Annotated in this window: 37 protein-coding genes (1 of these 37 running past the window's edge); 17 read left to right on the forward strand and 20 right to left on the reverse strand. The window is 49.9% G+C overall.

Annotation, left to right across the window (positions count from 1 at the left end):
• Together ACO6VE_RS10510 and ACO6VE_RS10515 are read left to right on the forward strand one after the other, a co-directional pair.
• The coding region (locus ACO6VE_RS10510) for a Tn3 family transposase (RefSeq protein WP_422461210.1) at positions 1-2,756 on the forward strand (2,756 nt) is incomplete at its 5' end.
• Between the two features lie 168 nt (positions 2,757-2,924).
• Positions 2,925-3,218: an ArsR/SmtB family transcription factor gene (locus ACO6VE_RS10515; protein WP_422461212.1), complete on the forward strand. Its 294-nt coding sequence runs from the start codon at positions 2,925-2,927 to the stop codon at positions 3,216-3,218.
• 55 nt (positions 3,219-3,273) lie between these two features.
• Here the strand turns inward: ACO6VE_RS10515 and mnmG are convergent, their stop codons facing one another.
• On the reverse strand, positions 3,274-5,154 hold the full coding sequence (gene mnmG, locus ACO6VE_RS10520) for a tRNA uridine-5-carboxymethylaminomethyl(34) synthesis enzyme MnmG (RefSeq protein ID WP_422444429.1): 1,881 nt from the start codon (positions 5,152-5,154) through the stop codon (positions 3,274-3,276).
• A gap of 672 nt (positions 5,155-5,826) precedes the next feature.
• On the opposite strand from mnmG, the gene ACO6VE_RS10525 reads away from it, so the two are divergent.
• From ACO6VE_RS10525 to ACO6VE_RS10540, 4 genes are all read left to right on the forward strand, one after another.
• Positions 5,827-6,837 (forward strand): Fe(3+) ABC transporter substrate-binding protein, encoded by a 1,011-nt coding sequence (locus ACO6VE_RS10525; RefSeq protein ID WP_422444431.1) that lies wholly within the window; start codon positions 5,827-5,829, stop codon positions 6,835-6,837.
• 13 nt (positions 6,838-6,850) lie between these two features.
• Positions 6,851-8,488, forward strand: a complete 1,638-nt coding sequence (locus ACO6VE_RS10530) for an ABC transporter permease (protein WP_422461214.1) — start codon at positions 6,851-6,853, stop codon at positions 8,486-8,488.
• Positions 8,485-9,672: an ABC transporter ATP-binding protein gene (locus ACO6VE_RS10535; RefSeq protein WP_422444435.1), complete on the forward strand. Its 1,188-nt coding sequence runs from the start codon at positions 8,485-8,487 to the stop codon at positions 9,670-9,672. Before ACO6VE_RS10530 ends, ACO6VE_RS10535 begins: the two co-directional genes overlap by 4 nt.
• A gap of 212 nt (positions 9,673-9,884) precedes the next feature.
• Complete coding sequence (locus ACO6VE_RS10540) at positions 9,885-11,954, forward strand: F-box-like domain-containing protein (RefSeq protein ID WP_422461216.1); 2,070 nt, start codon at positions 9,885-9,887, stop codon at positions 11,952-11,954.
• 143 nt (positions 11,955-12,097) lie between these two features.
• On the opposite strand, the gene ACO6VE_RS10545 is transcribed toward ACO6VE_RS10540, so the two are convergent.
• From ACO6VE_RS10545 to ACO6VE_RS10560, 4 genes are read right to left on the reverse strand one after another with little or no spacing between them, the layout of a single operon-like run.
• Positions 12,098-13,435 (reverse strand): lysine N(6)-hydroxylase/L-ornithine N(5)-oxygenase family protein, encoded by a 1,338-nt coding sequence (locus ACO6VE_RS10545; protein ID WP_422444439.1) that lies wholly within the window; start codon positions 13,433-13,435, stop codon positions 12,098-12,100.
• The gene (locus ACO6VE_RS10550) at positions 13,432-15,270 is read right to left on the reverse strand and encodes an IucA/IucC family protein (RefSeq protein ID WP_422461218.1); all 1,839 of its coding nucleotides are present in this window, start codon (positions 15,268-15,270) and stop codon (positions 13,432-13,434) included. The genes ACO6VE_RS10545 and ACO6VE_RS10550 overlap by 4 nt, the downstream gene beginning before the upstream one ends.
• Entirely contained in the window at positions 15,267-16,283 is a 1,017-nt protein-coding gene (locus ACO6VE_RS10555; RefSeq protein ID WP_422461220.1) for a GNAT family N-acetyltransferase, read from the reverse strand. The genes ACO6VE_RS10550 and ACO6VE_RS10555 overlap by 4 nt, the downstream gene beginning before the upstream one ends.
• 41 nt (positions 16,284-16,324) lie before the next feature.
• On the reverse strand, positions 16,325-18,244 hold the full coding sequence (locus tag ACO6VE_RS10560; RefSeq protein ID WP_422461222.1) for an IucA/IucC family protein: 1,920 nt from the start codon (positions 18,242-18,244) through the stop codon (positions 16,325-16,327).
• A gap of 252 nt (positions 18,245-18,496) precedes the next feature.
• Here ACO6VE_RS10560 and ACO6VE_RS10565 point away from each other — a divergent pair, with 252 nt between their 5' ends.
• The 6 genes from ACO6VE_RS10565 (at position 18,497) to ACO6VE_RS10590 (ending at position 26,362) form a co-directional block, all read left to right on the forward strand.
• Positions 18,497-19,786 (forward strand): MFS transporter, encoded by a 1,290-nt coding sequence (locus ACO6VE_RS10565; RefSeq protein WP_422461224.1) that lies wholly within the window; start codon positions 18,497-18,499, stop codon positions 19,784-19,786.
• Positions 19,768-20,160, forward strand: a complete 393-nt coding sequence (locus ACO6VE_RS10570; RefSeq protein ID WP_422444449.1) for a hypothetical protein — start codon at positions 19,768-19,770, stop codon at positions 20,158-20,160. Before ACO6VE_RS10565 ends, ACO6VE_RS10570 begins: the two co-directional genes overlap by 19 nt.
• Positions 20,161-20,277: 117 nt before the next feature.
• Positions 20,278-21,108 (forward strand): ABC transporter ATP-binding protein, encoded by an 831-nt coding sequence (locus ACO6VE_RS10575; RefSeq protein ID WP_422461226.1) that lies wholly within the window; start codon positions 20,278-20,280, stop codon positions 21,106-21,108.
• Positions 21,109-22,032, forward strand: a complete 924-nt coding sequence (locus ACO6VE_RS10580) for an iron-siderophore ABC transporter substrate-binding protein (protein ID WP_422461228.1) — start codon at positions 21,109-21,111, stop codon at positions 22,030-22,032.
• A complete protein-coding gene (locus tag ACO6VE_RS10585; RefSeq protein WP_422461230.1) occupies positions 22,029-24,047 on the forward strand; it encodes an iron ABC transporter permease in 2,019 nt (672 codons plus the stop codon). Before ACO6VE_RS10580 ends, ACO6VE_RS10585 begins: the two co-directional genes overlap by 4 nt.
• A 98-nt stretch (positions 24,048-24,145) precedes the next feature.
• Entirely contained in the window at positions 24,146-26,362 is a 2,217-nt protein-coding gene (locus ACO6VE_RS10590) for a TonB-dependent receptor (RefSeq protein WP_422461232.1), read from the forward strand.
• Positions 26,363-26,448: 86 nt separating this feature from the next.
• On the opposite strand, the gene ACO6VE_RS10595 is transcribed toward ACO6VE_RS10590, so the two are convergent.
• The 10 genes from ACO6VE_RS10595 to ACO6VE_RS10640 form a co-directional block, all read right to left on the reverse strand.
• Complete coding sequence (locus ACO6VE_RS10595) at positions 26,449-27,912, reverse strand: F-box/WD repeat-containing protein (protein WP_422461234.1); 1,464 nt, start codon at positions 27,910-27,912, stop codon at positions 26,449-26,451.
• A 553-nt stretch (positions 27,913-28,465) separates the two neighbouring features.
• Positions 28,466-29,974 (reverse strand): F-box/WD repeat-containing protein, encoded by a 1,509-nt coding sequence (locus ACO6VE_RS10600; protein WP_422444461.1) that lies wholly within the window; start codon positions 29,972-29,974, stop codon positions 28,466-28,468.
• A 260-nt stretch (positions 29,975-30,234) separates the two neighbouring features.
• Positions 30,235-31,656: an F-box/WD repeat-containing protein gene (locus tag ACO6VE_RS10605; RefSeq protein ID WP_422461236.1), complete on the reverse strand. Its 1,422-nt coding sequence runs from the start codon at positions 31,654-31,656 to the stop codon at positions 30,235-30,237.
• 127 nt (positions 31,657-31,783) lie between these two features.
• A complete protein-coding gene (mnmE, locus tag ACO6VE_RS10610; protein WP_422461238.1) occupies positions 31,784-33,172 on the reverse strand; it encodes a tRNA uridine-5-carboxymethylaminomethyl(34) synthesis GTPase MnmE in 1,389 nt (462 codons plus the stop codon).
• Positions 33,173-33,238: 66 nt separating this feature from the next.
• Positions 33,239-36,301 carry a LysM peptidoglycan-binding domain-containing protein gene (locus tag ACO6VE_RS10615; protein WP_422461240.1) on the reverse strand — a complete coding sequence of 1,021 codons (3,063 nt, stop codon included), beginning with the start codon at positions 36,299-36,301 and terminating at the stop codon, positions 33,239-33,241.
• 220 nt (positions 36,302-36,521) lie between these two features.
• The gene (gene yidC / locus ACO6VE_RS10620; protein WP_422461242.1) at positions 36,522-38,186 is read right to left on the reverse strand and encodes a membrane protein insertase YidC; all 1,665 of its coding nucleotides are present in this window, start codon (positions 38,184-38,186) and stop codon (positions 36,522-36,524) included.
• Positions 38,162-38,500, reverse strand: a complete 339-nt coding sequence (gene yidD / locus ACO6VE_RS10625) for a membrane protein insertion efficiency factor YidD (RefSeq protein ID WP_347710303.1) — start codon at positions 38,498-38,500, stop codon at positions 38,162-38,164. Before yidD ends, yidC begins: the two co-directional genes overlap by 25 nt.
• 224 nt (positions 38,501-38,724) lie before the next feature.
• On the reverse strand, positions 38,725-39,102 hold the full coding sequence (rnpA, locus tag ACO6VE_RS10630) for a ribonuclease P protein component (RefSeq protein WP_101748624.1): 378 nt from the start codon (positions 39,100-39,102) through the stop codon (positions 38,725-38,727).
• 30 nt (positions 39,103-39,132) lie between these two features.
• Positions 39,133-39,267 carry a 50S ribosomal protein L34 gene (gene rpmH, locus ACO6VE_RS10635; protein WP_081622094.1) on the reverse strand — a complete coding sequence of 45 codons (135 nt, stop codon included), beginning with the start codon at positions 39,265-39,267 and terminating at the stop codon, positions 39,133-39,135.
• A gap of 112 nt (positions 39,268-39,379) precedes the next feature.
• Complete coding sequence (locus ACO6VE_RS10640) at positions 39,380-41,659, reverse strand: hypothetical protein (protein WP_422461244.1); 2,280 nt, start codon at positions 41,657-41,659, stop codon at positions 39,380-39,382.
• A gap of 1,154 nt (positions 41,660-42,813) precedes the next feature.
• On the opposite strand from ACO6VE_RS10640, the gene dnaA reads away from it, so the two are divergent.
• The 5 genes from dnaA to lpcA all read left to right on the forward strand — a co-directional run bounded on the left by dnaA (position 42,814) and on the right by lpcA (position 49,923).
• Positions 42,814-44,448 (forward strand): chromosomal replication initiator protein DnaA, encoded by a 1,635-nt coding sequence (gene dnaA / locus ACO6VE_RS10645; RefSeq protein WP_422461246.1) that lies wholly within the window; start codon positions 42,814-42,816, stop codon positions 44,446-44,448.
• Positions 44,449-44,510: 62 nt separating this feature from the next.
• Entirely contained in the window at positions 44,511-45,614 is a 1,104-nt protein-coding gene (gene dnaN, locus ACO6VE_RS10650; RefSeq protein ID WP_422444476.1) for a DNA polymerase III subunit beta, read from the forward strand.
• A gap of 98 nt (positions 45,615-45,712) precedes the next feature.
• Positions 45,713-46,864 (forward strand): DNA replication/repair protein RecF, encoded by a 1,152-nt coding sequence (gene recF / locus ACO6VE_RS10655; protein WP_422444740.1) that lies wholly within the window; start codon positions 45,713-45,715, stop codon positions 46,862-46,864.
• A complete protein-coding gene (gyrB, locus tag ACO6VE_RS10660) occupies positions 46,857-49,271 on the forward strand; it encodes a DNA topoisomerase (ATP-hydrolyzing) subunit B (protein ID WP_422444478.1) in 2,415 nt (804 codons plus the stop codon). The genes recF and gyrB overlap by 8 nt, the downstream gene beginning before the upstream one ends.
• Before the next feature lie 67 nt (positions 49,272-49,338).
• A complete protein-coding gene (lpcA, locus tag ACO6VE_RS10665; RefSeq protein ID WP_422444480.1) occupies positions 49,339-49,923 on the forward strand; it encodes a D-sedoheptulose 7-phosphate isomerase in 585 nt (194 codons plus the stop codon).
• A 77-nt stretch (positions 49,924-50,000) separates the two neighbouring features.
• On the opposite strand, the gene ACO6VE_RS10670 is transcribed toward lpcA, so the two are convergent.
• The 5 genes from ACO6VE_RS10670 to gmhB form a co-directional block, all read right to left on the reverse strand.
• Entirely contained in the window at positions 50,001-50,672 is a 672-nt protein-coding gene (locus ACO6VE_RS10670) for a hypothetical protein (RefSeq protein ID WP_422444482.1), read from the reverse strand.
• A gap of 88 nt (positions 50,673-50,760) precedes the next feature.
• A complete protein-coding gene (locus tag ACO6VE_RS10675; RefSeq protein ID WP_422461248.1) occupies positions 50,761-53,082 on the reverse strand; it encodes a tetratricopeptide repeat protein in 2,322 nt (773 codons plus the stop codon).
• 139 nt (positions 53,083-53,221) lie between these two features.
• Positions 53,222-56,014 carry a tetratricopeptide repeat protein gene (locus tag ACO6VE_RS10680; protein ID WP_422461250.1) on the reverse strand — a complete coding sequence of 931 codons (2,793 nt, stop codon included), beginning with the start codon at positions 56,012-56,014 and terminating at the stop codon, positions 53,222-53,224.
• Between the two features lie 352 nt (positions 56,015-56,366).
• Positions 56,367-57,137, reverse strand: a complete 771-nt coding sequence (locus ACO6VE_RS10685; RefSeq protein ID WP_422444490.1) for a lysophospholipid acyltransferase family protein — start codon at positions 57,135-57,137, stop codon at positions 56,367-56,369.
• Positions 57,137-57,671 carry the 3' portion of a D-glycero-beta-D-manno-heptose 1,7-bisphosphate 7-phosphatase gene (gmhB, locus tag ACO6VE_RS10690; protein ID WP_269672172.1) on the reverse strand. It continues 44 nt past the right edge of the window, so 535 of the gene's 579 nt are visible here — the last part of the coding sequence; its start codon lies off the right edge, out of view; the stop codon is at positions 57,137-57,139. Before gmhB ends, ACO6VE_RS10685 begins: the two co-directional genes overlap by 1 nt.

Raw genomic sequence — 57,671 nt, forward strand, 5'->3', positions numbered from 1 at the left:
GTTTTGATGACCTACCTGATGGATACATTCAATATTACGGCAAGATAACAAAGAGTCGGAGTTCTGGTGAAGAAGTCAGAAAACACAGGGATTCTTCCGCAAGAAGTATCTATCTGAGCCTGCTGCGAGATCGCTTCAAAGTAAAACCCGCTGGCAGGAATATCATCATACAGCTGGCTTATGAGTCAGCAAAAAGCAAACACCACCTAGCGGATATCATCAATGAAGTTCTCGAAAATCTGATTAAAGACTCTTATGAGCTTCCTACCTTTGATGCACTTGCTCGGGTCGCAAGTGACCAGCGCCGAAGGATTAATAAAGAACTCTACAGCAATTACCTCGATTCTCTTGATGAAAAGTCCAGACTGGTTCTCTCATCATTACTGGATGAAGAACCATGGGAAAAGCTTAAAAAAGAACCTGGAAAGCTGACGACAAAAAACACAACTAATACGCTGGGAGTATTGAGCTGGCTTCGCAAGCAACAGGCAGATCTACCCAACTTGCCGGATATCACACCTGACAAATACCGGGACTTGCAGTTGGAAGCCCGTGCTCTGGATCGTTCGGAAATGGCTCGATTGAGAAAGGGTAAGCAAGAGTTACTGTTGACGATCCTGCTCCGTTACCGACTTTCCCGCACCCTTGATGATGCGGCTGATTTACTGATCAAACTGATTCGGCGTATGCACACTCGGGCAGACAAGAAGCTGAAGGAATGGCTGAAAAATAAAACGAAACAGCAGGAGCAGCTTATCGGGCAGCTGAAGGATGTCACCGTTGCTTACCAGGGGAGTTGCAGAGACGATCAGCATAAACTCCGGAATATAGGCACAGCCCTGAAACACAATCCGCAGGAAGTGATCGACTCCTGCGACCAGCTACTGACTTACTCAAGCAACAACTACCTCCCGTTTTTACTCCCTATGTTCAAAAATCACAGAGCAAATCTGTTTGATGCCCTGAGCTTGCTGAAAGTGAGAACGCCTAATAGTGACTATGAGTTGATCAAAGCCATACTGTTTATCAAGAAACACCAGGCATCACGTAAAAGCCATATTGATGTATCCAACAGCTCTGTATCCCTAAAGTGGATACCTGCAAGAAAGTGGTGGACTTCAGTCACTGAGACTCAAAAGAAAGGTGAGCCCGTTACTAAGGTACATCGCCTTTATCTTGAGCTGTGCCTCTTTACGCTGGTTGCAGAAGCACTCAGGTCAGGCGACTTATTTGTTGAAGACAGTGAGAATTATAGTGATTTCAGAACCCAGTTTATCTCAGAAGAAGAGTATCAAGAGCAGTTCGAAGATTTCTGCCAAATGATGAGCTATCCCTCCAATGGTAGCGACTTTTGCAGGCAGCTCAAAGCCAGACTTCACGCTGTTTGCAAAAAGGCTGATGAGCAGTTCCCAGATAATACTGAAGTGCAAATCATTAATAAAAAGCTATGCATCACCCCAATCAAGGCAGAGAAGCCAACCCCTGAACAAGAAGTGCTCGTATCCCTGATCAAAGAGCGTATGCCGCCCAAAAATATTCTGGATGTGCTGTCTGAAACTGAAAAGTGGCTGAATCTCAGCAAGCATATCCGGCCTCTGTCGGGTAACAAATCCAGAATCGATAATACAGAAGAGCGCTTTGTTCTCAACCTGCTTTGTTACGGCTGTAACCTTGGGCCAGTCCAGTTGTCCCGCTCAGTTCAGAATATCAGCCGAAAACAAATTGCACGGCTGAACCTTAAGCACTGTTCTGAAGACACTCTCATCAAATGTATCAGGGATGTCATTAATGGCTATAACCAATTTTCGCTACCTAGCTACTGGGGAACCGGAAAAAGAGCGTCCGCCGACGGCACAAAATGGGATGTGTACGAAAACAACCTTCTGTCCGAGTACCACATTCGGTATGGTGGCTATGGCGGCATTGCCTACTACCACCTCAGCGACAAATATATCTGCCTTTTTTCACGCTTTATACCCTGTGGTGTTTATGAGGCAATTTATATTCTGGACGGTCTTCTGCAGAATGATTCCGATATTCAACCCGATACTGTCCATTCTGATACACACGGGCAAAGCCTTGCAGTTTTTGGATTGGCTTATTTGCTGGGAATCAAGCTAATGCCCAGGATAAAGAACATTAAGCGGTTAAACCTACACCGACCAGAGGCAGGAGCCAGATTCAAGCACATCAACGGTATCTTTGCGGAGCCTATCGACTACAAGGTAATCGAAAGAGAATTACCGGAAATGCTGAGAATCGCCATGTCAATTAAAGCGGGGAAACTGACTGCATCAACCATTGTTCGTCGCTTGACTGGCAAGAGTCGGAAAAACCAGCTGTATTATGGCTTCAGGGAGCTTGGCAGGGTCGTACGAACTCAGTTTCTGATGGAGTACATAGCTGATGGTGGCCTTCGCCGTATGATTAATGCTTCGACCAACAAAAGTGAGCACTTTAACAAGTTTTCTGACTGGATTTTCTTCTACAACAAGGGCGTGATTCGGGAAAATGACCGACACGAGCAGGCCAAAATCATTAAGTGGAATCATCTGGCCACTAATATGCTCATATTTTATAACGTCGAAGTGATGACAAGGGTACTCAAAGAACTGAGAGAAGAAGGACAAAAGATTACTGAAGACGATTTGAAACACCTGTCTCCCTATATTGAAAGTGCGAACAGGCTAGGAGACTACCGTCTTGAATTAGGCAGGCATGTGCGCCCGTTAGATTTCTCAATTTCTGTTTTATAAACAGTAGGTTAGCGAATTTTTCTGACGTAAAAGCAATTTTGCAGGTCGGGGCCCTAAGCCTGCTATTCAGTTTGAGAATTTAATAACTGCTTGAAAACGCGGTTTTCGGGCATGATTAGGGAGCGTCTGTTAAAAATGCCGTTTCGGCCGACCATGTAGTATTATTTATTGATCTATGGGTCAAAAGTCGGTCTTCGCGTAGAGTTGGGTCACCCTTCACGACTTGGAATCTACAAACGCCTGGTCAGGTCTGGCCATCAGGGTGTGCCGGTGGGAGCCCTGCAAAAAGAGCTGGACATTCCGGGTTCAACCCTTTCCCATCATATTTCAGCCCTGGTCTCTGTGGGGCTGATTAAGCAGAAGAGGGATGGCAGGACACTGTATTGCATTCCCCAGTTCGCCACCTTCAATGAGGTCATGGGGTTTCTCAGCGAGGAGTGTTGTGCGGACGAGTCAACGTAATCAGGCGGGGTAGGTTACCAGTGCCTGATCCATCAGGAACTGGTAACCGGATCAATTAAGCAGCCATAGAGCGCTTTTTCATATAAACCAGCAATAGAGATACGGCAGCAGGCGTCATCCCCTGGATACGGGAAGCACGGCCCAGTGTCTCCGGACGGGCATCCGTCAGCTTCTGCTTCAGCTCGTTGGAAAGCCCTTCGATCAATGTGTAGTCCAGCGCCTGTGGTATGCGGGTGTTCTCATAACGTCGCATACGGTCTATCTCTTCGGTCTGACGGTCAATATAACCCTGATACTTGGTCTGTATCTCCACCTGTTCAGCGACCTGATCATGGGTTTCCGCGTCTCCCACCAGTCCGGCCACATCGTTATAGGTCAGTTCCGGACGACGCAGCAGTTCCAGTAGGCTGTATTCACGGCTTAAAGGTTTGCTGAGCTTATTTTCCAGGGTACGGGCAGCATCACTACCGGGATGAACAAACGCTGCCCTGAGGCGCTCAGACTCCTTCTCAATACGCTCCTTCTTGTCACTGAAGGCCATCCACCTTTGATCATCCACCAGCCCCAGTGCCCGGCCTTTCTCCGTCAGGCGCAGGTCGGCGTTATCTTCCCGCAGGATCAACCGATATTCTGCCCGGCTGGTAAACATGCGGTAAGGCTCACTGGTGCCATTGGTAATCAGGTCATCCACCAGCACACCGATGTACGCTTCATCACGACGTGGGCACCAGGACTCTTTATCCTGTGCCCTGAGCGCCGCATTCATACCCGCCAACAGTCCCTGTGCGGCCGCTTCTTCATAGCCAGTGGTACCGTTGATTTGACCGGCAAAGAACAGGCCTCCAATGGCTTTGGTTTCCAGGGAGTACTTAAGTCCTCTCGGATCAAAGTAATCGTACTCGATGGCGTAACCGGGACGGGTAATATGGGCATTTTCCAGGCCACGAATGGATTGGATCAGGTTGATCTGCACATCAAAGGGCAAACTGGTGGAGATGCCATTGGGATAAAGCTCATTGGTGGACAACCCTTCCGGCTCCAGAAAGACTTGATGGGAGGTTTTATCCGCAAACCGGGTAATTTTATCCTCAATGGATGGGCAATACCTCGGACCTATCCCTTCAATTACCCCGGTAAACATGGGTGAACGGTCCAGTCCTCCACGGATGATCTCGTGGGTACGCTCATTGGTATGGGTGATATAGCAGGACACCTGTTCAGGGTGTTGCTCAACCGTGCCAAGGTAAGACATCACCGGCATCGGCGTATCCCCCGGTTGCGCTTCCATCACGGAAAAATCCACACTTCGGGCATCAATACGTGCAGGCGTCCCTGTTTTCAGGCGTCGAACATCCAGGGGCAGTTCTCTCAGCCGGTTGGCCAGGGCAATGGAGGGCGGATCACCGGCCCGGCCACCGCTGTGGTTTTCCAGACCAATATGAATTCGCCCCCCCAGAAAAGTCCCTGCGGTCAGAACAACGTTTGCGGCAAGAAAACGAACGCCCATGTTGGTCACGACACCACGCACCTGGCTGGTGTTGTCATCAACCACCAGATCATCCGCAGACTGCTGAAATATCCACAGGTTCTCCTGGTTTTCCAGAATCGAACGAATGGCGGCCTTGTAAAGTGCCCGGTCAGCCTGTGCCCGGGTAGCCCTGACCGCCGGTCCTTTTCTGCCATTGAGCACCCGAAACTGGATACCGGCAAGATCCGTCGCTGTTGCCATGGCACCGCCAAGGGCATCCACCTCTTTGACCAGATGACTTTTACCAATCCCGCCAATGGCCGGATTACAGGACATCATCCCCAGAGTTTCGATGTTATGGGTCAACAACAACGTTTTAACGCCCATACGAGCTGCCGCCAGGGCGGCCTCCGTACCGGCATGACCACCACCGATCACAATCACATCAAATTGTTTTGGGAAATCCACTGCCAACGTCTGTCACCTGTTATCAAGAGAAGATAAGGCTAGCAATTATACACCGGTTAGCCAGTGCTGTGACCCATCATTGGATAAGCGTGACCTGAAGACTTCACAGTGCCCGCCCGATAACCAGGCTTGCATAACGGGCGTGAGTGGCAACCGGTCACGTAATTTTACTCACAGCCCGTAGATCTGCCCAAAAAGTTTGGTTTTTTCTTATCAAACGACGAAGTTCTTCCAGTTAAACAACAGTAATAACAGCGAATAGCTGTTTTTTAGTGTTATCTTATTTTTTTTATTGATATTAGTGTTGATAAAATCTGTGGATAAACGTACAAAACTCTTTATTTTCAACACATTATAAATTGAACAACCCTGTTATGTTGCTGGTCACAAGGTTTAGTTAACCTGTCATTAAACTGTGGAAAAAAACGACCTTATCCACAGGGCAATTTTATAAAAAGGTTATTCCCTGCGTTGTTCATAGCTTATCTGTGTATATTTCCACATTTCCATAACGCCCGGGTACTTTGCCCGACAACCCGCTGTGATGGGATCTGCCGGGTAATCGGTGGATTTATCGCCATTGAATTTATCCACAGCGCAATAAAGCAGTTGCGAAGTCAGGGAAAATAAGTACAATTCGCAAACGATAATAATTCTTGTTTGCAGACTGCTATGAAAAAACTCCTCTCTATTACTTCCGCTATTGCTATTTCCTGTTCTTCTTTGCTGGCCCAGGCTGCTGAAGAGGTCAATATCTACTCTTATCGTCAGCCTTTTCTGATAGAGCCCATGCTGAAAGACTTTGAACAGGAAACGGGCGTAAAGGTGAACGTGGTGTTTGCCAAGAAAGGACTGGAGGAGCGTATTGAGCGGGAAGGCAAATTCAGCCCGGCAGATGTCGTACTGACTTCCGACATGATCAGTCTTTTTGATCTGGTTGATCGCCAACTGGTGCAACCCGTGAACAGTAAAACCATTAATGAGAACATCCCTGTGCACTTAAGGGATCCGGACAACCAGTGGTACTCATTAACCATGCGGGTGCGGAATATTTACAGCTCCAAACGCAGCGACAAGCCCGTTGATATCAACTACGAAGACCTGGCCAGCAGCAAGTTCAAAGGCAAGATCTGTACCCGCAGCGGCAAGCACCCCTACAACATTGGTCTGGTCGCCTCGATGATCGCCCATAACGGTGAAGCACAAACCAAACAGTGGCTGGAAGGGGTAAAAGCCAACCTGGCCCGTCGTCCCCAGGGGAATGACCGGGCCCAGGTCAAAGCGATCAAAGAGGGGGTTTGTGATGTCTCTCTGGGCAACAGCTACTACTTTGGCAAGATGATGAAGAATGATGATCAGAAAGCCTGGGCTGATGCCGTTTATATTAACTTCCCGAACCAGAAGACGGTGGGTTCCCATGTCAACATCAGTGGCATGGTGATGGCAAAGTACGCACCGAACAAGGATAATGCCCTCAGGCTGATGGAGTACCTGGCCAGTGAAGAGGCTCAGTCCATTTATGCCCGGGACAATATGGAATACCCGGTCAACCCGAACGTTCCAGTGTCTGACACCGTGGCTGCATGGGGAGAATTCAAGGCGGATCCACTGCCTATTTCAGACATTGCCGCCAACCGAACCAAGGCTCAACGTCTTCTGGACGAAGTAAAATTTGATCTATAGATCTCATTAGTGCATGAATCACAACTTACCAACCTACTGGAGGGCTGGCAGCTGGCTGCTGGCCCTTTTGCTTTTTTCCCCTGTTATCGCCCTGATCCTGGAGGCTTTCACCCCTGCCGGTGAGTTATTTGATCATCTTTGGGATACCGTCCTGACCACCTACATCGTGAACAGTGTTCTTCTGATTCTCGGGGTAGGGGGACTTGGGGCTGTTCTGGCGATCCCTGCCGCCTGGGTGATGGCCAATGCCCGGATTCCGGCAAGAGATCAGCTCCAGTGGTTACTGGTATTACCACTGGCCATGCCATCCTACGTTATTGCCTATATCTATACCGACCTGCTGGAATTTGCCGGACCAGTGCAGCGTTTTCTCAGAGCGCTCACGGGTTGGACGTCAGCCGCAGACTATTCCTTCCCGGAGATACGCAGCCTGGGCGGTGCCATTATAGTGCTTGCCCTGGTGCTTTATCCCTATCTGTATCTGCTGGCAAGAACCGCGTTTCTTGAGCAATCGAAAAGCCAGACCCTGGCCAGCCGACTGTTAGGTTGCTCACCTCTGCACAGTTTTTTCCGGGTAACCCTGCCCATGGCCCGTCCCGCCATCATTACCGGTCTGGCGCTTATGGGCATGGAAGCCCTGGGTGATTTTGCCACGGTAAGCTATTTTTCCGTGCCCACATTAACCACGGCGGTATACGACACCTGGCTAGGTTATGGCAGCCTGAATGCGGCGGCAAAAATCTCGGCCATGATGTTGCTGGTGGTCATGTTGTTGATCAGTATGGAAAAATACAGCCGTCGTAAACAGCAGCTGTACCAGAAAAATACCGGGCAGGAGCAGCGGGAGTTGATCGAGCTTTCTGGCTGGTCAAAATGGCTGGCTATCGGCTGGTGCTGGCTGCTGGTCACCCTGGGCTTTTTGCTGCCTTCTCTGGTGCTGGTGGAGTACCTGATTGTCTATTTCGATGATTCATGGAGCAGTGCTCTGTTTGAATATGGTATCAACAGTCTGATGGTTTCCGGTTCCGCAGCTGCTGTTGCCTGCTTTATTGCCTTGTTCCTGGGCGTTTATCAGCGTTTACAGCGCACGAGCTTGTCCCGTATCCCTGCTCGCCTGGCCTCCACCGGTTACGCCCTGCCGGGCAATGTTCTGGCCATTGGGGTACTGATCCCTCTGACGCTCTCGGATAATGTGCTCAACGAACTGCTGATTCACTGGCACCAGTCACCGGTTGGGCTTATTTTCAGTGGCTCTGCCATTACCCTGGTGTTTGCCTACGTGGTGCGGTTCTCCGCTGTTGCGGTTGGCAGCGTTGAGTCCAGTCTTGGGCGAGTGTCTCCTTCACTGGATATGGCCAGCCGAACCCTGGGGTGTAACCCCGGGGAAATGGTCAAGCGTGTGCATCTGCCGTTGATCCGTAAAGGCATGCTGGCAGGGCTGCTGCTGGTATTTATTGAGGGTATGAAAGAGCTGCCTGCCACACTGCTACTGCGCCCCTTTAATTTTGAAACACTGGCCACCCGGGTCTTCCAATATGTGTCTGATGAGCAGCTGGAATATGCGGCACCTGCCGCATTGGTGCTGGTTCTGGTAGGATTGGTGCCCCTTATTATGCTTAATCGCTCTCTGGAAAGGCAGGAACAGCAATGAGTGCCCTGAACATCACTGAACTTGCCTGTGCTTATGATCGGTCAGCCAGAAAAAGCAGCGCCACTGGCGATCCTCTGGTCCTGTCCGGGGTAAACCTGGCCATAGAGGATGGTGAAATTGTCTGCCTGCTGGGTCGCAGTGGCTGTGGTAAGTCGACCTTATTAAAAGCGATCGCCGGTTTGATTCAACCGGTATCCGGCACCATTGAACTGCATGGCCGGGAAGTCAGCTCAGCTGCCCGGGTAACACCGCCAGAGCAGCGGGGCATCGGCATGATCTTTCAGGATTATGCCCTGTTTCCCCACCTGACGGTGTTTGACAACATCAGTTTTGGACTTAACAGTTTTGGACTTAAGGGTGCCTTCGGCCAGAACCAACAGACCTCCGAACAGGTCAGGCAACGGGTTCAGGATATGCTGCAGCTGGTGAATCTTTATGGTCTTGACCAGCGCTATCCACATGAACTGTCCGGAGGGCAGCAACAACGGGTGGCCATCGCCAGGGCACTGGCCAACGAGCCTTCCATTCTGTTGCTGGATGAACCGTTTTCCAATATCGACAGCCAGGTCCGTCAGCATCTGGTCAGGGAAATACGGGATATTCTGAAGCAGCAAAAAGTCGCCGGACTGTTTGTGACCCACAGTCGTGAAGAAGGTTTTGCTTTTGCGGATACCATCGCCGTCATGGGGCAGGGCAGAATCATGCAGCAGGGGACGGCCTTCGATATCTATCACTACCCTGATAACCGTTTTATTGCCGACTTTATGGGGGCCGGAAATGTTCTGCCGGCCACCATTGAAGATGAGTTTCATGTGAGCACCCCGCTGGGCGTTGTGGCATCCACCCAACCGCTCTCTGTGGAAAAGGCAGGCACAAGCCTGGAGTTGTTTATCCGGCCACAGATGGTGGCCCTCTCGGCTGTGGATAAATCTGAAGGCTTACTGTCTCAGACCTCTGCCGATACTTTTCCACAGGCAACGATTACCCGGCAGCAGTTTATGGGCAAAAGTATACGCAGCGAGATTCATCTGGACTGTTGCCAGGGGAGTTATCAGCTGGTGGCAGAGCATTCAAACCCGGTAGCCGGGAATGCCAACGTTCAACTGAACATTATTCCCCATGATCTGGTGTTGTTTGATGCTGATGGCCTGAACGCACGGCGAAAAAGAGGAACCGCACCATGATGCCCAGACATAACTGATGTCAGGCTAACCCGGATATTTCAGAAACTTGCTCCCGTTTGTCCTTTGCCGCTCTAAGTGAGTTTTGCTCAGTCGACCGTACTCCCCGGTACGGCGCTCCCTCACAAAATCCCTTAGAGCGACAAAGTCCTGAGAATTATTTCAGATATGACTTCTCTGGACTAACCTCTATCAGATTTTTCCGGAGTGATCTGATGAGAGAGTCTATCTTGCCATTGCCTCCTGCACAGGAAAAACCAGATGAACCTTGTCTGAGTGAAACGAATCCGGTTATTCCTGAACAATCAGCTCATTTTCACAGGTGGAGTATTACCTCGCTACCGGTGGAATTATTGTTGAAAATTACCGGTTATTTACCGCTTAAGGACGCGTGTAATTTGGCACTTGTTTCCAGAAGAATGCACACTGTCCTGAATGAATATGGATTATTTGAAGTTGTTCGGTGCTACGGGAATCTGAGTAAGAATGAACAGCTGTTTTACCGGGGTCTGAGTATTACCAATCAACCACTGATTCATCATCTGCGGACATCAAAAATACAAGTCATTGCCGGGCAATCGTATTGTACTGAAAATTTTCCGGCAATCTGCGCATATCACGCTGATCATTTACGCAATGAAACCATTAATGCCACCTCACTTAAATTTGTGCTGCAAAACTCGTTTGGCAGGGAAGATAACATTAGTGAATACTATCTCAATGAGAATCACAGTCGGCTGCTCATTAATGATAGTCACAGCTCTCAGTGTTCTATCTGGACGGCGGGAAGTGATGGTTGCTGGAGCAGGGAATTCACCATTAAAGCTCGCAGTTTCTTCGAATGCTTTAACAGCATTGATCGATACCATGGCAATACTGTTTTTATACCTGTTGATCCTCCCCCCTCTGATAGATCTGCTTTTAAAACCTATGGTGCTAAAGACGCTTTACTGTCGATTATTCAGCGGGATGGGAAAGGCTTATGGACTGAAACAAAGCGAATGACTGTCGCTGAGCTTTTTCCCGATCCTTATGGAATAAAAAGCCTTGATTTCAGCTTTTTATCTTTTCAGATTTCACCTGATGGGAAATCTCTGATTTATTCTGAATCTTACCGGATGAGCCTGATTTTAGGCCAGCAATTGAATGGTCAATGGCAAAACAACGGTGTTTGCATCGGACGTCGCAGTATTTTCAGCCCGGACAGTAATCATATTGCCATAAATTGTGGAAGATATATCGATTTCTATGGAAAAAGAAAGGATGGCCGTTGGTTAGCCAACGGGAAACTGGAATTTAGCATGCCTACCATGGCTCTGACAGAAGCGAGAAAAAGAGTAGAGGATTATTGTGGTTTTGACACCATTCAATTCAGTCCGGACAGTCAACATTTTGCTGCATGCTTCAATGATGCCGGGGAAGATTCCGACGACATGGATATAAATGTAGAGGATTTTTTCGTGGTTGTTTTTAGTCTTGGTGATAACGGTCGATGGTCTGAAGCATTAAGAATCACCAAACATCAGCCGCAACCCGTTGATATTATATCGCTGGACGTAACCTTCAGTCCCGATAGCCGGTATCTGGTTGTTCATGGCGAAGATAATTTTGATATCTGGCATTTAACGGATAACAACGGTTGGGTAGCGGAAATAAAAGATCATGACTATTTCCAGAAGTCCCGCTGGGTTTTGCCTAATTCAATGGTGACATTCAATGTGGACTCCTCGGTATTTGTGCTGTTTCAGGAGGGATCTGCAATGATCTGGCAATTGGACGGGGCCGGAATGTGGCACTGCCAGCACATGTTTACTTATATTTGTGACAGGGGATATCCTCGCAGGTATGCAAACTCCGCTGTTCCTACTGCCCAGAAGCTCAGCCCGGACGGACACTCGATTATTTGTACTGACGATCGGGGGAGGCTGGATATCCAGGTGCAAAAGAAATACGGTGAATGGGTCCGGCAAACCCCGGACTCTGATTTACGACTCTGTGAACCTGATTTTAATCACGGTGGGTCCCTTTTTGCCGGCCTTGATGTTAACGACAAATCTTGTCTGGTTGTACTGGGCATAACTCCAAAGGGTATCTGGCAGGAAAAGGGCCGCCTGCAAGCGGAGGGTTGCATTGACAGCTTCAAATTCAGTCCTTGCGGTCACTCCATACAGGTCAGCTCTATGGATGGCGACCGGAAAATCCTGTCTTTTTGGCAGATCGAGCGGGAACCTGACAGGCAACAAAGAATGCATTTACCGAGATCCCGGGAGGTTGACCAAGAATAGCCACCGTATGAATGTAGCAGCAGCTGCCCGATAGGGCAGTCCATTCTCAGGTAGCCTCTTACACCAGACTGCATGCCCTTCTTTAATCTGAATTTCAAGGACTATTCTACCAACCTTGTAGATAGAGGCCGGTGGAAAAAAGACTACCCATTTTCTTCTTTGCCATTGGGCAGAAAATCCGTATTACTCAGCCAGTGGATAAAACCGGGTGGTTGATTGACCGGAAAGACGTCTTCGTGCATCAAGTCATTAATGATGGTTGCTGAGCGCCAGGCCGTGAGACTTAACTGCGGCTCAACAATGCCGTGACTGTGTAAACCGGCATTCACCGCATAAATCCGTCGGTCTTCCGGGCCATCCCAGGCCACTTTAAAACTTGGGGATAGCTTGAATCGATTTTGCTGATCCATCGTTAACTGTTCCCGAATCGGTTCCAGATACTCGGGCAGTGCATTCTGAAAGCCAGTACATAGAATAACCACGTCAGCGGCCAGCTGTTCATCGCATTCTGACAATGCATTGAATAAACGCAGATCATAAAAGCCTGTGGACGTTAAGGACATATCTGCTAACGTTCGGTCCGGCAGCAATTGCCAGCTCACATCACCGTTGCCAAGATAGGTTCGGTCATAAAGCTCCCGGTAGAGTTCCAGCAGATAGGCCGGGGTAATTCCATCACTTGCCAGCTTTTGATAATTGACGATGTTCTGTTTTTTATCACTGGGCAGTGACAGAAACTGGCCCACATAGCCCGGGGTGAAATACTCATTGGTAAAGGGACTTTCATCCAGGGGTTCAAAGCCCGCTCGCCGGGATACCCAGTTCACCTGAGCAACCTTTCCCCATTGGCCTCGCAGACAGTTCAGGAAGACTTCGGCCCCGGTCTGTCCGCCACCAATAACCGCCACCCGTTTATTGGCTAAATCTACATCCTGCGTCATCAGGCTACCGGCATGGAAGCAGTCCGGGCCGAGCCATCGCCGGGTACACTCCGGGGTATAGGGTGATTTGCCGGTGCCCAGACAGAGATTCCTGGCTTTAAAGGATTGATGGTCAGACTTCAGCACAAAGTGATGATCGGTAAAGCTGACTTCCCGAATTTCAGTATCAAACGTGACCGAACTCAGGTTATTTGCCACCCAGCTCAGGTATTCAACAAACTCTGTACGACTGATGACCATTTTTTCGGTGGAGAGAAATGAGTAAAAACGCCCTTTATTGACCAGAAATGAAATAAACGACCATGGGCTTGTTGGCTGAACAGCAGTAACCAGGTCTTTCAGACAGGAAGTTTGCATATGAGCCCCCGGAAGCATTAGGCCCGGATGCCAGCCAAAGGTTGCTTTTTTGTCAAAAAACCGGGTTGAAATGGTGGGTTGACTATCCAGCAGGGCGGCCAGGCTCAAATTGAATGGCCCGGCACCCAGTCCGGCCAGTTCCAGAATATCGGTTTCGCAATCCGTGATTTTTTGCAATCTCATCGTACTTCCCTGAATGTCGTTGCTAATGGGTTGTTAAGCGGTGTACCCAGTTCCGGCAGTGGACGTTCACTGGCGTCACCATAACCCTGTTTGAATCGGACTCTGTTCAGGCAAACACGGGCCATTTCCGGTTGGAACAGGTCAAACAGTTTAAAGCGCCCGTTCAGTTCCGGATGTGCTTTCATATACAACTGCAGTTGTTTACCAAGGAGTCCGTAAAAGTCCACCTCAGAAAATCCTTTTTCCGCCAGGCCTTTTTCTGCCAGGCAAGCGGAAATAAAGCGCAGAACGCTGACAAAGTGCCCAGTCTGCAAGTCATGAATAAGGTATTCAGCGGGCAGTCTCGTAGTCACTGAGCGGGCATAGTCACTCAGGCTTTCCAGCTCAGGAAAGTCCTGATCAATAAGGCGCAAGTCCCCCTGAAAATCTTTAAGAGCAACACGGACAGGCTGATGATGCTCAAGAACCACCGTGACATTCTGGCCATGGGCCACCAGGCCAACACCGTATTTACAGAGCAAATGGTAGAGTGGGATGACCACCGAATTGAACAGTCGGGTCAACCATTGTCTGGCTGACAGCCCTGAACGGCGAATGTACTCATGGATGAGCGGTTCATTGAAACCATCCCGTTGAAACAGGGTGGAGATCAGGACAGCACGTTCAGATGTCTTGATTTTGTCGTGTACACTCTGTCGCCAGATGCAGCCCAGCATCTCATGATAACGATAGGGAGCATCCTCAACCTGGGTAAATATCGGGTTGGGGTAGAAGGCACCTGCGGGCTCTTCAAGGATGATGACGCCCCGGTTTGCCAGCGTTGGGTCAGTATTCACAATATTGGCCAGCCACCTGGATATCATCGGCCCGGCCTTGATGTAGTGACCGGGAATACCCCGATAGCAGGAGGTGTTTAAAATCGAGAGCGGCAGCTTAATGTTCAACTGTTTGGGTCTCTGCCGGTTTGATAGCGTACGCAGAGACTGTTGCGGCAACATCGGGTCACCAAAAGCCCCCAGATGAACGATACGATCCGCAGCAATCTCGCCAGCAAATAAATTCACCAGCTTGTTTTGCCATTGCCATGGGTGAACCGGCAGCAGGAAATACTCGTCTGCTGTTAAATTCATTCCATGAAAGACGTCTAAAAGCTTAGCCTGAGCCTGCGTATCAAGCACTGCAGACAATAATGCCTGCTCAGAAAGGTCATCTATTTTGGATAGCTGACAATGCTCTCGGCTGACGGCCAGCCATTCCAGTTGAATCTCCGGCAGAAATTCGGTGGCATAGGCCTCATAGTCATTGCCCCCCCAACCGATACGGCCTTTACTGACGGTCACTTTCGGGTGACCATCCAGATAACATTGGAGTTCATCATCGGTCAGGTCAATCAACTCAGTGGCGTTTTTTTGATGGTAGTTCTGCTGTACCCGAACTTCGGCCATCAGGGTGTTGGCCAGCTCTTCCAGAAAATTTGCCAATATTACCGACGTGAGATGAAGCTCTGTCCGGGCATCAATAAATAACTGACTGACATCGGGAAATGAGGAGCACTGACCATCAGATCCGGTACGAATAATGGAGGCCGGGTCAATGATCAATTGATCCCAGACGGTTCGCCAGGCTGCAAACTGATAGCTGGTGCCACTTTGCAGCTCCAGGGTGAAATCACCGTTATCAAGCTCCAGTGGTGAAATTGCTTCTTCCCAGCTCAGTTCACTGAGACTTTTGGCCAGCAAACGTTGATTAGCCTGTAACCAGAAAGAGGAGGGTTTGGTCTTCAGTGGACTCTTCAGTAGACTCTTTAGTAGAGACTGTGTGACCGCCTGATTCATAGCTGTACCTCCCTGAAAAACGTACGTCGATAACCGTTTACCAGGGCTGCCCGTTTATGGGGGAAATCAAATGTTTTGACAAACGACCAGCCGGCAGGTGCCAGTAACTTCAATAAACGCCGATTGTCGGCCCTTGGCTCGCCAACCAATCGGCCGGTTCTCGGATCGTCCAGATAGAGGAAGTGGGTTATGGATTTGGTCCAGCTGTTGGAAAACCGTTTTCCCAGGAAGTCCGGGTTTCCCACCAGCAGATGAAAACCACGGTCCCATGGCTGGCAGTCATAATAGGGAGCAATGCGATCTTCCATCGCCCAGTAAAGCTCAAAGTAACCAAAAGGTTCACCGTTAATACTGCCCAACAGGGGCCAGGTTTTTCTGTCTTTGAGCAGCGTTTGCAGGTAGTTACGCAGCTCTTCCCTGCTCTTTGCCAGTTCCCAGAACTCAGCAACTCGCGGCTGATTCATCCACTGATGAAAAGTGGCCAGGTCTTCCTCCGGATCAATGGAGCGGAACGAAATAGTGAGATCATTCTGATAATCATAACGCTTATAAACGACACCGGAAGGTTGTAACGGTCGCAGCAGGTGGGAAATGCCATTGCTGTTTTCCGTCCAGATTTCTGGTGTCAGTACATTGTTGTTTTGCCAATGCCAAAGCGTACGATTCTGGTAAAAGCCGGTTCTGACGTTGATGCTCTCCCCGGAGGTTTGATCAATATCATGTAGCCATGACCCTGACTCCAGCTGTTCAGATATCAGGGGAGACAAGTGAATTTGTTCCAGCGTTGGATGGTTTGCATACAGATAATCCAGGCCTGCCGCCATAAGATGATCGGGAATCCTGTCCTGCAGGTCGGAGCTATTGGCCGGAGAAATAACCAGCCTGTCGGTGCCAGAGATGCTCAAATGCAGTGAAGTGGTAGCATCATTGATCAACAGTGTGTTGGTGCTGAGAGGCTTCAGTATTATCTCCGGATGCAGAATACCCGGCAGTGTTTTTTCTGGAAGTTTCATTGTTGTTGTCATTGCTGTCCCTGTTTACGGATTTTTGGCGATTAAGGTAGAAGTTCGTCCTGTGACAACCCCACGAGTGGGTTTAATAGCGGGTGATACACTGCCAGAGGATTTTCCAGGGTGTTCTCATTCATATCGCAGTAAGAGCAATAAAAGTTGCCTTTTGACCAGAGTTCAGGGCTATTGAGAATGTAGTCCAGACAACCTGTATCTCTGGGATCAGACGCTCTGAGTTTCATCAGAAACTCTCTCAGAGCCATCAGCAGTGAAGATTCTGAAGTGACTTGCCCGGCCCCAAGGGCACTGATGACACCAAAGGTGGAATTGATGATCAGATAATAGGTAAATAACCAGTTGCCCAGTTCACCATCCACATGATGCTCCTGCTGTCTGGTTTCTGCTGAGATCGTCTCCGCCAGAAGTTCACGGGCGGTATGGCTGTAGCCCGTTCCCTGGCAATCACGGAAATAGACTTTCCGGGGATAACCCTGTTTCAGAGTGATCAACAGGTTCTGCTGATGGGCACCAAATAAAAGACCAAAGTCTGACTGCCCGATCATTAGCGGTTCTACGACGGTTGACAGGTATTGGTTAAACCAGCGAACAGCTATTCTTTCTGGTGGAAGCTGCTCTTTGTCAGCCAGTTTCCGGATCAGTGAAACCAGCTTTGATGCACCGTCAGGATTATCCTGGGTCAGGCTCGCCAGTAACTCGGTTGACCTCAATGTTTGAACGTTATTGAATGGATTTTCCCGCAGAACCATCATGGTCTCTGGCAATATCTGCCCATCCGGTCCCTTGATCGCCCCATGGGCAGGCTCGGTGATCACCTCAAAGTCCGGGTAGCGCTGCTTCATTTCCGTGCCAATGGACGTATGATATTTCACCTGATGGATCTCTTTGCCGCGAATCACCTCTTTAGGTAACAGGTGGCGCACAGAGTTGGTCAGTTTTACGCTGAGTGAATACTTCAACATGAAAGACGCGTGGCTGGCATGCAGGGAACGCACGGATGATGTTGCTCTCCAGTCACTGCCCTTTAATCCATAATCAACCAGTTTTTTTTCCTGAATCAACTGACGTATATAGTTACTTTTCAGCCACTGTTCAGCCTGCCATGGATGGGCAGGCAAGAGCGTTTGATGCTCCGGGGTTCCATGGAGTAATGCAGCTGGAAAGTTCTGGTCTTCTTCTGCCAGTTGTCTGGTCAGTTCACTGAACGACAGTGTATGAACACTGTCGGCATCGAGCAGGTCGGAGTCTATGGCAAACCAATGTAGCTTGAAGCTGCTACCAAACTCAGGCATATACCGGGCGGCATCATCCCGACTGAATTGATCATAACTTTTCGGGCAGGGATGGACAGAGTGCCCTGCCAGCAGTGACTGTTCTGAAGTCTGAAAATCCCCGGGAGCATTAAAAATAGCGTCTAATGATGGCTGACGGACTCTCAGATTGGTTTCAATATTGTTAACACTGTGATGAACCCGTTCCAGGAAGTTTCTCCGGCTCTGTGGATCGCTCTGCCAGAGAATATCCCCACTGACCAGCAACTGAACGGCCTCTATAAAAGTGATGGGAGTAGCCGTTGCTTTTGCCGGGCTCGATAAAATGACTGGCATTAAAAACTGGTGACGCCCGGTTATTGAAAAGTGACTGATACATACCAATAGCGATACATCATGAACAGGGATATTGATCACATGATCAATGTTCTTCCCGGTGGCAGAGTTCAATTGTGATCGATAACGCTCTATCACTTTAAACTCATTAACTTTATGTAATGTCCAGCCTTGCCATTCTCGCAGGAGCGCATTAAAAAAACAGTTAGCGCTCAGCACTTCAGCCTGGTTTCTGACAATAGCCGCATCACTTCGCCGTTGAGCATCCACGCTATCGGGGGATATGCCGGACATTATTTTATCAGCCGACGATTTCAGTATTGAATCTGAGGACATCATTATTATTTCAGTTTTTATGGTTCAACGAATTACGCTCTCATCAACAACGTTGTTGAGAGTTAGTTATTAAAAGTTTTAATAGGGGTTGGTCATCAATTCTTAACTTATTCACCAACCCATTTTCCATTTCAACGGTCTGTTATTTTCACTTTTTAAAATCGATCCCGTTCTGGATTGGGTTGTCATCCTATATGATAACAATTATCATTTGCAACAAATTGAATAATAAATGTGCAGCATTGAGAATTGAACATGCCGGAAAATGCGTTATATCACGTTTCAACAGACACCCATTCCGGGCAGCGCTCTTTCGGACAACGCTCTTTCGGACAAAACCCTGCCCGGAATAACTTCTGTCGTTTGATCGCGGTATTCCTGCTGGGAACTGGCCAGACAACGCTGCTGATCAGCCTGCCAGCCATTCTGGAAGAGACCGGAATTGGCTATGGTGTGCTCAGCACCATGGTTGCTCTCGGTACCGGATTGTTTATCGTATCGGCCCCCATCTGGGGACGGATATCAGACAGATATGGTCGTATACCTGTAATCATCTCGGGTACTGCCGGCATAGCCCTGAGCTTTTTGATGCTGACCCTGTCTATTCAGGGAGTAGTGTCTGACGTGCTGAATCAACAGCAGGCAATTTTCTTAATGTTCTCTGCCCGCATCGTCTATGGGCTGCTTGCATCTGGCTTGTACCCGGCGGTTCAGGCATGGGTAATTGACGACAGTAGTCCGTCAAATCGAGCCAGAATGCTCAGTCGCATCACCGCCAGTATTAATGTAGGTCGGCTATCAGGCCCCCTGGTGCCAGCCATATTCATCGGCTGGGGAAGCGCTTTTCCCATCGGTGTCGTATCGCTGCTGGCTATGGTTCTCTTCATTATGCTGGTCATTTTACCCGCTGTATCAGTCAGGCATGACAAGGAGTCAGCAGCCAGTAATGGCAATGTGCGCTTATTGGGATTAATGACAGAGACCTGGCCGTTGCTGTTACTGGCGTGCTCAGTTACCACGTTGTTTGGTTTTCTGCAATACCTGGCCGGTCCCCGACTTCATCTTATTGTTCATGACGGAGTCACCACCACCCGATTACTGTCAATCCTGATGATGCTGGCAGCACTGTCGACCATTATTGCCCATCTGGTCGCTGCCCGGTGGGTTCAGCGAAATCTGGTCATGGCATTGAAGTGTGGGAGTGTGTTGTTGCTGATCGGCAGTATGTTCATGGTGACCGGTGAGCGCCTGTTCTGGCTGGCCAGCGGACTGACCATCAGCGCCGCTTCGGTTGCTTTATTAACCCCCGCCTATACGGCATTGGCATCTGCTCAGGCCAGCAGTCAGCAGGGTGCTCTTACCGGCATGCTCACTATGATTCATACCATTGGCTATACGCTGGGTGCTTTGCTGGCCGGCACGATTAATAGTAATAGCTGGCAGCAGGAGTTGGTCGGGGTGCTGGTTGCCAGCATATCACTGATGATCACTTTTTTATGGGTTGATCATAAACATGGGAAGTCATTATGTCTGCGATTCAAATGATGGGTTGGCCAATGGTTACCATCCGCTTTAATGCTCCGGCAACGGATCAGGATGCACAGGATTGGTTACATGAGTTATCCGGGCTTCTGGACAGAAAAGAGCCCTTCAGCATGGTAATACATGCACAGCCTAATAGTGAATTTTCACCCGTAGCCCGTAAATTGCTTGGAGTCTGGTTTAAGGAGAAACGGCAGTTGCTGGGCTTATATTGTTCCGGTGTCGCCAGACTGGTTGGCTCGGAACAAGAGGGCGACCGTGTGGTCAGTAAAAACATGCAAAATGCCATGCCGTTTCCCATGAAGGCGTGCCTGGATTGGAGTGAAGCAAGGGATTGGGCAATGGATCGAATACAGGATAACAAGAAAATCACTTGAAGGATCAAATGATAATCAATATCATTCGCAACCATCTCAAAACAACTGATCAATAAACCAGCAGAAAACGGATCAGCCTGAGACAAACGACACAGTTCATCAAAAAAAGAAAAATGGATGTCTAATCATACACTCCGCCTTAATCAGGCAAGTTACCGTGTTAATGGCAAGCAGGTGATCAAGCCGATCAGCCTTGAGTTGGCTCCCGGCAGAATAACCGCCATTCTCGGACCTAATGGTTCGGGCAAAAGCACGCTGTTAAAGATGCTTTCCGGTTTGATCACGCCCGATAGCGGAGCAGCGTTACTCGCTGGAAAACCGCTGGTGCAATGGCACAGAAAAGCACTGGCCCGGAAGCTGGCACTGTTACCTCAGCACTCACCCGTGCCCTTGGGAATGTCAGTTTCTGAACTGGTCGCCTGTGGCCGTTACCCCCATGCAGGCCCCTTTGGCCGGATGAAAGCCAGTGATCACCGGGCAATCAACACAGCGCTGGCTCGGGTAGATATGGTGGACTTCGCCAAGGAACGGGTCGATCACCTGTCCGGGGGAGAAATGCAGCGGGTATGGCTGGCAATGGTACTGGCCCAGGAGACCGGCATTTTATTGCTGGATGAGCCCACCTCATGGCTTGATATTGCCCATCAACTCCAGCTGCTCGATATCGTCCGGACGTTGAACCTTGAGCAAAATACGACAGTCGTCTGGGTTCTTCACGACCTTAATCAGGCGCTGCAATTCAGTGATGATGTGGTGTTGATGAACCAGGGAGAGCTGGTACGACAGGGCAGGGCGGACCGGGTAATCGACACGGACGTTATTGCTGATGTGTTTGGTGTTAAAACCACCAGGGTTCAGCCAGAAGGTTATGATCACCACCTGTTTTTGCCATCAGCGAACAGTTCACCAGAGCCGTTGCCGAGTGTATCCGACAAGGAAGTTGCCTGAATGTCAGTATCTTTCAATGCCAGGCTACACGCTGCTTTTACCTTACTCTTGCTACTCACCACTGCGGCTCAGTCAGCCGGGGCATCATCTTTCGATTCAGGCGAAAAAAGACCCGATAAGATTGCCGCCCTTAATTGGACCCAGGCGGAAATGTTGCTGACCCTGGGCATTACACCTGCGGGGGTCACGTCAATCAAAGGGTATAAGGAGTGGCAATCCAATAGTCCGATAATGCCAGACGGGGTTCAGGAGCTGGGCTTAAGATCCGAACCATCACTTGAGGCCATTGCGGCGCTCAAGCCGGATTTAATACTGGGCTACCAATGGCGACACAATCGAATTATTGCAGAGCTGGAAGCCATTGCTCCCACGGTGCTGTTTACCCAGTATCCCACAACAGACAACCCTTCAAACTACTACCACAGGATGCAGAGTGTCTTTCGCTCTGTCGCCCGGCTGACCGATCAGACGACTCTGGCTGAGGAAAAGCTGCGGGAAATGGAGCAGCTAATGGGTCAGGCACGGCGTCGTATCCAGCAAGCCGGTATGACTGGACAGTCAGTAGTGGTTGGCAAATTTGTGGGAATGGGCCTTGGGCTCAGGGTCTATGCCGATGCGTCCATGGCGGGGGCCATCGTTAATGAGCTGGGTCTGGTGAATAGCTGGCACAGCGCTCTGCCCGGGCGGGACTTTACCCATGTTGACCTGTTAAAGCTGACCACCATTGGTGATGCCAGCCTGCTTATTATCGGTAGTCAGCCTGATGACCTTCCGGCCATGACCCGTTCTCCGGTATGGCAGGCTATCCCGGCGGTCAGGGAAGGGCGGGTTCACTATTTGCCGGCACTGTGGTCCTTCGGAGGACCGTTGTCCGCAACCCGCATGGCAACGGCAATCGTGTCACAACTGGCACCGGAGGCATGATGAGTTACTCCGTACCCTTTAAAGCAACCAGCGTCTTCCTGTCGGTATTTCTGCTGTATGTGGTGGCCGTGGCAATATCATTAATGACCGTCCCATCAGGCATTGACCCCAGTTTGCTGGTTGATATGCCATTTTTTCCATCGTCAGTACCGGGCGGAAGTATCCGCGAGCATCAGCCCCTCAATGCAACCATTGTTACCTGGTTGTTACTGCCCAGAACCCTGATGGCTTTACTCTGTGGTGCAGCCCTGGGCGCGGCCGGAGTACTGATTCAGGGCGCAACCAGGAATCCCTTTGCCAGCCCTGCAACCCTGGGCGTTAATGCCGGGGCCATGGTTGCGATTGTGATGGGATCGGTATTGCTGCCGGATATTACCGGGCAATACCCGGTCGTGGTGGCATTTACCGGCGCAATAATCACCACATTACTGGTCTTCCGTCTGGCCAGTGCCATCAGCAATTCACCGGTTAACCTGGTGCTGGTGGGGATGGCAATCACCCTCTCTTTTGGTGCTATCAGTGCTGGCATGCTGATGTTTTTCGAAAACCGTCTGGATGGGTTGTATACCTGGGGGGCCGGTAATCTCTCCCAGTTCGATTTTCAGGCGGTTCAGCACAGCTGGCCAATAATCCTGCTGTTCACCCTTATCGCGTTATTCTTTGCCCGGCAACTTGACCTGATTACCCTGGGGGCAGAACAGGCCCAAACCCTTGGGGTAAATGTACGACATACCGTTGGCTTTTCGTTGCTGATTGCCGTGATCCTGTCTTCTACCGTTGTCAGTCAGGTAGGGATGATCAGTTTTGTTGGCCTGATCGCACCTCATATTGCCCGGGGCCTGGGCTGTCAGCCGGTATGGTCGCGACTGCTGCTGGCTTCGGTGGTGGGGGCATTGTTGCTGCTCAGTGCTGATATCGCCGCACGATTGATCCCGATAATGGTCTCGGACTCCCATTACAGCTTTCCCGCTGGCGTCATGACCACCATTGTTGGAGCCCCGTTTATGATTTTTCTACTGACGCGGAGAAACCGGGTCGGTGCACTGGGGACAACGCCGGGAGAAACAGGTATACGCGCACTGTTCTCTATGAATCCGAACCGCACTCTGGCAGTTCTGTCCTTACTGTGTCTGATATTGATGGGATTGAGCCTGTTCAGCCAGATAGAGATGACGTTTATGCATCTGCGCTGGCCCAGGGTCATGAGCGCTGCGTTTGCGGGTGCGGCACTTGGGGTTTCCGGTCTCGTGTTACAAACATTAACCCGAAACCCACTGACCAGCCCGGACGTATCGGGATTAACGACAACCGCTGTTTTATTTATTGTTCTGGGTGCCGTCCTCTACCCGGGAATAGACAGTTTTGGTTTAATGCTGTTAGCCATATCCGGCAGTGGTATTGCGTTGATCCTGTTGCTGACCCTGAGCCGTCTGACCGGTTTCAATCCACTATTATTTGCCCTGGGCGGTCTGTGCCTTTCTGCGTTTTCAGCCACCCTGATCAGTATGGTGCTGGTTCTGGGCAGCAACCAGTCCAGTGAAGTGCTGATCTGGCTGTCCGGCAGCACCTATGCCGTGACGGATGAACGCACCTATCCTCTGTTTTCAGCCGTCATCATCCTGCTTCCCATTTTGTGGTTGATGTGGCGCAGGCTCGATATTCTTCAGCTTGGTGCCTATCTGCCCACGCTGCTCGGTATTCGTGTATCCGTAACCATTGCGCTGCTGCTGGTCATGGTAGCCTTGCTCAGTGCTTTCAGTGTGGCTGCCGTAGGCGGGGTGTCCTTTGTCGGACTGATGGCTCCCCATATCTGCAGAGTGACCGGTATGTCCAGTCACCGCCATCTTATTCCTGCCGCCGCCATTACCGGGGCATTGTTACTGGTCAGCAGTGACTGGTTATCACGAACCGTTATCGCTCCCTTTGAAATACCCTCAGGCCTTCTGGTTTCCGGTGCCGGTGGTATTTACTTCATTCTTCTGCTGCTCAGCGGAAAATACATCCAGCGTCGTTAATTTAATAAAAGAAGTAAAGAGGCCGGCAGGAAGCAGGTCCTGCATAACTACAAGGACTTAATAAGAATGACAATCATTACTCATGGAAAAGTCGAAAAATGAAGAGTAAAAAAATACCTCTGCCACTCATGGCGGCGATTTCTCTGGTTACCGCCGCTCAGGCGACAACAGCTTCAGAGACAGCGGTGACTACCCTGGACCAGGTAGTGGTTACCGCCTCCCGGTCAGAATCCAGCATTTCCAATATTTCTGGTACGGTTCAGGTAATCGGCCAGCAGGAGATTATTCAGCAGTCCCAGCCGGGACAGAAGCTGGCGGATGTTCTTGAACAGGTGATTCCAGGGTTTGGACCCAGCACGCAAACGGTGACAGACAGAACCCAAAGCCTCCGTGGCCGGAAAGTATTGGTCCTGATCGATGGCATATCCCAAGCGGAGAACCGTCAGATCAGCCGACAACTGAACTCTATCCGGCCAGAAAATATTGAACGCATCGAGGTTATCTCCGGTGCCAGTGCAATTTATGGTGGTGGCGCTACTGGCGGGATTATCAATGTCATTACCCGTAAGCCTGAAACCGATGAGCTGCAGTTTGCTTCGGAAGCAGGATTCAAAGTATCCGGTGATGAACTGACCACCTGGACACTTAACCAGAATATCAGTGGCCGCTCCGGTGCCTTTGACTATCTGTTCAGTGGCACCTATGAAAGTCGTGGTGGTATTTTTGATGCAGACGGTAACCGGGTTAACCCTGATCCATCCCAGGTCAGCCGCATGGATACCGATAGCAAAGATGCGCTGATTAAACTTGGGTATGACCTGACCGACCAGCAGCGACTGGAGGCAACGCTGCAATTCTTTGATGACCAGATGGATTCTGATTTTGCACCCGATATTTCATCCGTACCTGGTGGCAATATTGCCGACTCACCCGCAGCCCTGAAAGGACTTGAGCTGGAAAAACAGCCTTACAGTCAGCGACAGTCTATTGACCTTGTTTATAAAGACGACGATTTTCTGGGCAATAACCTTCAGGCACAGACCTACTATCGTGGGCGTGAAGCCCGATTCTTTCCCTATCCCAACGTCATTCGAGGAGTAGGTACATTTATAAACCAATCGACGTCTACCGCTGAGGTTTTTGGAGTAAAACTGAACCTTGACCGTTCGCTGAATAATCAGCTCAAGCTTTCCTACGGCCTTGATTATGATGTGGACGATGGCGAGCAAAGAGGGCAGCTGCATGATTTAGCAAAATATATAGCCAGTGGTGGCAGAGTTATTGAGCCCACAGGCCCAGAGTATGAATATGGTCCTGATGTTGAAACCAAAACCCTTGGGCTTTATTTGCAAACCTCCTATGATTTAACCTCACAGCTGACGCTGAATGGCGGTATCAGGTATGAGCGTGCAAGGCTGGATATCAGTGATCATATGCCTCTCGCTGAAACTTGGATTGCACAACAATTAGGGATAACAAAAACTCCACTGGAAGGTGCCGTTAGAAAATACGACGATACGCTGTTTAATCTTGGCTTCGTCTTCCATCTGAATCAAAGTAATGAGCTGTTCGCTAATTACTCACAGGGTTTTGATGTACCCGATGCGTCGAGAATTCTGCGTGATACGGTCTCCCCGGTTAGTCGTCTTCCTAATAGCCTGCCGCTCCCGCGAACCAATATTTCTGAAGCAAACCTCGATGCCATCAAGACGGATAGTTTCGAGCTTGGATGGCGGGGCAGCTTTGACAATATCTTTGCCAATGTCTCCGTCTTCTACAACGAATCGGACAAAACCATTGCCTTTAATGAAGATTACAATGTAGACCTGCTGGATCAAAAAAGAAAAGTCTACGGTATTGAGGGTGCTATTGAATATTTCCTGAATGATTACTGGTACGTCGGGGGTACTTACGCCTTTACTGAAGGACGCAGCTATTACAAGGAAATAGGGGAGTGGCTGGACCTGCAAGCAGCGGATGTCTCACCGGAGAAATTTACAACATTTGTCGCTTATGATCAGGGAGATCTTAATGTCCGCCTGCAATCCATGACCTTCCTGGATTATGACAAGGGGAAAAGTTACAGCTCTTCCAGCCAGACGGTGACAGACCGTGAAATTGATGGATACACAACCGTTGACCTTCTGGTTTCCTACGACCTTCCCATGGGCACCCTTAAAGCAGGAATAACCAACCTGTTGAATAAGGACTACGAAACCGTATACAGCCAGTGGGCCAGGACAACCTACAATGGTATCAGTGCACACAAGGCTGAAGGTCGAGCCTATAACCTGAGCTACCGGGTCGAGTACTGATAAGGCATCAAGAGCCTGTTGACATTTCGTTGCGGGCTCAGTTTGTCAGGTTGCTGATATACGACAGCTTGTTTTTACATTATCAATCAACGAATTCTCTTCTTTTTCGTGGGAGGTGAGCAGGAATCCAGCCGCCCACCGGTCTGGGCTGAGTTCAACCGGTTGTGTTTTCCATGGGGTGTCACCCTCCGTCGCTTCTCTTCGGGTTTGTTAAGACGCCACACCCTTATGGTCCCGTCAAGAGAACAGGAAGCCAGCCCCCCATCAGGCAATGCTGTGACGGATGTCACACACGCGGTATGCCCCTTCAGTATTGCCACGCATTGCTGATCGTCTGGCTTGCTCAGATCCCACACTCTTACGCTCAGATCACCAGGACCCGAGCAGGAAGCCAGACGCCCATCGGGCAATTGCGTGACTGACAACACTATGCCGGTATGCCCATTCAGCGTCGCCACGCATTGCTGGCCGTCGGGCTTGCCCAGATCCCACACCTTTACGGTATTGTCAAAAGATGAACAGGAGGCCAGCCGCCCATCGGCCAATACCGTGACTGACACCACCCAGCCAGAATGCCCTATCAACGTCGCTACGCATTGCTGACCGTCGAGCTTGCCCAGATCCCACACCTTTACGGTCCCGTCATGAGCGCAGGAAGCCAGCCGCCCACCGGGCAATACCGTGACTGACCTCACCCAGCCGGTATGCCCATACAGCGTCACCACGCATCGCTGGCCGAGATCCCACACCTTTATGGTTTGATCAACAGAGCAGGAAGCCAGCCGCCCATCAGGCAATACCGTGACTGACTGCACCCAACCGCTATGCCCATACAGCGTCGCCACACATTGCTGGCCGTCTGGCTTGCTTAGATCCCACACCTTTACAGTCCCGTCATCAGAACAGGAAGCCAGCCGTCCATCAGGCAATAACGTGACTGAGTTCACCCTTTGAGTATGCCCAATTAGCGTCACCACGCATTTCCGCCGACCTGACCTGCCCAGATCCCACAACTTCACGGCCCGGTCATCAGCACCGGAAGCCACCAAACCATTGGCCAATGCCGTAACTGAGTTCACACTCCTGTTATGCCCTCTCAGAACGGCCACACAGGCTCTCCAGGCTTTGCTTCCCAGATCAGCAAAGTATTGATTGCTGACGAATCGGTAATAGGCAAGCCGTAATAAACGGTCATGAATTTTATTGCCTGGAACAGCGGGTATATGCCTGTTTCCAATTATTTTTCTATAGCCTTCAAAGGCAGAGCCATAATATTGAATGGCCAGTTTTTTCAGTTTTTCTTCTGTGTTGAACAGTGTCATTAAACGCTTATTTGTTAAAGCCAGGCTTCTAACATCAACGAAAGACAGGTTGTTAGAAATTTTAACCAGGAGTTCATTTGGCAATACCATTAAAGAAGACACCTGTTCTGGATGAACAACCGAAATCCCCGCAGTGGTTTTTTCCCCTGTCTGGTTGCCCGATGGATATGTTTCCCGGGGATAATGAGGGGAAGAACCGTTAGCACTATCAGCGATATTATTAGCCATGCAGTCTCTGACCAGTGAATAGCTCTAAAGTTCTTTTCCCGGAAATATAATATTTCAGTCTGCTTGAATTCAGGTTATATCACTCCGCCCTGATAAAGAGTAAAGCCTTATTCACCTCCTGACCCGACTATAAAAAATTCGTTAATTAATAAATGAATTAATGAGTGCATGAATCTGCTCCTGAAGACAGAAGAATAAGGGCTCGAGGCAGGCCATTGCGTGGCAACTTTCATTAAGATACCACTGCTATTTTTTACATCATTAAACGATTTTTCTTCTTTGTATGAGGAGGAACAAGGAGCCAGCCATCCATGACTTTGTTCATCCTGTCGATGTGCACATTCTACGCCGCCACGCATGGCTACCCTATTACATGGTTTCAATGAGTTTGACGTGTACAATCTCCGTTCACCCTGAGCGGAGTCGAAGGGTGCTTGGCACGATCTATCAGAGACCGGAGTTTCCGCCTTTAGGCCCTATGGGTCCTTCGACAGGCTTGGGACGAAGGGTGTGCGGAGGCACGACAACCCGTCAAACTCATTGAAACCATGTACTACCCGTTGGACTCTCTCAGATCCCATACCTTTACGGTATTGTCAGCAGAGCAGGAAGCCAGCCGCTCACCGGGCAATGACGTAACAAAGACCACCCAGTCGGTATGTCCATGCAGCGTCGCCACGCACGGCTCTCCGTCGGGCAAGCTCAGATCCCATACCCTTACGGTATTGTCAAAAGAGCAGGAAGCCAGCCGCCCATCGGGCAATAACGTGACTGAGTCCACCACACCGTTATGCTCACGCAGCGTCGCCACGCAGGGTTGCCCGTAAAGATTGCTCAGATCCCATACCTTGACGGTCTGGTCAGAAGAGCAGGAAACCAGCTGCTTACCGGCCAGTGGCGCGACTGAATTCACCCTGTTAGTATGCCCATTCAACGTTGCCACGCATGGAGGCCCCCGGAAATTGCTCAGATCCCACACTTTTACGGTATTGTCCTCAGAGGAGGAAACCAGCAGCCCATCAGGCAATTGCGTCACTGAATATACCCATGACTTATGACTTTCCAGCGTCGCCACGCATTGTTGCCCGTCGGGCTTGTTCAGATCCCAGATCTTTACGCTCCTGTCAGTAGCACAGGAAGCCAATCGCCCATCGGCCAGTGTCGTGATTGATTTCACCCTGCCAGTATGCCCATTCAGCGTCGCCACGCATTGCAGCCCGTCGGGCTGGTTCAGATCCCACACCTTCAGGGTCTTGTCATCAGAGCAGGAAACCAGCCGACCGTCGTGCAATGTCGTGACTGAGTTCACCCTGTCACTATGTCCATTGAGTGTCACCACGCATTGCTGCCCGTCGGGCTGGTTCAGATCCCACAGCTTCAGGGTCTTGTCAAAAGAGCAGGAAACCAGCCGCCCATCGGCCAATGCCGTGACTGAGCTCACCCTGTCAGTGTGCCCCTTAAGTGTCGCCACGCAGGTTTTTTGGGTATTAATTCCCAGAGACTTCAGGTATTTATTACTTGTGTTTCGATGATCAGCAAGCCGTAGGCAGGAAGCCGGTCGTTGATCGGCCAATGCGGTGCATGAGTTCATTTCGACGGTATACCTTTTCGACGCCACCCAGGCTTGCCAGGTATTATTTTCCAGAGAAGCCAGGTATTGATTGCTTAAGCATCGATGATAAGCAAGCCGTAATACCGGGTCATAAATTTCATTGTTCGGAACAGCAGGTATATGTATATCCCTGTCTTCAATCAGGTTTCTATAGGCTTCAAGGTCAGAGCCATAATATTGAAGGGCCAGTTTTTTCAGTTTTTCTTCTGTGTTGAAAAGTGTAATCAAACGCTTGCTGGTTGTAGCCAGGTGGCTAACATCAACGAAAGACAGGTAGTCGGAAATTTTAATCAGGAGCTCATTTGGCAATGCCAGTAAAGGCGACACCTGTTCCGGAGGAACAACCGAAACCCCCTTCGTAGTTTTTTCTATTGACTGGTTATCAGACGGGTTGCTTCCCTGATAGTGGTTAGGTGGAATATTATCAATATTAGCGATATTTCTTTTCACACCATTTCTGACCGGTGAACAGTTCTAAAGTTCTTTCTCGAAATGCAAAAATCAGCAGCCTGAATTCAGGTAATATCACTGGGCCCTGATAAAAAGTAAATCTCTATCCACTTCCCTACCCGACGATAAAAACGTCGTTAACTCAATAAATAAATGAATTAGTGAATGCAGGAATCCGGTCCCGAAAGCATGATCAGGACTCAAGGCAGGCCATTGCGCGGCAACTTTCACTTCAGATACCACCGGTAATTTTTACATCATTAAACGATTTTTCTTCTTTTTCGCGGGGGGGAGCAGGAAGTCGGCTGCCCATTCAGCGTTACCATGCATTGCAGCTCGTCTGGTTTGCCCAGGTCCCACAACTTTATGGTCTCGTCAAGAGAGCAGGAAGCCAGTCGCCCACCGGGCAATGGCGTAACAAAGAACACGTCTTTGCTATGCTCTTTCAGTGTCGCCACACATTGCTGGCCGTTGGGCTTGCTCAGATCCCACACCTTAATAGTCTGATCATCACCACAGGAAGCCAGCCGTCCATCGGGCAATAGCGCAATTGACTTCACCCAATCGGTATGCCCATTCAGCGTCACCACACATTCCTGGCCGTTGGGCTTGCTCAGGTCCCTCACCTTAATAGGCCCCTCATGAGAACAGAAAGCCAGCCGCCCATCGGGCAATGGCGTGATTATGAACATCCAGCGGAGCGCATTCAGCGTTGCCACACATGCCTCACCGGCGGGCTTGCCCAGGTCCCACAACTTAATGGTCTCGTCAAGAGAGCAGGAAGCCAGCCGCCCATCGGGCAATGTCGTAACACAGGTTACCCAATCGGTATGCCCATTCAGCGTCGTCACACATTCCTGGCCGTTGGGTTTGCTCAGGTCCCACACCTTAATAGTCCCATCATGAGAACAGGAAACCAGTCGCCCATCGGGCAATTGCGTAACTGAATCTACCTCCCTGGTATGCCCGTTGAGCGTCGCCACGCATTGCTGGTCGTCGGGTTTGCTCAGATCCCACACCTTTACGGTTGTGTCTTCAGAGCAGGAAGCCAGCCGCCCATCGGCCAATGCTATGACAGAGCTCAGCAGGGAGGTATGCCCATGGAGCGTCATGACGCATTGCTGCCCGTGGGGCTTGCCTGGGTCCCACACCTTTATGGTCTGGCCAGCACAGGAAGCCAACCGCCCATCAGACAATAACGTGACTGAGATCACCCCGGAGGTATGCCCATTCAGCGTCACCACGGAGGTTTGCAGGGTATTACTTTCCAGAGACGCCAGGTATTGATTGCTTAAGCATCGATGATAAGCAAGCCGTAATAAAGGGTCATAAATTTCATTGCCCGGAACAGCAGGTATATCCCTGTTTTCAATCATTTTTCTATAGGCATCATAGGCAGAGCCATAATATTGAGCGGCCAGTTTTTTCAGTTTTTCTGCTGTGTTGAAAAGTGTAATCAAGCGCTTGCTGGTTGTAGCCAAATGGCTAACATCAACGAAAGACAGGTAGTCAGAAATTTTAATCAGGAGCTCATTTGGCAATGCCAGTAAAGGCGACACCTGTTCCGGAGGAACAACCGAAACCCCCTCTGTCGTTGTTTCTCCTGCCTGGTTACCAGACGGGCTTGTTGCCTGGTAGTGGTCAGGGTAAATGGTATCAATATCAGCGATATTTTTTTTCACATCCTCTGACCGGTAAACAGTTTTAAAGTTCTTTCCTGCAAAGACAATAAATCCGATTTAACCGCTTGCTGAATCCACATTATGAAAAATGTGGATCATTCAGTTTGCCAACCCCGGTATTTATAGGCTATTTCCCGATACAGAAGGACGAAAATATACGCCCCAGCAGATCATCACTGGAAAAGGTTCCGGTAATTTCTCCCAGGGATTTCTGAGCAAGGCGAAGGTCTTCAGCGAGCAGCTCGCCTGCTCCAAGGTGCTCCAGTTGTTGACGACCGTTCTCAATATACTCTCCCGCCTGTCGCAACGCTTCCAAGTGGCGACGCCGGGCAGAAAAGCTGCCTTCCATCGCCCCTTCAAATCCCATACAGGCTTTCAGGTGCTCCCTGAGAGCACCAACCCCGTGCTCGCTTTTCTGGTCATTACAGGCACAAAGTCGTATAACCGGAACACCATCAACTTCTGAAAACCCGGGCTGTTCACCGGTAAGGTCGATTTTATTGCGAATGATGGTCAGTTTCTCCTGAACGGGCAAACGGTCGGCAAACTCAGGCCAGATATCATGAGCATGGGTTGCCTCGGTTGATGATCCATCCACCATCAGCAATACCCGGTCAGCCTCTTCAATGGCTTTAAAAGCCCGCTCGACACCGATCTGTTCCACCCGGTCTTCGGTTTCACGCAGACCAGCGGTATCAATCACATGCAGTGGCATGCCATCGATATTGATATGCTCTTTCAATACATCCCGGGTAGTGCCGGCAATATCGGTGACAATGGCCGTGTCCCGGCCAGCCAGAACATTCATCAGGCTGGATTTTCCGGCATTGGGCCGACCGGCAATCACCACGGTCATGCCATCCCTGAGTATCGCGCCCTGGCCCGCTTCACGGATAACCTCACCAAGCTGTTGCGCGATACTGGCCAGCTCACCGGTAACTTTGCCATCGTTCAGGAAGTCAATTTCCTCTTCCGGGAAATCAATAGCGGCCTCAACATAGATTCTCAGTTCGATCAACGACTCCACCAGTGCATTGACCCGTTGCGAGAAAGCGCCTTGCAGTGAGCGTAAGGCGGAACGTGCCGCCTGCTCGGAAGTGCTGTCGATCAGGTCAGCAATGGCCTCAGCCTGGGCAAGATCCAGTTTGTCATTCAGAAAAGCTCGCTCGGAGAACTCCCCGGGGTTTGCCTGACGGACGCCCAGGGCAAGAATGCGTTTCAGCAGCATATCAAGGATGATGGGGCCACCATGGCCCTGAAGCTCAAGCACATCCTCACCGGTAAAGGAGTTGGGGTTGGGAAAATAAAGCGCGATGCCTTCATCCAGAATCTGGCCACAGGCATCATGAAATGGGGTGTAGTGGGCAAAGCGCGGTTTAGGCTCCAGCTTCAGTACTTCTCTTGCCACACGCAGGGCATCAGGACCCGACACCCGAATAATACCCACGCCTCCCCGACCGGGGGCTGTGGCCTGGGCGACAATGGTATCCTGGTGAAGGTTGCTGAAATCAGACATAACGAGCCATAGGTAACTGCTAAAACGATGGCATAGTCTATGCCCGGTGCCTGTTTTAGTACAGGATCATGAGCTGATCTTGCGGGGCAATTTCAACTGGCTGTTGTCACGGAGCTTGTTGATATCTCTGTTGATAAAAGCATCCGGGTTGAGTTTATAGAGGTCCTCCATCAAGGATGTCCAGTTGTCATAGTCCGGATACAGAGGCAAGAGTTTAATCGCCACCATGCTGATGGTATAGCCTTCAGGAACCTTGTATACCGGAGCCTTACCGGTTCTGGATAGCAGTGAGTTACTGATTTTATTGTATGAAGGGGCGGTCACATTCCCTGTGGTTTCCTCAGGCTGTCTTACGCTGAGGGGTTCCCCTTTCATACGTTCCACCGGTTTGGATGATGTGGATGTGCGATCCATAGTGTGTTTGGGGGATTGTTTCTCTGGTAGCTGCAACACAGTCCCTTTTTTGATCGCACCAATATCATTATTTACAAACAGTGAGGGGTTTAGCTTTGCCAGTTCCTGGAGTAAGTCATACCAGCTGTCGAACTGTGGATAATCGGGGATCAGCTCATGGGCAATGGCAGCAAGACTTTGACTTGCAGTGACCTTATAAATAGTTTCTGTCTTCTGCTGCACCGGCTGCTCTGCAAACGTCGATGGCATTTTTCGGTTCAGCTTTGCCAACGTCTGATGTGTTTTTTCCGGCTTACGGTGAATATCGGTATTTGTTGTCTGCGCTTCTGCTTGCTCCGAAGTGGGAGAGAACCTCCGCTCTTGCTTTGCTAACGCCTGATGTGCTTTTTTCGGCTGACTGCTTTTCGTATCGGTTGCCTGTGCTGCTGATGACTGCTGAGCGGCAGCGGCCCTCTTTTTGGCTATTTCGGCCAACTTCTGCCGTAATTCCTGCCGCTTACGGTGATTATCAGCGTTGGATCTCTTTATTTCTGGCTGCTGTTCAGCCAACTCCTGATTTTCCGCCTCAATCTCAACCACACCGGCATCAGGCATGATCAGTATTTCATTCGCCCGAAGCCTGTTTGGATTACCGTCAGTGAAAGCCCCGGGGTTCATATAAACGATCTGTTGCATCACCCCTCGCCATCCAGTGGGATGGGGATATTTATACTTCATTCTCCAGGCAATCGTACTGACATTGTCGCCAGCCGCGACTCTATAAAGATGATCATTTTGACGGGCATCAGGGAGGTTTAACAGGGTTCCAGCGGGTATCTTGTTGATATCACCGCCGATAAATGCATCAAGGTTATTTCTCACCAGACCTTTCATTACCCACCGCCAGCCCATTGAGCCCCGGTCAGCCTTGCTTAGCCTCATGGCGATAGTGCTTAGCGTGTCACCTTTGGCAACCCGATACGTTTTCTGTCCTGCCATCAAATTGCCACGGGGCATGGCTTTATCAAGACGATCAGGATGACCGGCGTCAGGGAGGTTTAACAAGGTTCCCACACGTAGCTTGTTAATATCACCGCCGATAAATGCGCCAGGGTTACTGCTCACCAGACCTTTCATGACCTCGCGCCAGCTGCCCGGATAAGCGTTGCTTAGCTTCATGGCGATGGAGCTTAGACTTTCACCTTTGCCAACGCGGTACGTTTTCTGCCCTGCCATCGACGAGGGTTGAGCATCGTTACGATTGATCCTGCCGGTCAATACGTTATCGGCTGTCCCGGATGGACGGTTTTCACTGGCCTGCCTGTATCCATCCAGTTTCTTACGCAATGCTGCCAATGCCTCTGTTTTGGCAACATCACCAGAGGTCTTTGACGGTGAGGTATCCTGATGAACCGATTGGTCGGAAGAGTGGTTCGGTTCCTGTTCGTAGGACTTCAGTTTGCTGCTTAATGCCGCCAACGCCTGTTTTTTAGCGGTGTCATCGGGTGTTTTTGCCGGGGCGCTATTCTTGACAACTTGTGGCTTTTTCCCACCCTTGATATCTAACAGGTTAAAAGCAATGTGTCGTCCGTTGTTGCCGGGACGAATTTCATAAATACCATAGGCCTTTTTTCTTCCCGCCGAAAACCTGACCACAGCCGTCAGTTGCCTGGCATTGATGTTACGGGTCGAGCGAGCCCTGAGCACCGTTTCTCTGTTGCTATTCGCCGTTATATCAAACTGAAGACCCGCAACCTGCTGATTATAATCGATGCCTTGTCGGTAATAGTCGGTAATTGAGCCCAACTGAACCTTGAGGTTGTCTTTGCCGGCAAGGCCTTCTGGCAGGTCTTTGATGATAATGGTTGAGTTTAACGAGTGGCTGACCGTCGAAGGTGCTTGCCCGTGTTGACTGTGGGCAACGTTGGTTTTGCCCGAAGGCTTGGCTGTATCAGATGTTTTTACCGAAGCCCATGATACCTGATTGTTTCCCTGGAGCGTTCCTGGCAGTTGCAACCGCGTATTAACCCGCAGTTTATTGATATCACCATTAATGAAGGCCTCTGGATTCAGAGAGGCCAGCTGGTTCATCAGGGTTCGCCAGTTGGCCACTTCCGGATACCGGGGCAGCAACTCCATGGCAATGCCACTGATGCTTTGCCCCGCCTTGACCCGGTAATGCCCGCCGGAAGACATCGTAAAAACATCGGCGTCTGACGCGGTAATACTGGTCTCAGAGGGTAATGGCTGAACCGAAGTGTAGGGCTGTCGGGCTTTGGCGGTGGTAATCGGCTGTTCAGGCTTATGGTCAGCGTTAAGCAGATTTAAGGTAACTTGCTGTTTGTTACCGGGCGTTAACTTGAAATCATAGATGCCATATATTTTCTGACTTCCCACCGTCAACTTGATCACAGCCTTCAGTTTGTTGGTGGTAATTTCCCGAACAGAGCGAACCTTGATCAGCGGCTTGCCATCACTATCTTTGGCCACTTTAAAGCGCAGACTGGAGACCTGCTTGTCATACTCAATATTATGCCGGGAAAATTCGGTAATAGACCCAAGCTTTACCTTCAGCTTCTTATTGGTAAGTTCTGACGGCAGAGCATCAATGGCAATGGTCGCATTGAGTAGTTGGTACTGATCAGTACCAATGGTCATATACCCCAGCTCAGGATTGGCTGATGCGCTCCCGATAACACTGCTTACTATGGCTGTGCTTATCAGTTTTTTAATCATGTTGCTGATCTTATCCAGTTAGCCCAACGTGGGAAGGCCAAGTTACTAACTGTTTATCGGTTCAGCCCCCGGCAACTGTAGAAAATTCAGGCGCTATTTTTTACCGCATCAGCATGCCTGTGGGCAGGCACTTTTCAGAAGAGGGTTTTATCAAAGCGAAGGTGAGGAGAAGAGAGGGGAGCAAAGCAGCTTTAACCGGGAAAGCTGCTTCGCAAAAGGCTTAGTCTTCTTGTTCGATTTTGCGGGTAATGATGTACTGCTGGATAATCGACAGCACGTTGTTGGTCACCCAGTACAGAACCAGGCCCGCCGGGAAGAACAGGAAGAAGAAGGTGAAGATCACCGGCATCATCTTCATCACTTTAGCCTGCACAGGATCTGGCGGTGTCGGGTTCAGCATCTGCTGAATGAACATCGAAGCCCCCATGATCAGTGGCAGGATAAAGTACGGATCCATCTGGGACAGATCGTAAATCCAGCCCAGCCACGGGGCCTGACGCAACTCCACCGACTCCAGCAGAGTCCAGTACAGGGCAATGAACACCGGCATCTGGACCAGAATCGGCAGACAGCCCCCCATCGGGTTGACCTTCTCCTTCTTGTACAGCTCCATCATGGCCTGAGACATTTTCTGGCGATCATCGCCATACGTCTCTTTCATCTCCTGAAGCTTGGGCCCCAGTTTGCGCATTTTCGCCATGGACCGGAAGCTGGTGGCATTCAATGGATAGAATACCGCCTTGACCAGTACCGTCAGCAGAATGATGGACCAGCCCCAGTTACCAACCAGCGAGTGAATCCACTTCAGGATGGTAAACAGTGGCTGCGCCAGAAACCAGAGCATGCCGTAGTCAACGGTCAGCTCAAGACCCTCGGACAGAGACTTCAGGTTTTCCTGGTTCTTTGGACCAACATACAAAGTGGCACCGGTCTCAATGGTTTCACCAGGCTGGGCCACCATGGCATCGTCATAGAAGCCGACGAAGTTGTAGCCATCTTTGTTCTGCTTGGTGTAATACTGATGGGCTTTTTGCTGGTCAGGAATCCAGGCACTGACAAAGTAGTGCTGGAGCATGGCGGCATAACCACCCTGAACCCGCTCAGCGAATGCCTTATCAGAAAAATCATCAAACGGCAGCTTGGTGTACGGCTCATCATTCGAACGAACCGCTGCGCCCAGGTAAGTATTCATTGGCGCTTTGGAGTTAAGCTGACTTGGATCTTCTGAATTATCCCGCTTCAGCTGGGCATAAAACTGATCACGCCACACCTTATTGCTGTTATTGATCACCTGGTAATGAACAGCAACATCGTAGCGGTCACGATAGAAGGTGAAGGTTTTGGTAATGTCGACGCCATCCATGGTTTTATGGAGATCAACGGTCAACGTGTTCTCACCATCACCAAGCGTGTAATTGGCCTGCTTTACCTGGTAAACCCCGCGAAGGTTGTTCGCGTCCGGGCCATCGGTTTTTGCCAGCGCACTCTGTGCAGTGAAGACACAGGTGGTTTCTCCCTGACAGTCCGGGCTGTTCACCAGAAGCTGGAAAGGCACCGTTGGCTCTCCTTCTTCCGGCAACCATGCCGGGTATTGCGGCAGGGTCAGGCTGATGATATCGCCACCGGCAGGGTCAATCAGCGCATCAATGGTATTGGTCTTGACGCTGATAAGCTGGGCAGAAGGTTTTACCGCACCGTCGTCGGTGGCGGGAATAGCGTTGCCATCAGTCAGCGACGGCAGATCGGAACCAGCTTGACTGCTGGATACGGAGTGAGCGACGGATGCCGACTTCGGCGTACCGGGATAGTCTTCATTCCATTGCTGCAGTGTTAAAACACCAACTACAGCAATAGCGCCGATCAGGAGTGTTCTTTGGAAATCCATGAGTTCCGGGCCACACATTCAGGTGAATGAATATGATTGTCTGATTGTGTCCGATGATCACCAGAATCTTTTTCCGGTACCGGGTCAAATCCTCCTGGATGCCAGGGGTGGCACCTCAGTAGTCGGAGCAAGATAAGCTTGCTACCAGTCAGAAAACCATGACGATTTAAGGCTTCCAGGCCGTAGGCAGAGCAAGAGGGGTAAAAGCGGCACCGGCTGGGCATCAGAGGACTTAGCGCATAGCGGTATATCCTGATCAGTCCGGTCAGCAATGATCGGGGGATAGTTGCTAATCTGCCCATAAATGCCTTCATTTTGTCGGCGCCCTTAGTCCTATAGAAAACCCTTGGCTCTATAGCAAGCCTTTAGCCAGATCAAAGCCTTATTGCTTATTAACATGCCCTGTGCGGGCAACAGCCTCAGACAGTCGACACTCAACTGCGGCTGTTTTATAAGAAAGCTTTCTGAGCCTGGTCGAGCCGAACAGGAAAAACCCCGGGGCTTCCTGTTAACTCTGGCATTTTCTTCAGGTTGGATATCAACGTGATGCCGACGCTTCCCATTCGTGCAGCCTTCGTTTCAACCTTTGCCACTGCTGGTTGAGTAGCAGGTTCAGGTCACTGTCATTCAGATCACTGAAACCTTTCCGGACCAGAACGACAATATCCAGGTTACCAACTTCATCCTGTTGCAGACGAAAGGTTTCCCGGATATGACGTTTGGCCCGGTTTCGGCCAACGGCAGTACGAATATTTTTTTTGGCAACCACCAGTCCCAGTCTTGCCCGGCCAAGCTCATTGGCTTTTGCCAGTATCAGAAGCTGTCTGCTGGATACCTTGATATCCGTTGTATCAAATACCTGTTTGAAATCAGCCGAGGAGCGTAGCCGTGATGCACGGCTAAAAGATAAGCTCACACTGATGCTCTCTTAGCCACAGGCGGTTGATCAGGCTGACAGACGCTTGCGTCCCTTAGCTCGACGACGGTTGATTACCGCACGGCCGTTCTTGGTAGCCATGCGCGCACGGAAGCCGTGGTTACGCTTGCGCTTCAGGTTGCTTGGCTGGAAAGTTCTTTTCATCGTGGTTACTCGTCTTAATGGACTTACAAAAGACGGGCATTCTAAGTAATTGCAGGGTTAGCGTCAATTTGCATTTGTCAAGAAGCACCGCATTACTACCCGTTGTTTCTCCCTACACTTCCTTCGCTCTTTCCGTCCCGGGTTGATGATCATCGCCGTAAAGCTGGTTTTCAATTTTTTCCCGGCAGGTTCTGCCCTGCATTGCACGAATTTTCTGCAGGTTGCCCAAAGGGGTGGCCTTAGCGATCCGGCTGTTTAATACACCATCATTTTTCAGGCGGTTGCGCCATTCATTGAACTTGTTGGCAGCCTCGTAAAACGCGGCCGACAATGCCCTGATCCGCCGGATCTCTTCGGTACCATCAGCAGGGTCCCGGTCCCGGGCAATATCTCCGTAGAGATGCCCAAGCATCGACAGATAGGAAGCGGTGGTAAATGCCATGGACAGACTGTGCTCAAAATCTGTTAACTGCTGTTTGGCCGTCTCCAGCGGATGATCTTGCCATCGCCGTTTGTGATTCTCCAGAGCCAACGGTTCTGCATGGAGAAAACAGAGCCAGTTTAAGGATTTATCGATCACCAGATGACGCAGTGCATCACGGGCTACTCTGATGTCGGCGGTCAGGGGAATGCACTCACTCCGGGCCAGCCCGAACTGGCCAAGCAGGGGGCTTTGCTGGGGGATTACCGAGAATTCAATGATCTGCTCCCCTGCCTGCACTGATTGACTTAACAACTGCAAATACTGGCGGTTATTGGCCAGCTCCCGCAGGCGCCACAAATCCAGCCGGGCGATGGTGGCTTGCTGAAAATCCCAGTTGACCTTTTCATTGGCTGCCAGGAGCAACTCATAGGCCTGGTCGTACCCCCGGCAGGATATGGCATGGGTAACCGACAGACTCAGGATCGCCATATCGTATTGGGTAAGCCATTGGGTTTGACGTTGCGGAACAACGGCCTGGGCAATATCCACTGCCGGCCGGTTTTCAGCACCAGCTGCTTTATTTGCCCTGCCTGTTTTGTGGCTGTCGGCTGCTGAACGCTCTTTGCCGCCCCTGGAGCCCGCTCTTTTATGTTTGGACCGCTTGCCTTTGTTTTTATTTCTGGGGGCTACAGCCGATGACCGTTTTGGCATGTCATCACTCAGCAGCCAGTCATCGTTCAATGCAGGGGAATTCACCACTGAACTGGCTTCAGCACTTAACTCCAGGCTGTCGCGGACCTCGGCCAGCTCACTCTGCAGCTTGACTGCACCTAAACTGCCATAGTGTTCCAGCACATCATTGAGTAAACCGGAAATTTTCAACAGGTCCGGTTCCCTGGATTTTAACAACAGCAGAGCCAGCTTCAGCTTGCCCGCTTCCACACCACGCATAATGGCTGATTCAATACTGGCAATGGCTTCTTCAGTATTCGCATTTTCTTTACTCATCTGGAGTGAGCCAAGCAGCCAGAAAGCCTCTGGCAAACGGGATAACCGGGCCTGAGCAATGGCCTTGTCGAGCTGTCCATCCAGATAAAAGATCAGGCTTTTCAGGTAATATCTCAGGTCATCATTCTCGACTCTGGCAACACTATCCTCACAGGCATAATTGATCAGAAACTCCATAAGGGCATACAGCGCCGGATTATCCTGGCCATCGTTACAGGCCGCTTTCTGCGAATTTACCAATAGTTCTTTGACGGATGGCAGCGAGCGGTTCTGGTACAGAGTCTGCAAAGCGATCAGGCCAATGTCCGGCGAGCAGAATCCGCTTTGCCAAAAACCAAGACAGTAGAACGCATACTCGAGCGTACAGGTCTCATCGAATTCGCCAACGCCCATAAAATCCTTTCTTATGCCCTTGACGTTCTGGATCGTGGTGGTGGTTAATTCAAGCAAATGCGCTTTTATCTGCTGCCATTGAGTGGGCAAATCCTCAGCATCCTGTTCCAGGCGGAATATCGGGTCTGAGGTAACCAGTTGTTCAACAATGTCATACAGCTTTTCACATTTGGCAATATCAAGACTGTAACAGCGGATGTTCCCCAACGAAGTCATGATTTGGCCAAACAGAATCTTCGACAATCTCTGATCGTCCATGGTGGGATCATCGGCCGAATAGAGGCAGGACATACGCAGCCGGGCTCTCTCTTTATCAATCTCCCGAATTAGGCCATCGTCCAAAAGAGCGACCACCTTGCGGTTGATAACCAGAGTGTTAGCACTTCGACCTCTATCAGAAATTACCAGCAGGCTCAGATACCAGATACACATAATAAACAGCTCTTGCTGTTCATCAGGAGTATCTGGCTGGTAACTGAGCAAACACTCCACAAGCTGATCGTCATAATGGCACATCTGCTGTTCCAATCTGTGGAGCTTGCAGTTGTTCCTCATCGATGGATCCAAACTCAACGCATCCTGCACGAATATGCAGTTAAAACACAAACGCTGAATCCTCTCAGACAACATTGACAAGTTTTTGTTCCTGGCAATTTGACCGATTTCCAGGGTCAACTTTGGAATCATTTTACGGAACAGACTGATTTTACTCTGCAATTGATTCCTATCCAGGCAACAATAGTACCCGATTGCCTTAAATCCCCCGTATGTCGGCATAAATTCCATTTCTAACAAAGGATTTATCTTGTACCGGTTCAGCTGAAAAACGGTTCCCTTTGAGATCTGCCTGAATCCATTTCTACCTTCCCGGGCAGTCGAGTTTATATTGGCCACGGACTGCTCGGGCAGTTTCTTTTCTGTTTGACTGGCATCCTTCACACATCGCCCGAAAGCACCCTGGCTAGCCAAGTGCCCTGTGACCTCATTGTTAGCCATGGGCATTTGTGCATCCAGCACAGCCGTTAGCCTTGATAGCGGATCTAACATAATGAATGAATTTTATTTTGTTGGTATGGCTTTGGAACACCCTGTTCAAGTTAGTACAAAAGATCAAATAATGTTAATCACCAGGCAGCGATTCACAGATATATAAATAGATAAGTTATCTCTTATGTGATGTGTTTTTGATTTTAATGTAATTATTTAGGGAGGTTTTTTCTGTGGATAACTCCGTTTATGCCAGTTATCGTCTGCCTTTGAGGATGTGTGCTTTTTTGTAGAAATCCCGGAGGTATGTTGTTGTTTTGGTCTTGATGGCTTGTGGATAATTATGACTGTTATCCACAGCTCGCTTGTTATTCAATTTACCCACAGGAAAATCATAAGGTTTATTGCCATTCATAAACGGACCTACCCACAGGGAGTAGCAAGCAATATTTTCCTCCGCATTATGGCTGTTTTATTTTCAACTTATTGAATTATAAGGATATTATTCCTGGCGGATGATCTGTTGTCCTGTTTTGCAGGTGTGGATAACTTTTGCCAGAAAGGATACAATTCCCTTTTGTCTATCCAATCGTTATTTCATACCTGAAGGTCTTCAGCAGGCTGTCTGACCGGCTTCAGTGATACCCGTATTAAATCCTGATCCTGATCCTGATTCTGATCCTTATCTATATCCGGAGATGGGTGGGAGAGCGGGAGAGTAGGAGAGTAGGAGAGTGCCTGTGCCCCTTGAGCTGTGGCAAAAATGTATCGATATCCTGCAGGATGAGCTGTCTTCTCAGCAATTCAATACCTGGATTCGCCCTTTGAAAGTGATGGGGGACGAACACGATTTGTGTTTACTGGCTCCCAACCGGTTTGTTGCCGACTGGGTGAAAGAGAAGTTTTTGCCAAGAATCGAAGAGATTCTGGATGAACTGTCCGATGGGGACTCTCCAGCCGTCGCGTTGGCGGTGTCCAATCGTCGGCCCCCCTCACTGAGCAAGCGATCTGCACGGCCAAGAGAGCCTCAGCTCAGGGAAGTGCCACCCAGAGAGATTCAGCCTGCGGCAACGGTGACCGTTTCTGAGAAACCCATTGAGAACCCGCTGAAACATGCCGCTATTGAGCGTTCTGTGGTCACCCATGAGCTGGTGTCGGCTTTAACGGTCGCGCAGGACAATACCCCGGAGCCAGATCTGGTATCAGACCCCGGTTTTCAGGAAGATGACAGCAGGCAGACAGAAGAGCCCGCCCAGATCAAGGTAAACCCGCTGAAAGAGTCGGTGAGTGCTACGCCTGAAGAGCCTGTCCCGGTGCGGCAGGTTGAAGTTGAAGGGTCTATCAAGCATCACAGTTCGCTGAACACTGGTTTCACTTTTGAAACCTTTGTTGAGGGTAAATCAAACCAGCTGGCCCTGGCGGCCGCTCGACAGGTGGCAGAAAACCCCGGTGCTTCCTACAACCCGCTTTTCTTGTACGGAGGTGTTGGTCTGGGTAAAACTCACTTGATGCATGCGGTGGGTAACTTCCTGGTGAAGCAGAACCGTAATGCCAGAGTTGTTTATTTACACTCCGAGCGCTTTGTTGCGGATATGGTGAAAGCACTGCAGCTGAATGCCATTAATGATTTTAAAAAGTACTATCGTTCTGTTGATGCGCTGCTGATTGATGATATCCAGTTCTTTGCCGGTAAAGAGCGTTCACAGGAAGAGTTTTTCCACACCTTCAATGCGTTGCTGGAAGGTGGTCAGCAGATGATTCTGACCTGTGATCGTTACCCAAAGGAGATCAGCGGTGTTGAAGAACGGCTGAAGTCCCGATTTGGCTGGGGATTAACGGTAGCCGTAGAGCCGCCCGAGCTGGAAACCCGCGTTGCCATTTTGATGAAAAAGGCAGAACAGCAGAAAGTGGAACTGCCCCATGAAGCCGCCTTCTTTATTGCCCAGAGAATCCGTTCCAATGTGCGTGAACTCGAAGGTGCCCTGAAGCGGGTGATCGCCAGTGCGCACTTTATGGGACGCCGTATTGATATTGATCTGATCCGCGAGTCCCTGAAAGACCTGTTGGCTTTACAGGACAAACAGGTCAGTATAGATAATATCCAGAGGACGGTTGCTGAGTACTACAAGATCAAAGTGGCGGATATTCTTTCCAAGCGTCGCAGTCGTTCTGTGGCAAGGCCAAGGCAAATCGCCATGGCACTCTCCAAAGAGTTGACCAGTCATAGTTTACCCGAGATTGGTGATGCCTATGGCGGACGTGATCATACCACCGTTCTTCACGCTTGCCGTAAAGTAAAAGAACTGGTCGAAGTGGATAACGAGATCAAAAGCGATTACAAAAACCTGTTGCGCTCACTGACAAGTTAATTCCACCTTATTCAACCTCATAAAAAGGTGAATACCTTTTTATATCAAGAGAAAGGAAAGCGATGAAATTTACCATTAATCGGGAAGCATTGCTTAAGCCACTTCAGCTGGTTGCCGGTGTGGTTGAGCGCAGACAGACGCTGCCGGTATTGTCCAATGTGTTGATGGTAGTCGATGGAAACCAGCTCTCGTTAACCGGTACTGACCTGGAAGTCGAACTGGTTGGCCGTGTCGCCCTGGAAGATGTTGCGGAGGCCGGAGAGATTACGGTACCGGCCAGAAAACTGATGGATATCTGTAAGTCCCTGCCTGAAAACACCCTGATTGAAGTGCATCAGGATGATCTGAAGGTCAAGGTAAAGGCTGGCCGGTCCCGGTTTACCCTCTCCACTTTACCGGCCAATGAGTTTCCCAGTATTGAAGAGGAGGCCGGATCGGTATCCTTTACCATTGGTCAGTCGCGTCTTCGCCGACTGATTGACCGCACCGGCTTTGCCATGGCCCAGCAGGATGTTCGTTACTACCTGAACGGCATGCTGCTGGAAGTCAGCCAGAACTGTCTCCGTGCGGTGGCTACCGATGGTCATCGCCTGGCCATGTGCAGCGTGGATGCCGATATCAACCAGCAGGACAAGCATCAGGTCATCGTGCCCCGTAAAGGTATTCTTGAGATGGCGCGTCTGCTCACCGAAGGGGAAGAGAGTGTTCATATTACCCTGGGTGCGAATCATATCAGAGCCAAAACCGGCGACTTTATGTTCACCTCCAAACTGGTGGACGGTAAGTTCCCTGACTATGAGCGGGTAATTCCCAAAGGCGGCAATAAAATCATTATTGGTGATCGCCAGGAACTGCGTCAGGCATTCCAGCGTGCGTCTATTCTGTCCAATGAGAAATACCGGGGTATCCGCCTGATTCTTTCCGATGGTCAGCTTAAGGTAATGGCTAACAACCCGGAGCAGGAGGAAGCCGAAGAAGAGTTGAGCCTGGCTTATCATGGTGACTCCATGGAGATCGGGTTTAACGTCAGCTACCTGTTGGATGTGCTTTCTGTGCTTTCTGGTGAGGCCATCAAGATGACCCTCTCCGACCCGAACAGCAGTGCGCTGCTTGAGGAGTCTGAGTCTGGTGACTCCACCTATGTTGTTATGCCTATGAGGCTGTAACAGCCTGTCGGCAGAAGTAGTCAGTGTCTGATGTTGTGGCATCAGACACTCGCCCTGATCCGGCTTCCGGGCTACTCAGGTTCGGAAATAAACAGAATATGATTCAACAGCTCTCCATAACCGATATCAGAAACCTCTCCTCTGTTTCGCTTACCCCTTCCCCTTCTGTAAACGTGCTCTACGGGCTCAATGGCAGTGGTAAAACCAGCGTGCTTGAGGCCATACATCTTCTCGGGGTCGCCCGATCATTTCGGACCTCCCGAATTAAACCGGTGATCAATCGTGATGCCGAGGTCTGCACGGTGTTTGGTCGAATCGGTGTGCCATCGGGATCCATACCGATTGGTGTTTCCAGAAACCTTCGGGATGAAACACTGCAGATACGGGTGTCCGGAGAGAACCTGAAGTCCACCTCTGAGCTGGCCAGGTTACTGCCCTTACAGGTGATTAATCCGGACACCTTCCGTTTGCTTGAAGGCTCCCCAAAGCTGAGAAGGAATTTTATCGATTGGGGCGTGTTTCACGTGAAACATCATGACTTTTTCCCGCTATGGAAACGCATGCAGAAGGCGCTGAAACAGCGGAACAGTCTGCTCCGTCATGGTAGAATAAACGGTTCTGAATTGAGTTCGTGGAACATAGAGTTTGCCAAAGCAGCCAATGCCATCGACGTGTTACGCGGCGATTATATCCAGAGACTGACGCCCGTCTTCAATGAGGTGCTTTCGGAATTGGCCGATCTGGATAATCTTTCTATCCAATATTACCGAGGCTGGGATAGGGAGAGAGAGCTGCATGAAGTACTCAGTAGCGGACTGGCACGGGATGTCCAATCGGGCTATACCCATGCCGGGCCGCAACGGGCAGATTTAAGGATTCGGATTGGCAAAGGCAGTGCGGTTGATATCCTCTCACGAGGTCAATTAAAACTGGTGGTCTGTGCACTGAAACTCGCTCAGGGCTTTCTATACAAAGCGCTGCAAGACAAACAGTGCATCTTCCTGGTCGATGACCTGCCATCAGAACTGGATACCCCTAATCGACAAAAGCTTTGTCGATTGTTTCAAAAAATGGACTGCCAGACCTTCATCACCTGTGTTGAGAAGGAGGCACTGGAACATTGCTGGTTGCCTGAAACGGAATTGAAAATGTTTCACGTGAAACATGGGCAGGTTACTGTTACATCACATGAGAACCCTGGTCAGCAAAGTATTCGCCGGGCTGAGTCTTTGGAGATAGAGCATGAGTGAACAAAACTACGACGCATCCAATATTAAGGTCCTCAAGGGCCTGGATGCTGTCCGCAAGCGCCCGGGGATGTACATTGGTGATACCGATGATGGTACCGGTCTGCACCATATGGTGTTTGAGGTGGTTGATAACTCCATCGATGAGGCGCTGGCGGGGCACTGTGACAAGATTTCGGTCATTATCCACCCGGATGAGTCCATCACGGTTAAGGATAATGGCCGTGGTATCCCTGTGGATATTCATGAGGAAGAGGGCGTTTCTGCCGCTGAAGTAATCATGACGGTGCTTCATGCCGGTGGTAAATTTGATGACAACACCTATAAGGTATCCGGCGGTTTGCACGGTGTGGGTGTGTCAGTGGTTAATGCCTTGTCCAGTCAGCTGAAACTGACCATCCGCCGACATGGCAAGGTTCATCAGCAGGTGTACCATCAAGGGGTTCCGGAAGAGCCATTAACGATTATTGGTGAAACGGATGTCACCGGTACGGAACTGCACTTTATTCCTTCCCCGGAGACCTTCTCAAATATTCAGTTCAGTTACGACATTCTGGCCAAGCGCCTGCGTGAACTCTCGTTCCTGAATTCGGGTGTCTATATCCAGCTGACGGATGAGCGCACCGGCAAGGTTGATGACTTCAAATACGATGGTGGTCTGAAGGCCTTTGTTGAGCACCTGAACCAGAATAAAAGCACCATCAATAAAGTCTTCCACTTTGAAATCACCCGGGATGACGGTATTGGTGTAGAAGTGGCCATGCAGTGGAATGACAGCTTCCAGGAAGGGGTATTCTGCTTTACCAACAATATCCCTCAGCGCGATGGTGGAACGCACCTGGCGGGCTTCCGTGCGGCGCTGACCCGAAGCCTGAATGGCTATATCGAACGGGAAGGTTTCCAGAAGACGGCCAAGGTGGCTACGTCTGGTGATGATGCCCGTGAAGGTTTGACGGCAATCATCTCTGTCAAAGTGCCGGACCCTAAATTCTCCTCCCAGACCAAAGACAAGCTGGTGTCCTCCGAGGTAAAAACCGCAGTAGAGCAAGAAATGGGCAAATACCTGGCGGACTACCTGGTAGAAAACCCCCAGGAAGCCAAAGCGGTTGTCGGTAAGATGCTGGACGCTGCCAGGGCCCGTGAAGCCGCCCGTAAGGCCCGTGAAATGACCCGCCGTAAAGGTGCCCTGGACATTGCCGGCTTGCCAGGCAAACTGGCGGACTGCCAGGAGAAAGACCCGGCACTTTCTGAACTCTATATAGTAGAGGGTGACTCGGCGGGCGGATCCGCCAAGCAGGGCCGCAACCGGAAGACTCAGGCGATCCTGCCTCTCAAGGGTAAAATCCTGAACGTTGAGAAAGCCCGCTTTGACAAGATGCTCTCCTCCCAGGAAGTCGGAACCCTGATTACAGCCCTGGGGTGTGGTATTGGTCGTACGGAGTTCAATATTGACAAGCTCCGCTACCATAACATCATTATCATGACCGATGCGGATGTGGATGGATCGCACATCCGTACACTGCTATTGACCTTCTTCTTCCGGCAGATGCCTGAGCTGATTGAAAATGGCTACATCTATATTGCTCAGCCGCCACTTTATAAGGTTAAGCGTGGCAAGCAGGAGCAGTACCTGAAAGATGATGGTGCGCTGGATGGTTACCTGACCCAGTCAGCACTGGAAAATGCCAGCCTGCATGTTAACGAAAATGCTCCCGGGATCAGCGATCAGCCCCTTGAAGAACTGGTGAAAGAGTTCAGAGATGTCCATAAAGTGGCCGATAAGCTGTCCCGTATTTACCCCGTCTCGGTGCTCCGTGAAATGATTTACATGCCCGAAGTGACGGCGGAGAGCCTGGCTGATAAGAGCATAATGGAGTCCTGGGTTGCCCAACTGAGCGAGAGAATTGAGAACCTGAAAGACGCCGGCAGTACCATGACCTTCTCGGTAGAGGAAGATCGGGAGCTCAATGTCTGGTTGCCCAAGGTGACGATTATTGCCCACGGTGTCGATAGCCACTATCGCTGGAATGCGGATTTCTTCTCATCTGCCAACTATGGCAAGATCGTTTCCCTCGGTCATAAATTGCAGGGATTGATCGAGGAGGGTGCCTTTGTCCAGAAAGGGGAGCGAAAGAGGGATGTCGCTTCCTTTGAGGAAGCCCTTGAGTGGCTGATGAGTGAATCCACCAAACGCCATTACATCCAGCGTTATAAGGGACTGGGTGAGATGAACCCGGATCAGCTGTGGGAGACCACCATGGATCCGGATGTCCGCAGAATGCTGAAGGTCACCATTGAAGACGCGATTGCCGCAGACCAGATCTTCAATACGCTGATGGGGGATCATGTCGAACCCCGCAGAGAGTTTATCGAAAGCAATGCATTGAATGTTGCCAATCTCGATATTTAATCCAGTTCAGTCGTGCCGGTTTTAACCGGCACTTTTTTTACTTTTTTGATTCTCAGGTGCTCTGCTAATGTCTCCAGAATGTAAAGCAATGATTCGACAGGAGTTGGAAGAGGCGAGGGTTGTACTGAGCCGATTCCTGGATGATGACGCCAATCTTGAATCCATTGATCTTGCTGCCCGGTTATTGTCTGAGAGCTTTAAAGCTGGTGGCAAGGTACTGTCCTGTGGCAATGGCGGTTCCCACTGTGACGCCATGCACTTTGCTGAGGAGTTGACCGGACGTTTCCGCGATAATCGCCCTGGCTATGCGGCTATTGCCATTTCCGATCCCAGTCATATCTCCTGTGTATCCAACGACTTTGGTTATGAGTATGTCTTCTCACGTTACGTTGAAGCGGTAGGCAGGGAAGGGGACGTACTGCTTGGCATCAGCACCAGTGGTAATTCCGGGAATATTATCAAGGCGGTAGCAGCGGCCAGGGCAAAAGGGATGAAGGTTATTCTGCTGTCAGGCAAAGATGGCGGCCAGATGGCGGGGATGGCGGATGTTGAAATTCGTGTGCCTCACTTTGGTTATGCGGATCGGATTCAGGAGGTCCATATCAAGGCAATCCATATTATGATTCAGCTTGTTGAAAAATATATGGAATAAAAAAATCACTGTCATACCAGTTTTGGGGGGACTGGTAGCTGCGGGAAGGTAGTGGTTTGCCTTGTGGTCAGGCCTGTTTATCGGTTGATCGGTTTTATACCATAGGCGGTAAAAGCACTGGTACCTGCAATGAGCCCCCCTAAAGCTATAATGGCGTTGCGAAGTGTGGTGGGGAACCGGATGCCATTGGTATCGCTATATATGTCACAGGCACAAGCCGATGTTAAAGCTCCGGAAGTCATCCCGACAGCAGTTCCGAAAACTTTAGAAACTCCCCCCGCAGATCCGAAAGAACCAACAGCAGAACCGAGAGCCAGGATAGTGCAGACAGTCACATAAGTAGCCAAAGTATGACCAATGGCATTCGGCAAAGCGTCTAAGAGCTCAGCCTGGCGATCTTTATCAGCAGTGGAAATATAACCTATAAGAAGCCCGGCACAAGCCACACGTGTTGCAGACGTGAGTATATGTAAGCCACGCATAATAGCTTGTGGGCAATGTTGTTTAAAAATGCTAGTGGCTGCGGTCGAAACAGCAACCACACGTTCAGACAACGGAATATAATTTATCCGCTGCAAATCATAATCAGTTAATGGTTGTTCACACAGCAGACAGTGCCTTTGGTCAGAAGTATATAACCATAGTCGCATACATGATCGGCCAAACGTATGCCCGCAGTTCAGTTGGATGATTTCACAGTTTTCTGCGTCATGACATATAGAGCATGAAACACCGTTAGTGACGTTCATAACATCTCTTGTTTTTACTGCTTTGAAAACCTTAGGACATCTTTATTTGGCTCTGGTTCCCTATGGCTGAATTTTTTGGGAACCCAGGTTATTCTCGGACAGTCTTAAGTCCGACAGGAAGCCTTGCTAAAAAAGTACGCTCTATTTTCCTCCAGTCTTCAGTTTTTAGCCGGTCCTGTCGGTAAGGGTGCAGTTTGTTAGCTTCGGTAAAATATTCATAAACCAGGTTTTTCAATTCATCTTTTGAAAAGAAATCCTGTGTTTTCTCAACAGGTAATAATGCTGCGATACGAAGGCAGTGCCCTAACTGACTAAAAGATGATGCATCGAGATACTGACTTTTTTCTATTGCATTACATCCATGCTCAATGGCTTTAGCCAAAAGCCCTGGAATTTCCTTGCTTTGACCAGAATAAATGCACTCTGTGAAGTAACGGATGCTGATACACAAGTCCACTTCAGGCCCGGCAAAACCCTGGTCATCAAGTTGCATTTGGTCAAACCGATGCCAGTTCATTAAATTGATGTGAATGTCGCCAAGGGCCAGTTCAATTTCCTTGTCGTTGCAGGGGGTGACTTCATGCCCGGAACAGTCGCTGCGCAGCTTGATAAAGATCGTCAGCGCCTCCTGATACTGTTCCATGACCTGGTATAGTCGGCCAAGGGCCAGTTCAATGTCCTTGTCATTGCAGGGAGTGCCTTCATGCCCGGAGCGATCGGTGCGCAGCTTGATAAAGATTGTGAGCGCCTCCTGATGGAGTCCCATGTCCTCGTATAGCCGACCAAGGGCCAGTTCAATTTCCTTGACATTGCAGGGAGTGCCTTCATGCCCGGAGCGGTCGGTGCGCAGCTTGATAAAGATCGTCAGGGCTTCCTGATACCGTCCCATGAGCTGGTATAGTCGGCCAAGGGCCAGTTCAATTTCCTTGTGATTGCAAGGAGTGCCTTCATGCCCAGAGCGGTCGGTGCGCAGCTTGATAAAGATCGTCAGGGCTTCCTGATACCGTCCCATGATCTGGTATTGTCGGCCAAGGGCCAGTTCAATCTCCTTGTCGTTGCAGGGCGTGCCCTCATGCCCGGAGCGGTCGGTGCGCAGCTTGATAAAGATCGTCAGCGCCTCCTGATACCGTCCCATGTCCTCGTATAGCCGACCAAGGGTTAACTCTATGTCCTTGTCATTGCAGGGAGTGCCTTCATGCCCGGAGCGGTCGGTGCGCAGCTTGATAAAGATCGTCAGCGCCTCCTGATACCGTCCCATGTTCTCGTATAGCCGACCAAGGGCCAGTTCAATTTCCTTGTCATTGCAAGGAGTGCATTCATAGCCGGAGAGGTCAGTGCGCAGCTTGATAAAGATGGTTAGTGCCTTCTGATACAGTCCCATGTCCTGGTGTAGCCGACCAAGGGTCAGTTCAATTTCCTTGTCATTGCAAGGAGTGTCTTCATACCCGGAGAGGTCAGTGCGCAGCTTGTTAAAGATGGTCAGTGCCGCCTGATACCGTCCCATGTCCTCGTATAGCCGACCAAGGGCCAGTTCAACTTCCTTGTCGTTACAGGGAGTGTTTTCATGCCCGGAGAGGTCAGTGCGCAGCTTGTTAAAGATGGTCAGTGCCTCCTGATACCGTCCCATGTCCTGGTATAGCCGACCAATGGCCAGTTCAATCTCCTTGTCGTCGCAGGGGGTGTCTTCATGCCCAAAGAGGTCAGTGCGCAGCTTCTTAATGATGGTCAGTGCTTTCTGATACTCTCCCATGCGCTGGTAAAGTAGGCCAAGGGCAAGATAATTCAGTTTTTTATCCTGGTCCTTTCCTGAGTGATTTTTATAAAGCTCTTTAAAAATAAGCAGTGCTTCACACAGGCGGTTTTTGTCTTGAAGTGCCCTGCCCTTTGTCATCAGTAACTTTTTGTCAAGGGGAGGCTTTACTTGTGCTATTGATTTGAGGCAATCATCAGTTCTTCCTGAATTGAACAGGGCTCTTGCTTTAAGTTGGTGTGCACGTAGATAGAGAAGCCGACTCAAATTGGAATAAGTCTCTAATATCTCTTTTGCTATTTTGAGTGCATTATCATTATCACCTGCTCTTAAAGAGCTGAACCCTTCATTGATACAGGGCATTTTACCCTGTCTATGATAGCCTGCACCCGGTTGAGAATGGGGTGGGGGGCGATGATGAAAACCTTGAAATTCCTTCCTGTTTTCAGGGGTACCCAGGCTCCTGGGTATATAAACAGGCGTTGCATTGGATGCCCCTTGTGACTGTTGTATGTATCTTACGGATCTATTAAAACATGGCCTCTTATAAGGAGCTGCCTTATCTCTATGGTATTTGTTAGCCTGATGACCAGCCAGAAAAGGCTTACGAGCGTCAGGATAAGCATTATTATCCATGTAACGAACTTCGGATGCTTTCATGCCGCAATGGCCCCCATAGTTACTGAGTGACTCACAGGTCTCCATGACTCTTTTATCATTAGGCCTGATTACCACTGAAGCTACGCATCAGTATGAGACTTTCACCCAATACTATGGCTGAATTTTTTGGGAACCCAGGTTATTCTCGGACAGTCTTAAGTCCGACAGGAAGCCTTGCTAAAAAAGTACGCTCTATTTTCCTCCAGTCTTCAGTTTTTAGCCGGTCCTGTCGGTAAGGGTGCAGTTTGTTAGCTTTGGTAAAATATTCAGAAACCAGGTTTTTCAATTCATCTTTTGAAAAGAAATCCTGTGTTTTCTCAACAGGTAATAATGCTGCGATACGAAGGCAGTGCCCTAACTGACTAAAAGATGATGCATCGAGATACTGACTTTTTTCTATTGCATTACATCCATGCTCAATGGCTTTAGCCAAAAGCCCTGGAATTTCCTTGCTTTGACCAGAATAAATGCACTCTCTGAAGTAACGGATGCTGGTACACAAGTCCACTTCAGGCCCGACAAAACCATTTTTATCAAGTTGCATTTGGTCAAACTGACGCCAGTTCATTAAATCGACATGAATGTCGCCAAGGGCCAGTTCGATTTCCTTGTCGTTGCAGGGGGTGCCTTCATGCCCCGAGCGGTCGTTGCGCAGCTTGATAAAGATCGCCAGTGCTTCCTGATATCGTCCCATGCTCTGGTATTGCCGACCAAGGGCCAGTTCAATGTCCTTGTCATTGCAGGGAGTGCTTTCATGTCCGGAGAGGTCGGTGCGCAGATTCTTATAGACTGTCAATGCCTCCTGATGACGTTCCATGTACTGGTATTGTCGGCCAAGGGTTAGCTCTATGTCCTTATCGTTGCAGGGAGTACCTTCATGCCCGGAGCGGGTGGTGCGCAGTTGGTTAAAGATCGCCAGCGCCTTCTGATGCAGCTCCATGTGCTGGTATAGACGACCAAGGGCCAGTTCAATTTCCTTGTCATTGCAAGGAGTGTCTTCATGCCCGGCGCAGTTGGTGCGCAACGTGGTAAAGATCGTCAGCGCCTCCTGATACCGTCCCATGTACTCGTATTGTCGGCCAATGCTTAACTCTATGTCCTTGTCGTTACAGGGAGTGCCTTCATGACCAGAGCGGGCGATGCGCAGTTTGATAAAGGTCTTCAGCGCCTTCTGATACTGTCCCATATCGTGGTATAGCCGACCAAGGGCCAGTTCAATGTCCATGTCGTTGCAAGGCGTGCCTTCATGTCCGGAGCGGTCGGTGCGCAGCTTGATAAAGATCGTCAGTGCCTCCTGATACCGTCCCATGTACTGGTATAGCCGACCAAGGGACAGTTCAATGTCCTTGTCATTGCAAGGAGTGTCTTCATGCCCGGAGCGGTCGCTGCGCAACTGGTAAAAGATCGTCAGTGCCTTCTGATACCATCCCATGCAGTCGTATTGCACGGCAAGGGCCAGTTCAACTTCCTTGTCGTTGCAAGGTGTGCCTTCATGCCCGGAACGGTCAGTACGCAGCTTCAAAAACATCATTAGCGCCTCCTGATGCCGTCCCATGTCCTGGTATAGCCGACCAAGGGCCAGAGCAACTTCCTTGTCTTTGCAGGGAGTCCCTGGATGCCCGGCGTGGGCGGAGTACAGCTTCTTAAAGATCGCCAGTGCCTTCTGATGCAGTCCCATGTCCTGGTAAAGCCGACCAAGGGCTAACTCTACGTCCTTGTCGTGGCAGGGGTTGTCTTCATGTCCGGAACGATCGGTGCGAAGCGTCTTAAAGACCGTCAGCGCCTCCTGATACCGTCCCATGAGCTGGAATTGCCGACCAAGGGCCAGTTCAACTTCTTTGTCGTTGCAGGGTGTGTCTTCACTCCCGGAGCGGTCAGTGCGCAGCTTGATAAAGATCGTCAGCGCCTCCTGATATCGTCCCATGTACTGGAATTGCCGACCCAGGGTCAGTTCGATTTTCTTGTCGTTGCAAGGTGTGGCTTCATGCCCGGAGAGGTCGGTACGCAGCTTGATAAAGATCGTCAGCGCTTTCTGCTGTAGTCCCATGCTCTGGTATAGTCGGCCAAGGGCCAGTTCTACTTTTTTGTCGTTGCAGGGAGTGGCTTCATGTCCGGAGAGGTCGGCACGTAGCTTGCAGAAGATTGTCAGCGCCTTCTGATACAGACCCATGTCCTGGTATAGCCAGCCAAGGGCCAGTTCTACTTGCTTGTCGTTGCAGGGAGTGGCTTCATGTCCGGAGAGGTCAGTGCGCAGCTTGATAAAGATTGTCAGTGCTTCCTGATGCTCTCCCATGCGCTGGTAATGTATGCCAAGGGTAAGATAATTATTTCTTTTATCGTTGTCCTTAATTGAGTGATTTTTATAAATGTCCTTAAAAACAAGCAGCGCTTCAAACATGAGTTTTTTGCCTTGCAGTGCTTTGCCTTTTGTCATCAGTAACCATTTGTTAAGGGGAGGTTTTACCTGTTCTATTGATCGCAGGCAATCATTAATCAGCCCTGAATTCAACAGGGCTCTGGCTTTAAGCAGGTTTGCACGCAGATAGTTACGTCGACTCAAGCTGGTATTATTCCTTAATATATCTTCTGCTAATTTGAGGGCATGATCATTATCACCTGCGCTTAAAGAGCTGAACCCTTCATTAATACCGGGAATTTCCCCCTGTCGATGATAGCCTGCACCCGGTTGAGAGTGGGATGGGGGACGATGATGAAAACGTTGAAATTCCTTCCTGTTTTCTGAGGTACCCTTGCTTCTGGGTATATAAGACGTGGCATTGGATGCCCCTTGTGGCTTTTGTATGTATCTTATGGATCTGTTAAAGCCTGGCCTCTCATAGGGGGCTGTCTTATTTCTGTGGTATTTATTAGCCTGATGACGGCGGGCCAAAAAAGGGTTATGAACTTTTAGATGCGCGTTATTATTATCCATGTATTAATTCTTTGAACACTTTTTCCTGCTTTCAGCACATTCAGTGCAACGCAGGATGCGTTAGTATGGGGTGAAGCATTTATCCTCGGTGGTAATAACAGATCGTGAGTCCCATACATTGTTTGCCACCGCGAAAGAAAAACTCAATTCAGGCACATGTATTTTATAATTATTGTCATGGCATCAGACTTGATACCGGCTGAGTATAGCAGGGCAAAACCAGCTTCTTCGGATTTTTCTGAAATCGCAAAATGAACGCACGTATCAAATATTCATACTCATCACGGGAGTTAAAAAGTTCGATTGGTATTACAACCAGGCTCCAAGGTACTGAGTGATAAATAGCAGTCGGTTATTGCATCGTTTGCAGCGCACGTGTAATCCAGTCACGGGTGGTATCATTTACTTCTGCCACCGAAAGGGATTTTGTTTTGATGACGGGCCCGATCTCTACCTGAATCGTTCCGGGGCGTTTTATCCAGGAGCTGTTCGGCCAGAAAACCCCGGCGTTATGGGCTATGGGAAGAATATCCACTGCCGCCGCTTTCGCCAGCCCTGCGCCACCACGGGAAAACTTGCCCGGTTCACCGGGAGATGCGCGTGTTCCTTCCGGAAAAATAAGGACCCAGACGTTATGGGCAAGTGCCGCTTTGCCCTGCTCTCTGACCTGCTGAAGTGCCTGTCGGGCATCCTTACGATTAATGGCGATGGGCCTGATTTTTTGAAAAGCCCAGCCAAAGAAGGGGATTTTCAGTAGCTCCTGTTTGATCACCTGAGTCTGGGGAGTTAATAAGGTTTGCAGGAAAAACGTTTCCCAGGTGCTTTGATGGTTACTGATAATGACACAGGGAGAATCAGGAATATTCTCTGCTCCGGTTACACGCCATCGAATTCCGCAAATTAAACGACAAAGGTATACTGATACAACAGCCCATGTTTTGACAAAAATGCGATGACGGAGATTAAACCTGAAAGGGTAGATAAACAGAATCATCAGCATTGCCCAGAACACGGTCCAGACTGCCAGCGACAAATAAAAGACAGTTGTCCTTAAAACAGAAAAGGTAGTGGCCATTGACCGGGTCACTGCCCGGGTAGTTGCAGAACCGACAGCTGATGACATTAAAATCCCTCTGAAAGTAGTTCTTCTACAAAGCTGTTCAGATTGTTATAAACAGCTACATCCCTGCTACCAGATAGGCTACCAGAAATCGCTTCCGGGTGTTCGATGAGTTTAGTGTGGGTTTTAACGCCTTTACCCGTCAGTACCAGGGCAACTTTACAGCCACTGCTGACCCCTGCCTGAAGATCACGCAGTGAATCGCCCACCACCCAGGTTTCTGCCGGGCTGGCATCGTAGTCGGTAAAAATCTGGTCAATAAGCCCTGTTGCCGGCTTTCTGCATTGACAGTGGTCATCCGGGCCGTGTGGGCAGTAATAGATGCCATCAATATGACCTCCCTGCTCTTTGACTAGCCTGATTAGCTTGTCGTGCATGGCATTGAGCGCTTTGCCAGTGAAGTAGCCACGGGCTAACCCGGACTGGTTGGTCGCTACGACGACGCGATAGCCCGCAGATGACAAACGGGCAATGGCTTCAATACTTCCCGGAATAGGAAGCCATTCATGTTCAGACCGTATGTACTGGTCTGAATCT

The sequence above is a fragment of the Endozoicomonas sp. ALB115 genome, from assembly GCF_049310245.1.
Classification (GTDB): domain Bacteria; phylum Pseudomonadota; class Gammaproteobacteria; order Pseudomonadales; family Endozoicomonadaceae; genus Endozoicomonas.

Coding starts and splice junctions, on each gene's coding strand:
- ACO6VE_RS10545 (WP_422444439.1), bottom strand. CDS start 13,435: ATGAGATTGCAAAAAATCACGGATTGCGAAACCGATATTCTGGAACTG.
- ACO6VE_RS10595 (WP_422461234.1), bottom strand. CDS start 27,912: ATGGCTAATAATATCGCTGATAGTGCTAACGGTTCTTCCCCTCATTAT.
- ACO6VE_RS10685 (WP_422444490.1), bottom strand. CDS start 57,137: ATGTCATCAGCTGTCGGTTCTGCAACTACCCGGGCAGTGACCCGGTCA.
- lpcA (WP_422444480.1), top strand. CDS start 49,339: ATGTCTCCAGAATGTAAAGCAATGATTCGACAGGAGTTGGAAGAGGCG.
- ACO6VE_RS10570 (WP_422444449.1), top strand. CDS start 19,768: ATGTCTGCGATTCAAATGATGGGTTGGCCAATGGTTACCATCCGCTTT.
- ACO6VE_RS10680 (WP_422461250.1), bottom strand. CDS start 56,014: ATGGATAATAATAACGCGCATCTAAAAGTTCATAACCCTTTTTTGGCC.
- ACO6VE_RS10670 (WP_422444482.1), bottom strand. CDS start 50,672: ATGAACGTCACTAACGGTGTTTCATGCTCTATATGTCATGACGCAGAA.
- ACO6VE_RS10615 (WP_422461240.1), bottom strand. CDS start 36,301: ATGATTAAAAAACTGATAAGCACAGCCATAGTAAGCAGTGTTATCGGG.
- recF (WP_422444740.1), top strand. CDS start 45,713: ATGATTCAACAGCTCTCCATAACCGATATCAGAAACCTCTCCTCTGTT.
- ACO6VE_RS10675 (WP_422461248.1), bottom strand. CDS start 53,082: ATGAAAGCATCCGAAGTTCGTTACATGGATAATAATGCTTATCCTGAC.
- ACO6VE_RS10590 (WP_422461232.1), top strand. CDS start 24,146: ATGAAGAGTAAAAAAATACCTCTGCCACTCATGGCGGCGATTTCTCTG.
- rpmH (WP_081622094.1), bottom strand. CDS start 39,267: ATGAAAAGAACTTTCCAGCCAAGCAACCTGAAGCGCAAGCGTAACCAC.
- ACO6VE_RS10565 (WP_422461224.1), top strand. CDS start 18,497: ATGCCGGAAAATGCGTTATATCACGTTTCAACAGACACCCATTCCGGG.
- ACO6VE_RS10575 (WP_422461226.1), top strand. CDS start 20,278: ATGTCTAATCATACACTCCGCCTTAATCAGGCAAGTTACCGTGTTAAT.
- ACO6VE_RS10530 (WP_422461214.1), top strand. CDS start 6,851: ATGAATCACAACTTACCAACCTACTGGAGGGCTGGCAGCTGGCTGCTG.
- gyrB (WP_422444478.1), top strand. CDS start 46,857: ATGAGTGAACAAAACTACGACGCATCCAATATTAAGGTCCTCAAGGGC.
- ACO6VE_RS10580 (WP_422461228.1), top strand. CDS start 21,109: ATGTCAGTATCTTTCAATGCCAGGCTACACGCTGCTTTTACCTTACTC.
- yidD (WP_347710303.1), bottom strand. CDS start 38,500: ATGAAGGCATTTATGGGCAGATTAGCAACTATCCCCCGATCATTGCTG.
- mnmE (WP_422461238.1), bottom strand. CDS start 33,172: ATGTCTGATTTCAGCAACCTTCACCAGGATACCATTGTCGCCCAGGCC.
- ACO6VE_RS10555 (WP_422461220.1), bottom strand. CDS start 16,283: ATGAAACTTCCAGAAAAAACACTGCCGGGTATTCTGCATCCGGAGATA.
- ACO6VE_RS10560 (WP_422461222.1), bottom strand. CDS start 18,244: ATGATGTCCTCAGATTCAATACTGAAATCGTCGGCTGATAAAATAATG.
- ACO6VE_RS10540 (WP_422461216.1), top strand. CDS start 9,885: ATGAGAGAGTCTATCTTGCCATTGCCTCCTGCACAGGAAAAACCAGAT.
- ACO6VE_RS10550 (WP_422461218.1), bottom strand. CDS start 15,270: ATGAATCAGGCGGTCACACAGTCTCTACTAAAGAGTCTACTGAAGAGT.
- yidC (WP_422461242.1), bottom strand. CDS start 38,186: ATGGATTTCCAAAGAACACTCCTGATCGGCGCTATTGCTGTAGTTGGT.
- ACO6VE_RS10585 (WP_422461230.1), top strand. CDS start 22,029: ATGATGAGTTACTCCGTACCCTTTAAAGCAACCAGCGTCTTCCTGTCG.
- dnaN (WP_422444476.1), top strand. CDS start 44,511: ATGAAATTTACCATTAATCGGGAAGCATTGCTTAAGCCACTTCAGCTG.
- ACO6VE_RS10525 (WP_422444431.1), top strand. CDS start 5,827: ATGAAAAAACTCCTCTCTATTACTTCCGCTATTGCTATTTCCTGTTCT.
- ACO6VE_RS10535 (WP_422444435.1), top strand. CDS start 8,485: ATGAGTGCCCTGAACATCACTGAACTTGCCTGTGCTTATGATCGGTCA.